At 70.4% G+C, this 56,366-nt stretch carries 53 protein-coding genes; 20 read left to right on the top strand and 33 right to left on the bottom strand.

The genetic code is table 11. The features are described 5' to 3' along the window. Positions 1–55 precede the first annotated feature (55 nt). Positions 56–337, bottom strand: coding sequence for a mycothiol system anti-sigma-R factor (gene rsrA / locus AC1DX8_RS17595; RefSeq protein WP_477631240.1), 282 nt, complete (start codon positions 335–337; stop codon positions 56–58). Further along, positions 334–984, bottom strand: coding sequence for a sigma-70 family RNA polymerase sigma factor (locus tag AC1DX8_RS17590; protein WP_477631239.1), 651 nt, complete (start codon positions 982–984; stop codon positions 334–336). Before AC1DX8_RS17590 ends, rsrA begins: the two co-directional genes overlap by 4 nt. A gap of 228 nt (positions 985–1,212) precedes the next feature. Between AC1DX8_RS17590 and AC1DX8_RS17585 the strand changes: the two genes are divergently transcribed. The 6 genes from AC1DX8_RS17585 (at position 1,213) to AC1DX8_RS17560 (ending at position 7,749) form a co-directional block, all read left to right on the top strand. Next, entirely contained in the window at positions 1,213–1,755 is a 543-nt protein-coding gene (locus tag AC1DX8_RS17585; protein ID WP_477631238.1) for a ferritin, read from the top strand. Between the two features lie 110 nt (positions 1,756–1,865). Continuing rightward, entirely contained in the window at positions 1,866–3,122 is a 1,257-nt protein-coding gene (locus AC1DX8_RS17580) for an efflux RND transporter periplasmic adaptor subunit (RefSeq protein ID WP_477631237.1), read from the top strand. Continuing rightward, a complete protein-coding gene (locus tag AC1DX8_RS17575) occupies positions 3,119–3,829 on the top strand; it encodes an ABC transporter ATP-binding protein (RefSeq protein WP_477631236.1) in 711 nt (236 codons plus the stop codon). The genes AC1DX8_RS17580 and AC1DX8_RS17575 overlap by 4 nt, the downstream gene beginning before the upstream one ends. Next, positions 3,826–5,052, top strand: a complete 1,227-nt coding sequence (locus AC1DX8_RS17570) for an ABC transporter permease (RefSeq protein ID WP_477631235.1) — start codon at positions 3,826–3,828, stop codon at positions 5,050–5,052. Before AC1DX8_RS17575 ends, AC1DX8_RS17570 begins: the two co-directional genes overlap by 4 nt. Before the next feature lie 35 nt (positions 5,053–5,087). Then, positions 5,088–5,987: a hypothetical protein gene (locus AC1DX8_RS17565; RefSeq protein ID WP_477631234.1), complete on the top strand. Its 900-nt coding sequence runs from the start codon at positions 5,088–5,090 to the stop codon at positions 5,985–5,987. Further along, positions 5,980–7,749 carry an efflux RND transporter periplasmic adaptor subunit gene (locus AC1DX8_RS17560; protein ID WP_477631233.1) on the top strand — a complete coding sequence of 590 codons (1,770 nt, stop codon included), beginning with the start codon at positions 5,980–5,982 and terminating at the stop codon, positions 7,747–7,749. Before AC1DX8_RS17565 ends, AC1DX8_RS17560 begins: the two co-directional genes overlap by 8 nt. A gap of 27 nt (positions 7,750–7,776) precedes the next feature. On the opposite strand, the gene AC1DX8_RS17555 is transcribed toward AC1DX8_RS17560, so the two are convergent. After that, entirely contained in the window at positions 7,777–8,412 is a 636-nt protein-coding gene (locus AC1DX8_RS17555) for an alpha/beta hydrolase family protein (RefSeq protein ID WP_477631232.1), read from the bottom strand. Next, positions 8,409–9,311: an SOS response-associated peptidase gene (locus AC1DX8_RS17550; RefSeq protein WP_477631231.1), complete on the bottom strand. Its 903-nt coding sequence runs from the start codon at positions 9,309–9,311 to the stop codon at positions 8,409–8,411. Before AC1DX8_RS17550 ends, AC1DX8_RS17555 begins: the two co-directional genes overlap by 4 nt. A gap of 103 nt (positions 9,312–9,414) precedes the next feature. Here AC1DX8_RS17550 and AC1DX8_RS17545 point away from each other — a divergent pair, with 103 nt between their 5' ends. Genes AC1DX8_RS17545 through rsgA form a run of 3 tightly spaced genes read left to right on the top strand, consistent with a single transcriptional unit; the run spans position 9,415 to position 12,318 of the window. After that, positions 9,415–9,954, top strand: a complete 540-nt coding sequence (locus AC1DX8_RS17545) for a DoxX family protein (RefSeq protein WP_477631230.1) — start codon at positions 9,415–9,417, stop codon at positions 9,952–9,954. Then, complete coding sequence (gene aroA, locus AC1DX8_RS17540; protein WP_477631229.1) at positions 9,941–11,269, top strand: 3-phosphoshikimate 1-carboxyvinyltransferase; 1,329 nt, start codon at positions 9,941–9,943, stop codon at positions 11,267–11,269. Before AC1DX8_RS17545 ends, aroA begins: the two co-directional genes overlap by 14 nt. Then, on the top strand, positions 11,266–12,318 hold the full coding sequence (gene rsgA / locus AC1DX8_RS17535) for a ribosome small subunit-dependent GTPase A (RefSeq protein ID WP_477631228.1): 1,053 nt from the start codon (positions 11,266–11,268) through the stop codon (positions 12,316–12,318). Before aroA ends, rsgA begins: the two co-directional genes overlap by 4 nt. Here rsgA and AC1DX8_RS17530 read toward each other — a convergent pair. Further along, on the bottom strand, positions 12,240–12,836 hold the full coding sequence (locus tag AC1DX8_RS17530; RefSeq protein WP_477631227.1) for a hypothetical protein: 597 nt from the start codon (positions 12,834–12,836) through the stop codon (positions 12,240–12,242). The genes rsgA and AC1DX8_RS17530 overlap by 79 nt on opposite strands. After that, on the bottom strand, positions 12,836–13,375 hold the full coding sequence (locus tag AC1DX8_RS17525; RefSeq protein ID WP_477631226.1) for a hypothetical protein: 540 nt from the start codon (positions 13,373–13,375) through the stop codon (positions 12,836–12,838). The genes AC1DX8_RS17530 and AC1DX8_RS17525 overlap by 1 nt, the downstream gene beginning before the upstream one ends. Positions 13,376–13,525: 150 nt before the next feature. Between AC1DX8_RS17525 and AC1DX8_RS17520 the strand changes: the two genes are divergently transcribed. Next, a complete protein-coding gene (locus AC1DX8_RS17520) occupies positions 13,526–14,050 on the top strand; it encodes an RNA polymerase sigma factor (RefSeq protein ID WP_477631225.1) in 525 nt (174 codons plus the stop codon). Next, on the top strand, positions 14,047–14,658 hold the full coding sequence (locus AC1DX8_RS17515; protein ID WP_477631224.1) for a hypothetical protein: 612 nt from the start codon (positions 14,047–14,049) through the stop codon (positions 14,656–14,658). The genes AC1DX8_RS17520 and AC1DX8_RS17515 overlap by 4 nt, the downstream gene beginning before the upstream one ends. Positions 14,659–14,721: 63 nt before the next feature. Here AC1DX8_RS17515 and AC1DX8_RS17510 read toward each other — a convergent pair whose 3' ends face one another. The 5 genes from AC1DX8_RS17510 to AC1DX8_RS17490 form a co-directional block, all read right to left on the bottom strand. Further along, positions 14,722–15,774 (bottom strand): ABC transporter ATP-binding protein, encoded by a 1,053-nt coding sequence (locus tag AC1DX8_RS17510; RefSeq protein ID WP_477631223.1) that lies wholly within the window; start codon positions 15,772–15,774, stop codon positions 14,722–14,724. Then, a complete protein-coding gene (locus AC1DX8_RS17505; RefSeq protein WP_477631244.1) occupies positions 15,767–16,795 on the bottom strand; it encodes an ABC transporter ATP-binding protein in 1,029 nt (342 codons plus the stop codon). The genes AC1DX8_RS17510 and AC1DX8_RS17505 overlap by 8 nt, the downstream gene beginning before the upstream one ends. 38 nt (positions 16,796–16,833) lie before the next feature. Then, a complete protein-coding gene (locus AC1DX8_RS17500) occupies positions 16,834–17,763 on the bottom strand; it encodes an ABC transporter permease (protein ID WP_477631222.1) in 930 nt (309 codons plus the stop codon). Further along, entirely contained in the window at positions 17,756–18,682 is a 927-nt protein-coding gene (locus tag AC1DX8_RS17495) for an ABC transporter permease (RefSeq protein WP_477631221.1), read from the bottom strand. Before AC1DX8_RS17495 ends, AC1DX8_RS17500 begins: the two co-directional genes overlap by 8 nt. A gap of 255 nt (positions 18,683–18,937) precedes the next feature. Then, a complete protein-coding gene (locus tag AC1DX8_RS17490; RefSeq protein ID WP_477631220.1) occupies positions 18,938–20,599 on the bottom strand; it encodes a peptide ABC transporter substrate-binding protein in 1,662 nt (553 codons plus the stop codon). Between the two features lie 357 nt (positions 20,600–20,956). Here AC1DX8_RS17490 and hisN point away from each other — a divergent pair, with 357 nt between their 5' ends. Further along, positions 20,957–21,748: a histidinol-phosphatase gene (hisN, locus tag AC1DX8_RS17485; protein ID WP_477631219.1), complete on the top strand. Its 792-nt coding sequence runs from the start codon at positions 20,957–20,959 to the stop codon at positions 21,746–21,748. 29 nt (positions 21,749–21,777) lie between these two features. Here hisN and AC1DX8_RS17480 read toward each other — a convergent pair whose 3' ends face one another. From AC1DX8_RS17480 to AC1DX8_RS17415, 14 genes are all read right to left on the bottom strand, one after another. Next, a complete protein-coding gene (locus tag AC1DX8_RS17480) occupies positions 21,778–23,169 on the bottom strand; it encodes a M16 family metallopeptidase (RefSeq protein WP_477631218.1) in 1,392 nt (463 codons plus the stop codon). After that, positions 23,166–24,452, bottom strand: a complete 1,287-nt coding sequence (locus tag AC1DX8_RS17475) for a M16 family metallopeptidase (protein WP_477631217.1) — start codon at positions 24,450–24,452, stop codon at positions 23,166–23,168. The genes AC1DX8_RS17480 and AC1DX8_RS17475 overlap by 4 nt, the downstream gene beginning before the upstream one ends. An 84-nt stretch (positions 24,453–24,536) precedes the next feature. Beyond that, the gene (locus tag AC1DX8_RS17470; RefSeq protein WP_477631216.1) at positions 24,537–25,961 is read right to left on the bottom strand and encodes an NAD(P)/FAD-dependent oxidoreductase; all 1,425 of its coding nucleotides are present in this window, start codon (positions 25,959–25,961) and stop codon (positions 24,537–24,539) included. A gap of 180 nt (positions 25,962–26,141) precedes the next feature. Further along, positions 26,142–27,272, bottom strand: a complete 1,131-nt coding sequence (locus AC1DX8_RS17465) for a lytic murein transglycosylase (protein ID WP_477631215.1) — start codon at positions 27,270–27,272, stop codon at positions 26,142–26,144. Positions 27,273–27,404: 132 nt separating this feature from the next. Beyond that, a complete protein-coding gene (locus AC1DX8_RS17460) occupies positions 27,405–27,917 on the bottom strand; it encodes a methylated-DNA--[protein]-cysteine S-methyltransferase (protein ID WP_477631214.1) in 513 nt (170 codons plus the stop codon). Between the two features lie 92 nt (positions 27,918–28,009). Further along, complete coding sequence (locus AC1DX8_RS17455; protein WP_477631213.1) at positions 28,010–28,432, bottom strand: HIT family protein; 423 nt, start codon at positions 28,430–28,432, stop codon at positions 28,010–28,012. A 99-nt stretch (positions 28,433–28,531) separates the two neighbouring features. Next, a complete protein-coding gene (locus AC1DX8_RS17450; RefSeq protein ID WP_477631212.1) occupies positions 28,532–29,212 on the bottom strand; it encodes a hypothetical protein in 681 nt (226 codons plus the stop codon). After that, positions 29,205–29,789, bottom strand: coding sequence for an RNA polymerase sigma factor (locus AC1DX8_RS17445; RefSeq protein WP_477631211.1), 585 nt, complete (start codon positions 29,787–29,789; stop codon positions 29,205–29,207). Before AC1DX8_RS17445 ends, AC1DX8_RS17450 begins: the two co-directional genes overlap by 8 nt. Positions 29,790–29,892: 103 nt before the next feature. Beyond that, positions 29,893–30,615, bottom strand: a complete 723-nt coding sequence (locus AC1DX8_RS17440; RefSeq protein WP_477631210.1) for a DUF1295 domain-containing protein — start codon at positions 30,613–30,615, stop codon at positions 29,893–29,895. 62 nt (positions 30,616–30,677) lie between these two features. Beyond that, positions 30,678–31,991 carry a class I SAM-dependent methyltransferase gene (locus AC1DX8_RS17435; protein WP_477631209.1) on the bottom strand — a complete coding sequence of 438 codons (1,314 nt, stop codon included), beginning with the start codon at positions 31,989–31,991 and terminating at the stop codon, positions 30,678–30,680. Beyond that, the gene (locus tag AC1DX8_RS17430) at positions 31,991–33,325 is read right to left on the bottom strand and encodes a class I SAM-dependent methyltransferase (RefSeq protein ID WP_477631208.1); all 1,335 of its coding nucleotides are present in this window, start codon (positions 33,323–33,325) and stop codon (positions 31,991–31,993) included. The genes AC1DX8_RS17435 and AC1DX8_RS17430 overlap by 1 nt, the downstream gene beginning before the upstream one ends. After that, the gene (locus AC1DX8_RS17425) at positions 33,322–34,053 is read right to left on the bottom strand and encodes a DUF1365 domain-containing protein (protein ID WP_477631207.1); all 732 of its coding nucleotides are present in this window, start codon (positions 34,051–34,053) and stop codon (positions 33,322–33,324) included. Before AC1DX8_RS17425 ends, AC1DX8_RS17430 begins: the two co-directional genes overlap by 4 nt. Beyond that, positions 34,050–35,447, bottom strand: a complete 1,398-nt coding sequence (locus AC1DX8_RS17420; protein ID WP_477631206.1) for an NAD(P)/FAD-dependent oxidoreductase — start codon at positions 35,445–35,447, stop codon at positions 34,050–34,052. Before AC1DX8_RS17420 ends, AC1DX8_RS17425 begins: the two co-directional genes overlap by 4 nt. 65 nt (positions 35,448–35,512) lie before the next feature. Continuing rightward, positions 35,513–36,730: a heparan-alpha-glucosaminide N-acetyltransferase domain-containing protein gene (locus tag AC1DX8_RS17415; protein ID WP_477631205.1), complete on the bottom strand. Its 1,218-nt coding sequence runs from the start codon at positions 36,728–36,730 to the stop codon at positions 35,513–35,515. A gap of 89 nt (positions 36,731–36,819) precedes the next feature. On the opposite strand from AC1DX8_RS17415, the gene AC1DX8_RS17410 reads away from it, so the two are divergent. Further along, positions 36,820–37,797: a MerR family transcriptional regulator gene (locus AC1DX8_RS17410; protein ID WP_477631204.1), complete on the top strand. Its 978-nt coding sequence runs from the start codon at positions 36,820–36,822 to the stop codon at positions 37,795–37,797. A 28-nt stretch (positions 37,798–37,825) separates the two neighbouring features. On the opposite strand, the gene AC1DX8_RS17405 is transcribed toward AC1DX8_RS17410, so the two are convergent. Further along, a complete protein-coding gene (locus AC1DX8_RS17405; protein WP_477631243.1) occupies positions 37,826–40,123 on the bottom strand; it encodes a DEAD/DEAH box helicase in 2,298 nt (765 codons plus the stop codon). A gap of 470 nt (positions 40,124–40,593) precedes the next feature. On the opposite strand from AC1DX8_RS17405, the gene AC1DX8_RS17400 reads away from it, so the two are divergent. The 4 genes from AC1DX8_RS17400 to AC1DX8_RS17385 all read left to right on the top strand — a co-directional run bounded on the left by AC1DX8_RS17400 (position 40,594) and on the right by AC1DX8_RS17385 (position 44,664). Then, the gene (locus AC1DX8_RS17400; protein ID WP_477631242.1) at positions 40,594–41,493 is read left to right on the top strand and encodes a cation diffusion facilitator family transporter; all 900 of its coding nucleotides are present in this window, start codon (positions 40,594–40,596) and stop codon (positions 41,491–41,493) included. A gap of 233 nt (positions 41,494–41,726) precedes the next feature. Beyond that, the gene (locus tag AC1DX8_RS17395; protein ID WP_477631203.1) at positions 41,727–42,803 is read left to right on the top strand and encodes a hypothetical protein; all 1,077 of its coding nucleotides are present in this window, start codon (positions 41,727–41,729) and stop codon (positions 42,801–42,803) included. A 179-nt stretch (positions 42,804–42,982) separates the two neighbouring features. After that, positions 42,983–44,095, top strand: coding sequence for a phospho-N-acetylmuramoyl-pentapeptide-transferase (gene mraY, locus AC1DX8_RS17390; RefSeq protein ID WP_477631202.1), 1,113 nt, complete (start codon positions 42,983–42,985; stop codon positions 44,093–44,095). 215 nt (positions 44,096–44,310) lie between these two features. Next, positions 44,311–44,664, top strand: coding sequence for a cupin domain-containing protein (locus AC1DX8_RS17385; protein ID WP_477631201.1), 354 nt, complete (start codon positions 44,311–44,313; stop codon positions 44,662–44,664). A 52-nt stretch (positions 44,665–44,716) separates the two neighbouring features. On the opposite strand, the gene AC1DX8_RS17380 is transcribed toward AC1DX8_RS17385, so the two are convergent. From AC1DX8_RS17380 to AC1DX8_RS17355, 6 genes are all read right to left on the bottom strand, one after another. Next, complete coding sequence (locus tag AC1DX8_RS17380) at positions 44,717–45,196, bottom strand: hypothetical protein (protein WP_477631200.1); 480 nt, start codon at positions 45,194–45,196, stop codon at positions 44,717–44,719. 103 nt (positions 45,197–45,299) lie between these two features. Continuing rightward, complete coding sequence (locus AC1DX8_RS17375) at positions 45,300–46,223, bottom strand: Gmad2 immunoglobulin-like domain-containing protein (RefSeq protein ID WP_477631199.1); 924 nt, start codon at positions 46,221–46,223, stop codon at positions 45,300–45,302. A gap of 324 nt (positions 46,224–46,547) precedes the next feature. Beyond that, positions 46,548–49,097 (bottom strand): phosphoenolpyruvate--protein phosphotransferase, encoded by a 2,550-nt coding sequence (ptsP, locus tag AC1DX8_RS17370; RefSeq protein ID WP_477631198.1) that lies wholly within the window; start codon positions 49,095–49,097, stop codon positions 46,548–46,550. A 15-nt stretch (positions 49,098–49,112) separates the two neighbouring features. Further along, positions 49,113–49,751 (bottom strand): dihydroxyacetone kinase subunit DhaL, encoded by a 639-nt coding sequence (gene dhaL, locus AC1DX8_RS17365; RefSeq protein WP_477631197.1) that lies wholly within the window; start codon positions 49,749–49,751, stop codon positions 49,113–49,115. A 2-nt stretch (positions 49,752–49,753) separates the two neighbouring features. Then, the gene (gene dhaK, locus AC1DX8_RS17360; RefSeq protein WP_477631196.1) at positions 49,754–50,755 is read right to left on the bottom strand and encodes a dihydroxyacetone kinase subunit DhaK; all 1,002 of its coding nucleotides are present in this window, start codon (positions 50,753–50,755) and stop codon (positions 49,754–49,756) included. A gap of 35 nt (positions 50,756–50,790) precedes the next feature. Beyond that, on the bottom strand, positions 50,791–51,582 hold the full coding sequence (locus tag AC1DX8_RS17355) for an MIP/aquaporin family protein (RefSeq protein WP_477631195.1): 792 nt from the start codon (positions 51,580–51,582) through the stop codon (positions 50,791–50,793). A 125-nt stretch (positions 51,583–51,707) separates the two neighbouring features. On the opposite strand from AC1DX8_RS17355, the gene AC1DX8_RS17350 reads away from it, so the two are divergent. Next, positions 51,708–52,484 (top strand): IclR family transcriptional regulator, encoded by a 777-nt coding sequence (locus tag AC1DX8_RS17350; RefSeq protein ID WP_477631194.1) that lies wholly within the window; start codon positions 51,708–51,710, stop codon positions 52,482–52,484. Positions 52,485–52,923: 439 nt separating this feature from the next. On the opposite strand, the gene AC1DX8_RS17345 is transcribed toward AC1DX8_RS17350, so the two are convergent. Then, positions 52,924–54,195: an ROK family transcriptional regulator gene (locus AC1DX8_RS17345; RefSeq protein ID WP_477631241.1), complete on the bottom strand. Its 1,272-nt coding sequence runs from the start codon at positions 54,193–54,195 to the stop codon at positions 52,924–52,926. 146 nt (positions 54,196–54,341) lie between these two features. Between AC1DX8_RS17345 and AC1DX8_RS17340 the strand changes: the two genes are divergently transcribed. Together AC1DX8_RS17340 and AC1DX8_RS17335 are read left to right on the top strand one after the other, a co-directional pair. Further along, positions 54,342–55,196 (top strand): sugar phosphate isomerase/epimerase family protein, encoded by an 855-nt coding sequence (locus AC1DX8_RS17340; protein WP_056918299.1) that lies wholly within the window; start codon positions 54,342–54,344, stop codon positions 55,194–55,196. Continuing rightward, positions 55,193–56,350, top strand: a complete 1,158-nt coding sequence (locus AC1DX8_RS17335) for a substrate-binding domain-containing protein (protein WP_056918300.1) — start codon at positions 55,193–55,195, stop codon at positions 56,348–56,350. The genes AC1DX8_RS17340 and AC1DX8_RS17335 overlap by 4 nt, the downstream gene beginning before the upstream one ends. Positions 56,351–56,366: the final 16 nt, after the last annotated feature.

Below are 56,366 nucleotides of genomic sequence, written 5' to 3'. Positions count from 1 at the left end.
GGATCCGACCGCCCCTTCTGGCGTCCGTCTGCCCTGGGTGTCCCGGGGCGCCTGGCTACTCCGAGATCTGGTACCGGATGGTGGTGATCCGCGCCATGATCGAGGTCCGCAGCTCCACCGGCGCCTCCTCGCACGCGCACGACCGCTTGACCAGCGCCTTGAGCGCCTGGTCGAGGTCGTACTCCTTGAGACAGGGGCCGCACTCCTCGAGGTGGTGCTGGATCTTGACCGTGTCGTCCTGCGTCATCTCGCCGTCGAGGTACTCGTAGACCCGGTGCAGGACCTCGGAACRGTCCGACCCCGCAGCCTCTCCCGGTCCTAGTTCTCCGCAGCTCATGAGTCCGCTCCCTGGGTCACGAAGCCGCGCTCGGCGGCATACTCCGTCAGAAGCTCCCTCAGCTGGCGCCGGCCGCGGTGCAACCGCGACATGACCGTGCCGATGGGAGTGTCCATGATCTCGGCGATCTCCTTGTACGCAAAGCCCTCGACGTCGGCGAGGTAGACCGCCATCCGGAAGTCCTCCGGCAGCTCCTGCAGTGCCCGCTTCACCTCGGTGTCGGGCAGGTGGTCCAACGCCTCCGTCTCGGCGGAGCGCAGGCCGCTCGAGCTGTGCGACTCGGCACGGGCGAGCTGGTAGTCCTCGATCTCGGCCGCATCGGACTGCAGCGGCTCGCGCTGCTTCTTGCGGTAGGTGTTGATGTAGGTGTTGGTGAGGATGCGGTACATCCACGCCTTGAAGTTGGTGCCGGGCCGGTACTGGTGGAACGCGGCGAAGGCCTTCGTGTAGGTCTCCTGCAGCAGGTCCTCGGCGTCGGCCGGGTTGCGCGTGGTGCGCAGGGCAGCGGAATAGAGCTGGTCGAGCAGCGGCATCGCCTCGCGCTCGAAGCGCGCCTGGCGCTCGGCGGGCGTCTCGCTGGCCACGTCGACCGTGGCGTCGGGGGTGGCCTCGTCGACGATGGTGTCGGTGGCGGGAGTCTCAGTCATTGCCCTCCAGCCTAGCCCCGCCTCGGCGGCGGTCGGCTTCCTGGTCGTGGCGGACAGTCCCAGGCCCACCGGGGCGGTGGGCGCGGCCCCGCGGTCAGGCGGTGCGGTCATGACGGGCACGTGCTGGCTCCTGGCGGTGCATCGGGTGGTTTTCGACCGCAGGGCGGCCGGTCCCTCGGTGCAACGGAGCGCCTCACACCGTCATTCCCAGGCGCTACGGTTTCGGGTATGTCGCCCGCTCCTGAACCGTCCTTCGTCCAGCTGCTCACCGAGCAGGTCCGCCACGAGTTCACGGCCAGCCAGCAGTACATCGCCATCGCGGTCTGGTTCGACGGGCACGACCTCCCGCGGCTCGCGACGCACTTCTACGCCCAGAGCGTCGAGGAGCGCAACCACGCCATGATGATGGTCCAGTACATGCTGGACCGGGACTGGGCCCTGACCGTCCCCGGCGTGGACGAGGTGCGCAACGAGTTCGGCAAGCCCCACGAGCCGATCGCCGTCGCGCTCGAGCAGGAGAAGTCGGTGACCGCCCAGATCGAGGCGCTCTTCCGCGCGGCGCGCAGCGAGGGTGACGTGCTCGGGGAGCAGTTCATGCTCTGGTTCCTCAAGGAGCAGGTCGAGGAGGTCGCCGCGATGAACACGCTGCTGACCATCGCGCAGCGCGCCGGTGAGGACTGGTTCCAGATCGAGGACCACCTGGCCCGCGAGGCCGTGGGCGACGGCGGCAACGACGCGTCCGCGCCGGCAGCAGCAGGCGGCACGCTCTAACCCCACGCGACGGCTGGACGTCTTCACAGCCAAGTCACAGCCGCCGTGCACCAAGTCCCCAGCACGCAGGCGCACCCTTCTCTCGGCATCGTCGGAGACTGGAGTGCACCGTGGACGGGCGTCTGGCTGGCAAGAAGAAGTGGATCGCCGGCGCGGGCGCCGTCGTCGTGGTGGCCGGAGCCGTCGGGGGGTGGGCCCTCGCACGACCGGACGGGAGCGCGACGACGACCACGATCACCGCGACGGCGACGGTCGGGACGATCCGGCAGACTGTGACCACGACGGGCACGCTGGCACCGGCCCAGCGCGCCGACCTGTCGTTCCAGGTGTCAGGGACGGTCACCTCGGTCCCCGTCACGGTCGGCGACAAGGTCGCCAAGGGGGCCACCCTCGCGACCGTCGACGACACCGAGCTGCAAGCCGCGGTCGACTCCGCGGAGGCGGCGGTGGCCGCGGCCGTCGACCAGGTGAACAGCGCTGCCGGCAGCACGGTCGCCCAGGTCGCCTCCGCCGACGCCCAGCTCGCGGCAGCGCGGAGCACCCTGGCCCGGGCCGAGGCGTCCCTCGCGGAGGCCACCCTCCGCTCGCCCATCGCGGGCACGGTCGCCAGTGTCGTCATCGCCACCGGTGACACGGTCGGCTCCACCGGCGGAGCGAGCGGGGGCACCGGCGGCGGCGGAACGGGGACCGGAGGAACGGGGACCGGGGGCACGGGCACCACCGGCACCGCCCAGATCGTCGTGATCTCGACGAACGCGTGGGTCGTCAACGCGTCGGTCGGCGCCCCCGACCTGGCCAGCGTGAAGAAGGGTCTGCAGGTCGAGATCACCCCTGATGGCAGCAACCAGAAGGTGTTCGGCACGGTGCGGTCGGTCGGGGTGATGGCCTCGACAGGCAGCAGCGGCTCGGCGACCTTCCCGGTCACGATCGGCGTGACGGGCGCGCCGAAAGGGTTGTACGCCGGGGGCACCGTCACCGCCGCCATCGTGGTCAAGCAGGTCGACCACGTGCTGACGATCCCGTCGGYGGCAATCAGCTCGACGGGCAACACCACCTACGTGACGCTCACCAAGGGCGGCAGGCAGACGCGCAAGACGGTCGTCGTCGGGGCGGTCTACGGGGCCCAGACCCAGATCACGTCGGGTATCGCCGAGGGCGACCAGGTCGTCGTGCGCCAGATCCAGCTCCCTCAGGGGGGCGGCGGCACGGGCACGAACCGGCAGCGGGGCACCGGGGGCCAGTTCCCGGGTGGCGGGCAGTTCGGTGGTGGCCAGTTCCCCGATGGCGGGCAGTTCCCCGGTGGGGGCCAGGCCCCTGGCGGCGGGCAGTTCCCTGGTGGTGGCCAGGCGCCGGGCGGTGGCCAATGACCGACGCATGGGGGAAGCAGATCCTCCGACTGACCGAGGTGAGCAAGACCTACAGCAGCGGCAGCCTCGAGGTCGCGGCCCTCCGCGGGGTCTCGTTCACGGTGGTGGCCGGCGAGTACATCGCGATCATGGGTCCCTCGGGATCGGGCAAGTCGACCCTCATGCACATCCTCGGTTGCCTCGACGTCCCCACGACAGGGGTCTACGAGCTCGCGGGCCAGGACGTCGGCCGCCTGGGCGAGGCCGAGCTGGCCGAGATCCGCAACACCCGCATCGGCTTCGTGTTCCAGCAGTTCAACCTGCTCCCGACGCTGTCGGCCTGGCGCAACGTCGCGCTGCCGCTGTGCTACGCCCGGACAGGGGCGGCCGAACGCCGCAGGCGGGCCATCGCATGCCTCGAACGCGTGGGCCTGGCCGACCGCGTGGACCACCGTCCCGGCGAGCTCTCGGGAGGGCAGCAACAGCGGGTGGCGATCGCCCGGGCCCTGGTGACGGACCCGTCGTTGCTGCTGGCCGACGAGCCCACCGGCAACCTCGACTCGAGCTCGACCGAGGACGTGCTGCGGCTGTTCGACGAGCTCAACGACACCGGCCGCACCATCGCCCTCATCACCCACGAGCACGACGTCGCCGCCCGGGCTCGCCGAACGCTTCGCATCCACGACGGACTGCTCGAGGACCTGGCCGTGACGGGGACGCCCCGATGAGCTGGGCCGAGACACTACGCAGCGCCCTCGAGGCCATCTCTGCCCGCCGCCTGCGGTCGGCGCTGACCACGCTCGGCATCCTCATCGGCATCGCCGCCGTGATGCTCACGGTCGGGTTGGGCCAAGGCGCCCAGCAGACCGTGCGCGACCAGATCAGCAAGCTGGGGTCGAACCTGCTCATTGTCTCCCCCGGCAGCACGACAACCCAAGGCCTGCGAGCCGGTCGCGGGTCGGCGTCCACCCTCACGACCCGTGACGCCGCGATGCTCGCCGACCGGTCCGTGGCCCCCGACGTCGCCGCGCTGGCGCCCGTCAGCAGCACCTCGCAGTCGGTCGTGGCCGACACGACCAACTGGACCACCCAGGTGGTGGGGACCACCGGCTCGTGGCCGAACGTCCGGGCCCGGACGATGGCCACTGGCCGGTTCTTCACCAGCGGCGAGGAGTCGGCCGCAGCCCAGGTCGCAGTGATCGGCACGACCACCGCGTCCGAGCTCTTCGGGCGGCGCAACCCCGTCGGGCAGGGCGTCACGATCGGTGGATCGAGCTACACGGTGATCGGCGTCCTCACCTCCATCGGGTCGTCGACGAGCTCCGACGAGGACGACACCGTGGTCATCCCGCTCACGACGTATGCCGCGCGCCTCTCCTCCTCGGCGAACACCTCCTCCATCAGCACTCTCTACCTCCAGGCGACGTCGCAGCAGACCCTCTCAGCGGCATACCAGGAGGCGCATGCAGCGCTGCTGGTCTCGCACGGGGTCACCTCGGCCTCCCCCGACTTCACCATCAGCTCCCAGGAGTCGCTCGTCGCGACCGCCACCTCCACCGACCGCACCCTGACCATCCTGCTGGCGGGCATCGCCGCGATCTCGTTGCTCGTGGGCGGGATCGGCGTCATGAACATCATGCTCGTCTCCGTCACCGAAAGGATCCGCGAGATCGGGCTGCGCAAGGCGCTCGGCGCCACCCCGCGGGCTGTGCGCCGCCAGTTCCTCACCGAGGCCAGCGTGCTCGGCCTCGCGGGCGGAGTCCTCGGTCTCACCCTCGGCTATGCCGGCGCGCGCCTGCTCCCCCCGCTGATCGCCCAGCCGGTCTCGATCGAGCCGTATGTCGCAGTCGGAGCGCTGCTCATCTCCCTCGTCATCGGGATCGGCGCGGGCGTCTACCCCGCGACCCGCGCGGCCCGGCTCGCCCCCATCGACGCCCTGCGCAGCGAATAGCCATGCGCCCCAACGAATCCAGGAGCACCGCGATCATGTCCGCGCTCACCCGGCCCCTTTGGACGGCTGCTTCCGTCGCTACGGCCACGCTGCTGCTCTCGGCGTGCGGTGGCAGCGGCAACGCCGCGTCACCGACCTCTGCGGGGAGCTCGACCACCCAGGCAAGCGCTGGCCTTGGCGCCCCCCAAGGTGGCACGCGTCCGCCGGGAGTCAGCGGCCTCGTGGCCGCCGTGGACGGCCGGATACTGCAGGTGCAGGGCACCGACACCCAGACATCGGTGACGTGGAGCTCCTCCACGAGGTTCACGCGCGAGGCCGCCGCGACCGCCGCCGCGGTGGTGGTCGGGTCGTGCGTCATCGTGCGCGGCGCGCCCGCCACGGGCACCGGGGCCACGGATCCCGCGGCCCCGGTGGCGGCCATGAGCGTCGCGGTATCGGCGGCCGTCGGCGGCGAGTGCACCGGCGGTTTCGCCCGCGGCGGTGCAGGCCGGGGCGGTTTCGCCGGCGGCCCCACTGGGGCGCTGCCCGATACCACGGGGCCGCGGCCGTCCGACGCACCCTCGGGTCGGTTCGGTCCGGGTCCGGGAGTCGGTGGTGGTCGGGGCGCGTTCGGCCGGGTCACCGCGGTCACGGCCGCCGGGTTCACCGTCGTCAGCACCGTGCCGGTCCGTGCGGGCGGCACTGCCACGGCCGGTCCCACGGCGACCACACGCACCGTCACGGTGACCACCTCCCGGGCGACGACCTACACGGTCACGGTCACGGCCACTGCCAAGGCGGCGGCCGTCGGCACCTGCGTGACGGCACAAGGACCGTCGGACGACACGGGCGCAGTGCAGGCGACCTCGATCGCCGTCCGACCCGCGGTGGACGGCACGTGCAGCCAGGGCTTCGGCCGCGACCAGGCAGCACCCACGGGAGGCACCCATGGCTGACGACGACGCAGGGCACTCGACCCCACTGCGGCTGTCCTCGGCGGCGGTGGCGGTAGCGGTGGCCCTGGGTGTCGCGTTCGTCGCCCGGGCCCACGCGGCCGACGACCCGAACAGCGGCTACCGCACCGCCACCGTCGCCACCGGCACGGTCGCCCAGTCCCTGTCGTTCGTCGGGACCGTGCAGCACGTGAACCAGCAGACCGCCTCGTTCAAGACCTCGGGCACGGTTGCTTCCGTGTCGGTGGCCGTCGGCCAGCGGGTCACGAAGGGCCAGCAGCTCGCCCTGCTCGCCACCGCCGACCTCGACGACGCCGTGCTGCAGGCCAAGGCCACGCTGGCCCGCGCCAAGGCAACCCTGGAGTCGGACGAGGCAGGCACCTCCCCCACCAGCGCGTCCTCGGGCTCCACGCAGAGCGGGGCCTTGTCCGCCATACCCTCGGCACTGACCATCGCGCCCACCACCGCGCGGGCCACGAGCGCGGCCGAGGCGGTGCGCGCTGCCCAGGCCACAGTGAGTGCGGCCCAGGCCGCGGTGGCTGCGGCCGAGCGGTCTGCCACCACGGCGCTCGCGGCCGCGGACACCGCCTGCGCCGGTGTCCTCGCCCAGCCGACGAGCACGACGACCACCACTGGGCCCACTGGCACCAGCACGACCAGCACCTCCGCGGACACCTCGTCCACCGATACGGCTGCGCTGGCCCAGTGCCTCCAGACGATGCGCGACGCCCAGACCGCGCTGCACGCGGTCACCGCCGCCCAGGACGCCGTGACGGCGGCGCAGGACCGAGTCGCCACAGCCCAGCAGGCCTGGTCGCAGGCGCTGGCCGACTCAGCCAAGGCGGCTGCGCCGGGTGCGCCGAGCAGCGGCACGGCGGGCCAGGGCGGTGCCACCGGTCGCAAGGCCACGAGCGGCACGTCTTCCCGGTCCGGCACGGGCTCAGCAGCCGGCACCTCCCCGTCGAACCGCACCGGGAGCTCGTCCGCTTCCGGCTCTCAGGCCGGCGCGGGCGTCTCCGCAGCCAGGGTGGCGTCGGACCAGGCTGACGTCGCCCGGGCCCAGATCAACCTCGACCAGGCCGAGACCGCCCGCAGCAACGCCCGGCTGACGGCCCCGGCCTCAGGCACCGTGGCGGCCGTCGGGCTGACCGTCGGCGAGAGCGCCGGCTCCAACGGGGTCACCATCGTCGGCACCGGAGGAGCGACCGTCACCGTGCAGGTCCCGGTTGCCTCGATCTCGAAGATCAGCGTGGGCCAGGACGCCACGGCGACGCCGCCCGGCTCGGTCAGCACGGTCGCGGGCTCGGTCGCGCAGGTCAGCCTGATCCCCAGCGAGACGACCGGCAGCACCGCCACCTCGGCCGGAGCGACCTACGCCGTCGTCGTCGACGTGCCCACCTCGACGCCGACCCTGGCCAGTGGGGCTCGCGCTCCCGTGAGCATCACGGTCGGCACCGCGACCAACGTCCTCACCGTGCCGAACTCGGCGATCACGACGACCAGCGCGAGCGACGGCTTCGTGACGCTGGTGCGCAACGGGACGACCACTCGCACGTCGGTCACCCTGGGCGCGGTCGGCGCGACCCGCACCCAGGTCACCACGGGCCTCAAGGCGGGCGACAGGGTGCTTCTCGCCGACCCGAGCCAAGCGATCCCCAGCTCCGGCCAGGGCGCCGGCGGCTTCGGCGGCCGGAACACGCTCGGTGGCAACGGCAGCGGCTTCCCCGGCGGCGGCTTCTCAGGCCGGACTCGGTTCGGGGGCTGACGGCATACCGCAGTTCGAGAGGCAGCCTCAGGCGAGCGAGCGGAGGAAGACGACGGCTGCCGCCACCAGGTCGTCCGGCTTCTTCGTGAACCCGTGACCGCCCTTGACCACACTCACCCACGAGGGGTCGGGCAGCTCGGCGCGCACCTCGTCGGGCGTGCCGAACGGGTCGGTCTCGCCCTGCACCACGTGCAGCGGTATGCCGTGCGCCACCGGTGCGCGCAGCTCCTCGGCCCGGGAGAGCTGGGGCTTGGCAGGCGGGTGGAGGGGGAAGGCCAGCGCGAGTGCTGCATCGGCCTCCACGAGGTGCGCGGTGCGGAACGCGACCCTCGCTCCGTTGCTCTTGCCGCCCACGACGAGCGGGCGAGGGAGGGCAGCCCGTCCGCTCGTCAGCTGGGCGACCACCGGCACCCACGCCGGGTCCTGGGTGTGGGCCGGCGGTGGCAGCTTGCGGCCGGCCACGACCCAAGCCTGCTCGACCAGCGCCACGGCCCACCCGGCCTCGACCAGCCCGGTGGCGACCGCGGTCACGTCACCGGCGCGGATGCTGCCGCCGGCGCCATGGGTGAGGACCACCGTGCCGTGCGCGCGCAGAGGGCGGAGCACGTGCACCCGTGCCGGCCCCGAGGGGGTCTGCACCTCGACGACTCGCGTGGGGTTCATGCGGGGTTGGGCCCTCCTGCCGTCTCGTCCGGTCCCGCGGGAGGAGCGGCGCCCCCGATGATCTCGCCGGTCATGGGGTCGACGACGCCGTCGAGCTCGTCGAGGCCGGCCGGCTCGATCAGCTGCGGTCCGTTGCTGCGGTTGGACGAGACGGCGGTCCCGACGGGATGCGCCTCGAAGCGCCCGGGCGAGGAGAAGGCGAGCAGCCGCCCCACCTCCGCAGGATCGGTGACCGCCGGATCGAGCCAGGTGCCCCAGTCCCCCCGCTCGAGGACCAGCGGCTGCCGGTCGTGGATCCGGTCCAGGCCCGGCTCGGCCTCCGTCGTGATGATGGTGAACGTCGTCAGCCAGGCCTCGGGGTCGTCCTTGTCCGCGATCTCGCGGTCACGCCAGAACTCGTAGAGCCCGGCGAACGCCACGACGTCGCCGTCGGCCCGGTGCATGAAGAACGGCTGCTTGCGCGGGTTGCCCTTGGCGTCCTTGCTCACCGGCGACTTCTGCCACTCGTACCACCCCTGTGCGGGGACCAGGCACCGGCGCGACGCGGCGGCCTTCGCGAACGACCCCTTCTCCAGGACAGACTCCGCCCGCGCGTTGATCATGCGCATCCCGATCTTGACGTCCTTGGCCCAGCTGGGGACCAGCCCCCACGTCAGCAGCCGCAGCTGGCGCACCGGTGCCGGCTCAGCGGCATACTCCTCCGTGCCGCCGCGCGGCGTGCGCATCAGGACGACGGGAGCCTGCTTGCTCGGGGCGAGGTTGTAGTCCGGGGTGCCCGCCGGCGGCGACTGCGGGTTCTTGAGGATGCTGCGGGTCGGCTCGGACGTCCGGTCCTGCTCGACCTCGAACTCCTCGACGAGCTCGTCGGGGTTCGCTGTGGCTGCGTATCGGCCGCACATGGTGGACAGGGTACGCAGCGACGGTGACCTGCCAATACGGTAGACAGGGAGGCGACCTGCGAACCGACCCACCGCATCCTCCAGACACCACCCAGGAGTGACCATGACCCTCGTCCGCCGCGTGGCCCGGCCCCTGCTCGCCGCGATCTTCGTCGTGCAGGGACTCGACCAGCTCCGCCACCCCTCGGCGCTGCAGCCCAAGGTGGCCCCGTTCGCCGAGCAGCTCGCTCCGCTGGGACTGCCCAACGACCCCGAGCTCCTCGTCCGGGCCAACGGCGCCACGATGGTGGCCGGGGGTGCCCTGCTGGCCACCGGTCGCGTGCCGCGCCTCGCCTCGCTGGCCCTGGCCGGCGCCCTCGTGCCGACGACCTACGTCGGGCACCCGTTCTGGACCGAGACCGACCCGGCGGCCAAGCGCATCCAGCGGATCAACTTCCTCAAGAACCTCGGGCTGCTCGGTGGCCTCCTGCTCGCCAGTGTCGACACCGAGGGCAAGCCCGGGCTCGCCTACCGCGCGGGACTCGCTGGCGACTCGGCGAAGCGGGGCGCCAAGCGGGCCCGACGCGAGGCGAAGCTCGCCGCGCGCGCCGCCCGTCGCGAGGCCAAGCTGGCGGCATCCCAGGCCCACGATGCCCTCACCTGACCCATCGCACGCCCTGTCGGCCGACTGGTCGACGCCCACCGCGGCCCGACCCGTCGACGCCGACGTCACGCTGCCGGGCAGCAAGTCCCTCACCAACCGCTTCCTCGTCCTGGCGGCGCTCGCCAACAGCCCGTCGCGCCTGCGGCGCCCGCTGCGGTCCCGCGACACGCTCCTCATGGCCCAGGCCCTGCGCGACCTGGGTGCGGGGGTGGACGACGCCACGGCCCACAGCGACCTCGCCCCCGACTGGGTGGTCACGCCGGCGACCCTCAACCGCGGGGCGCACGTCGACTGCGGGCTGGCGGGCACCGTGATGCGCTTCCTGCCGCCGGTTGCCGCCCTGGCCCACGGCCTGGTCACGTTCGACGGTGACGTGCAGGCGCGGGTGCGGCCCATGGGCCCGGTGCTCACTGCCCTGCGCGACCTCGGGGCGACGGTCGAGGACGAGGGCCGCGGCACGCTGCCCTTCACCGTCCACGGGACGGGGCGTATGCCGGGTGGCACCGTCACGCTCGACGCCTCCTCGTCGTCGCAGTTCGTCTCGGCCCTCCTGCTGGCCGCCCCGCGCTACGACCAGGGCGTGACGATCCACCACGTGGGCAAGCCGGTGCCGTCCGAGCCGCACATCGAGATGACCGTCGAGACCCTGCGCGACGCGGGAGCCATCGTCGACGACGGGGAGGCCAACACCTGGCGCGTCGAGCCCTCGGAGATCAACGGCCTCGACGTCCAGGTCGAGCCCGACCTGTCCAACGCCGCGCCCTTCCTCGCGGCCGCGCTCATCACCGGCGGACGCGTCACCGTGCCGGGCTGGCCCCAGCACACCTCCCAGGCGGGCGACGCAATCCGCGACATCCTCGACGCCATGGGCGCCGACGTCTCCCTGTCCCGCGAAGGCCTGACCGTGTCGGGCTCCGGCGAGGTGGGCGGCATCGACGTCGACCTGCACGACGCCAGTGAGCTGACCCCCGTCGTCGCTGCCCTGGCCGCCCTGGCCGACTCCCCCAGCATCATCCGCGGGGTCGCGCACATCCGGGGGCACGAGACCGACCGACTGGCCGCCCTCTCGCGCGAGCTCAGCGACCGTGGGGCCACGGTGACCGAGACCGAGGACGGCCTGCGGATCGCCCCCGGCCCCCTCACCGGTGGCGTGTTCCACACCTACGCCGACCACCGGATGGTGATGGCCGGCGCCGTGCTGGGGCTGCGCGCGCCCGGGCTGGTCGTCGAGGACCACGGCACGGTGGCCAAGACCCTCCCCGAGTTCGTCGACCTGTGGCACGGCCTCGTGGCGCCCGGAGGTGACCGGCTGTGAGCCGACGGGCCTCGGACTACGACGAGAGCGACGTCCGCATCCGGCCGAGCCGCCGGGGGTCGCGACCGAGGTCCAAGGACCGCCCGGCCCACGAGGACGCCGTGCCCGGGTTCGTCATCGGCGTCGACCGCGGTCGCTACACCGTGCTGGTCGCCCAGGGCGCCGGCGGCAAGCGCCCCGACGGACGGCCGTGGCCGGAGCGCATCGTCACGGCCATGAAGGCGCGCGAGCTGGGTCGCAAGGGCATCGTGGTCGGCGACGACGTCGAGCTGGTCGGCGACACGACGGGCAACCCCGACGGACTGGCCAGGGTCGTCCGCCTCACGCCGCGGCGCTCGGTGCTGCGCCGCACGGCCGACGACACCGACCCGGTCGAGCGCGTCATCGTCGCGAACGCCGACCAGCTCGTCATCGTCACGGCCCTGGCCAACCCCGAGCCCCGTCCCCGCATGATCGACCGCTGTCTCGTGGCCGCCTACGACGCGGGGCTCGCTCCCCTCCTGGTGCTCACCAAGGCCGACCTGGCCGACGCCGACGCGTTCCTCGCCCACTACGCGCCACTCAACGTCCGCCACATCGTGACTGCCGTCGGTGAGTCCGGCTTCGAAGGCCTCGAGGCCCTGCAGGAGCAGCTGGTCGACCGGGTCAGCGTGTTCATCGGCCATTCCGGGGTGGGCAAGTCCACGCTCGTCAACGGGCTGGTCCCCGACGCGCACAGGGCGACCGGAGTGGTCAACGACTTCACTGGTCGCGGTCGCCACACCTCCAGCTCCGCCGTCGCCCTGCGCCTGCCCGACGGAAGTGGCTGGGTGATCGACACCCCCGGGGTGCGCTCGTTCGGCCTCGCCCACGTGGACCTCGCCCGCATCATCCAGCACTTTCCCGACCTCGAGCCCGGTACGGCCGAGTGCCCCCGCGGGTGCACGCACGACGAGGAGGAGTGTGCCCTCGACGCCTGGGTCGCCTCGGGTCACGCGGGCCCGGCCGGCACCTCACGTCTCGAGTCGCTGCGGCGCCTGCTGCGGGCGCGCTCGGGAGAGTCGGACTGAGCCCGCTCCCCCAGCGGGCCCAGCACCAGGTGGCCGGCCAGGGCGAGGGCCAGGGAGAGCACCGGCATACCGAACAGCAGCGCGAGCTGGACGTGCAGCGGCGCGGACAGCATCGTGGTCTCGTCGAGACGTTCGGTCCACCAGAGCAGCACGCCCGGACCGACGATGGCCAGGACCGCGACCGCGCGGGCCAGCAGGCCACGGCGACGCACCAGCGGACCGGCGACGAGCAGCCCGGGCGCCAACGGGGCACCCTGCCCGGCAAACAGGATGAGGCCGGGCACGAAGAGGAGCCGGAACCACCTGCGACCCCCAGTGGAGTGGCGGGCCCGCCAGGACAGCCCGATCAACAGCCCCAGCACGCCGCTGAGACCGATGATCATCGACGTGCCGGCCCAGCTGAACTCAGGCTCGGTGGACACCAGCCGCATCCACGCCCTCGCGACGACCCCCCACGCCGCCCCCAGGCCGAAGCCGACGAGGGCGGCGCGGAGCACCGCGTGCCGGGAGGTCGTCATCACCACTCCACAGGCAGGCACGCGAGCCTGTCGCCCGCTGTCCCGTTGGCAGCCGTGGCCCGCTCGTGGATCACGACCGACCGCTGGCCGGGGGTCGCGACGAAGGGGACGTGCGCGACGGCGTTGGCACTGCCCTCGGCGTCCACGGTGAAGTCCAGCCAGATCTCCGTCTGGTCGTTCACCGCGGTGGGCGGCTGACCGGTGTGGTTGTAGTGCGGGCCGGCGGCCGGGCCGTTGCCGTCGACGCACGGTCCGTTGTGCAGGTGGGCGCCGAACGTCCGCCCGGCCTGTGCGGGGTCCACGCCGTGGACCACCAGCACCGCTGTGGACGCGTCGCCATGACCGACGAGGGTGAGCTTGGCCGACGCGTCGGCGAACGGCGCGCCCTTCCCGCTGAGGAGCAGGTGCAGGTTCCCCCGGAAGCTGGTGGCGGCGCCCGCGACGGCGGGGGCGACTGCTGCGCCCACGCCGAGGATGGCGGCGCAGGCTGCTGCGGTGGCCGTCCTCCGCCAAAGAGGTGATGACTGACGGTGTTCCATGATGCTCTCCTTGCCCTGTGGTGACGTGGTGCTGACACCTCACTGACGCGACACCACAACGCCCCGGGTGACAGGAAAAATCACCGAAAATCGTTGTCACCCAACGGCTCTGCTGGTTCGTCTGTCGAGGTGATGGAGTCTGTGGGTGTAGTGGAAGCTGGAGCACGAGAGACGTCGGCGGTCCCGACCCCCGACGCCCTCGTCGCCGCGCTCTTCGCCGCCGAGGCTGCCCGGCTGGTGTCGCTCGCGAGGTTCTTCGTGGAGGACCGCACTGCAGCCGAGGACCTCGTGCAGGAGGCGTTCATCCGCCTGTCGCGCAGCGCGCACCGGATCCGCGACCTCGAGCGGGCCGCTGCCTACCTGCGCTCGATCGTCATCAACCTGGCCCGCGACCACAACCGTCGCGGACTCGTCTCCCTGCGCCACCGACCGCCCGCGATCCCCGACGAGCCGTCGGCGGAGGAGACGGCCACCGCCCGCGAGTCGCGGTCGGAGGTGGTCGCCGCCCTGCGGAGCCTGCCCCACCGGCAACGCGACTGCCTCGTCCTGCGCTACTACCTCGACCTGCCGGTCGAGGCCATCGCCACGACCCTGGGCATCTCCGCCAACTCGGTCAAGACACACCTGCAGCGGGGTATGCGTGCCCTCGCGAGCACTCTGGAGGAGAAGCGATGAGCACCCTCGAGGAACGCCTGCACGAGGCCCTCGTGACCGAAGGGACCCGGTCCGAGCCGTCACCGGACCTCTTCGCCCGAGTGGTCGCCTCCATCGACGACGACCGCGCCCGACGCCGCCGCCTGGTGCGCGCCGGAGGCCTCTGGCTGGCTGGTACCGCCGCCGTGGCGGCCTGCGTGCTGGCATTCACACCGAGAGATGGGAAAGGACTGCACATGCCCTGGTGGATCCTGGAGGTGGGCACCAACCTCGCCCTGCTGGCCATGGCCTTGTGGCTCGGCCCGTTCATCAAGCGCTTCGGCAGGGCGTATGCCGCCGACGTCTTCCACGACAACCCGCTCACGGGCAAGAGCTACATCGTGCTGACCGACATCGTGTACTACCTGATCTTCGCCGCCTACATCCTCTTCAGCGTCCACGTCGCCCCCCAGGCGGAGTGGCAGAACTCGATCTCGGGCAAGGTCACGGCGGAACAGGTGACCTTCGAGCTCGGGCGACTCGGCGGCATACTCCTGATCATCGGGATCCTGCACGGCCTCAACATCGTGCTGATGCCCCTGCTCGGCCGGATCTTCTCGCTCAACCGGCGGCTGCCCAGCCGGCAGTAGGGCCGAGAACGACACGGTGCCGTCCTCCGTGAGGGGAGGACGGCACCGTGGAGGGTCGTGCGATCAGGCGCCGGCGGTCTGCGCCTTCGGGTCGACCGCAGTGAGGTCGATCGTCTCGATGATCTCCCGCGGAGCAGCGAAGTGGCACGCCGACAGGTGCTCGGCGACGCCGTCGGGGCGCAGCTCCAGCAGCGGGATGTCGGCCTTGCACTTGTCCTGCGCCTTCCAGCACCGCGTGTGGAAGCGGCAGCCCGAGGGCGGGTTGGCGGGCGACGGGACGTCACCCTTGAGGACGATCTGCTCGCGCTTGTCACGCAGCGTCGGGTCGGGCACCGGGACGGCCGAGAGCAGGGCCTGGGTGTAGGGGTGGGTGGGACGACCGTAGATCTCGTCCTCCTCCCCCAGCTCTGCCATCTTGCCGAGGTACATGACGCCGACGCGGTCCGAGATGTGCCGGACGACGGACAGGTCGTGGGCGATGAAGATGTAGGACAGGCCGAGCTCGTCCTGCAGCTTCTCCATCAGGTTGACGACCTGCGCCTGCACCGACACGTCGAGCGCAGACACCGGCTCGTCGCAGATCAGCACCTTGGGGTTGAGCGCGATGCCGCGGGCGATACCGATGCGCTGCCGCTGGCCACCGGAGAACTGGTGGGGGTAGCGGTTGATGTGCTCCGGGTTGAGGCCCACGAGGTCGAGCAGGTCCTGGACGGCCTTGCGGCGGCCCTTCTTCGGCACCACGTCGGGGTGGATGTCGAAGGGCTCCCCCACGATGTCGCCGACCGTCTTGCGAGGGTTGAGCGAGGTGTAGGGGTCCTGGAACACGATCTGGATGTCGCGTCGGAGCCGACGCATCGCCCGGCCCTTCTGGGCGTACATGTCGACGCCGTCGAAGACCACGCTGCCCGAGGTGGGCTCCTCCAGGCGCATCAGGAGACGGCCGAGGGTGGACTTGCCACACCCGGACTCGCCGACGATGCCCAGCGTCTCACCCTTGCGGAGCTCGAAGCTGACGCCGTCGACGGCCTTGACGTTGCCCACCGTGCGGCGCAGCACGCCGCCCTTGATGGGGTAGTACTTGACCAGGTCGGTCGCGGTCAGAATGGCCTCAGCCATGGAGGACCTCCTCGGCGAAGTGGCAGGCGCTCTCTCGGCCGGGAGCGACCTCGAGCAGGGCAGGACGTTCCTCGCGGCACACGTCCTGGGCGTACTTGCACCGCGGGTTGAACGCGCAGCCCGGAGGGATCCGCATGAGGTTGGGCGGCAGGCCACCGATGGCGGCGAGCTGCTGACCCTTCTGGTCCAGACGCGGGATCGACTCCAGCAGGCCCTTGGTGTACGGGTGGCCGGGCTGGCGGTAGAGGTCGAAGACGTCCGCTCGCTCGACGATCCGGCCGGCATACATCACCGCGATCTTGTCGGCGACGTCGGCGACGACACCGAGGTCGTGCGTGATGAGGATGAGCCCCATCTGGCGCTCCTCCTGGAGCTCCTGCAGCAGCGCCATGATCTGCGCCTGGACGGTGACGTCCAGGGCGGTGGTGGGCTCGTCGGCGATGAGCACGGCCGGGTCGAGCGAGATCGCCATCGCGATCATGATGCGCTGGCGCATACCGCCGGAGAACTGGTGCGGGTAGGCCTTCACCCGCTCCTTGGCAGCCGGGATCTGCACGCGCTGCATGAGCTTGACCGCACGCTCGAGGGCGTCGGACTTGTTCATGCCGCGGTGCACGCGGAACATCTCGGCGATCTGCCAGCCGACCGGGAACACCGGGTTCAGCGACGAGAGCGCGTCCTGGAAGACCATCGCGATCTCCGGGCCGCGGGTCCTGCGCCGCTGCTCGACGGGCATGGTCAGCAGGTCCTCGCCGCAGTAGCGGATCTGACCCTTGGGGATCACCGCGGGCGGCATGTCGAGGATGCCCATGATGGCCTGGGCGGTCACGGACTTGCCGGACCCCGACTCACCGAGGATGGCCAGGGTCTGACCCTGGTGGAGGTCGAAGTTGACGCCGTTGATCGCCTTGGCCACGCCGTCGGGGGTGTGGAACTCGACGTGGAGGTCCTCCACCTCCAGCAGGAGTCCGTCCTTGGGCGTGTAGGTGTGACCAGAGGACTTCGCCGACTGGCGAGCCATGGTTTCAGAGGTAGTCATCAGTTGTCTTTTCTCCCGCCTCAGCGCGACTTCGGGTCGAAGGCATCGCGCACCGCGTCGCCGAGCATGATGAAGGCCAGCACCGCCAGGCTCAGGAAGAGGCTGGGGAACAGCAGGATGTGCGGGGTCGTCCGCAACGCCACGATGGCGTCGGAGATGGCCACACCCCATGACACCGCAGGCGGCGTCAGCCCGATTCCGAGGAAGCTCAGCGTGGCCTCCACCGAGATGAAGACACCGAGGTTGATCGTCGCCACGACGATCATCGGCGCGAGGGCGTTGGGGAGCACGTGGGCCCGGATGATGCGCCAGGGCGTCGCCCCGAGTGCACGGGCTGCCTGCACGTAGTCGTTGGGCTTCACCTGCAGGACGCTCGACCGCATGAGCCGGGCGAGGCCGGGCCACCCGAAGATCGAGAGCACCAGCACCACCTTGAGCACCACGAGCAGGTAGGGCGAGTTGACGTCGTTCGGGAAGGTCGCCATGAACAGGATGCCGCCGAGGAGCAGCGGGATCGCGAAGAAGATGTCCGTGATGCGCGAGATGAACGAGTCGAGCCAGCCGCCGTAGTACCCCGCGGCAACACCCATCGCCCCACCGATGAGGACGGTGGCGATCGACGCGAAGACACCGACGAGGATGGATGCCCGGGCACCGTAGATGGTGCGCGAGTAGATGTCGTAGCCCTGGATGTCGCGGCCGAACCACGCGCTGCCGCTCGGCTTCTGCCGGGCCTCCTTGAGGATGGCGGCGTTCGGGTCGACGTTGGTGAACAGCGAGGGCCAGGCGGCCATCAGCACGAAGAGCACGATCAGGACCACGGAGACCCAGAAGATCGGGTTCTTCTTGAGCGAACGCCAGGCGTCCGACGTGAGTGAGCGGGCCTCGTCCTGTCCCGGGGTGGGAGTGCTGGTCTCGGCGCCAACGGCAATGGTCGATGCCTCAGTCATGGCTGATCCTCGGGTCGAGCACGCCGTACAACAGGTCGACGAGCAGGTTGACGAGCAGGAACACCAGCACCAGGACGGTCACCGTGCCCACCACGGAGACGCCGTCGCGGTTGCGGATGCCGGTGAAGAGGTAACCACCCACGCCCTGGATGTTGAAGATCCGTTCGGTGACGATYGCGCCGCCGAGCAGTCCACCGAAGTCGGCACCGATGAAGGTGACCACCGGGATCAGGGAGTTGCGCAGGGCGTGCAGACCGATGGCGCGTTGCCGGGTCAGGCCCTTCGCGATGGCAGTGCGCAGGTAGTCGGCCCGCAGGTTCTCCACGAGGTTCGTCCGGGTCAGCCGCGCGACGTACGCGATCGAGGCGCTTCCGAGCACGAAGGCTGGGAGCAGCAGCTCGTAGACCGTCGCATCTGGCGACACCGTGACCGGGAAGAGCTTGGCTCGGACGCCGAGGTAGTACTGGAGCGTGGCCCCGATGACGAAGATGGGGATCGCGATGACGAACAGGGTGCTCACCAGGACGAGGTTGTCCATGAACTTGCCCTTGCGGATGCCCGCGAGCACACCGGCGATGACGCCGATGATCGTCTCGAAGAGGACGGCCATGCCGGCCAGCTTCGCGGTCGTGGGGTAGCGCTGTTCGAGCTCTTGCGAAACCTTGACGTTGCGGAACGTGGTGCCGAGGTCGCCCTTGGCCAGGTTGCCCATGTACTTCGCGTACCGAGTCGGCAGCGGGTCGTTCAGGTTGTGCTCGGCGCGGAACTTGGCGACGAACGCCGGCGCACAGGGCCGCTCGCCACACATGCCTGCCGTGGGGTCTCCGGGCAGTGCGAAAACCATGGCAAAGATAATGAACGTGGACCCAAGCAGCACCGGGATCATCTGGAGCATTCTCCGAAGGATGTACTTGTACACGTCACCTCCCTTGATCTGACGCCGTCGGGTGGGGTGTTCCCGTGGCGTGGCTGGACGAGCCGTGAGCGGGGGCGAGGCCTGCACGCCCGTGTGCATCTCACAACATAGTCGTATGGATGGTGCGGGTGTCAGGAGGCGGGGGTAACCCCTCAACTGACCCCGGACAGGCCATCGGCCTGCCGGCACTGGGCCGGCAGGCCGACGACGCTGTCCCGGTTCCCCCACCCTTGGGGCGGGGGAACCGGGACGGGCGTGCTACTTCAGCTGCAGGGTGGAGAAGTCGATCGTGCCGAACGCGGTGACCTTCACGTTCGTGACCTTGTTCGACCAACCGAACTGAGCGGTGGAGTACCACATCGGGATGGACGCCATGTCGCTGGCGAGCACACCCTCGGCCTCCTGGTACTTGGCGTTGGCGGACGGGCCGTCCTTGGCCGCCGCGGCCTCCTTGAGGAGCTGGTCGAACTGGGCGCTGCTGTAGTCGCTGTCGTTCGAGCCGGCACCGGTGCCGTAGAGCGGGGCGAGGAAGTTCTCGATGGACGGGTAGTCCATCTGCCAGCCGGCGCGGAACATGCCCTTCATCTTGCGGTCCGTGATCAGGCTACGGAACGTGGCGAAGTCGACCACGGGGGTGGCGACACAGTCGACACCGAGAGCGGTCTTGATCGAGTTGCAGGTCGCCTCGACCCACGCCTTGTGGGAGGAGTCGGCGTTGTAGGAGATCGTCATCTTGCCGCCCTTGAAGCCACCGGCCTCGTCGAGCTTGGCCTTGGCCTTGGCAGCGTCGAAGACACAGGACTCACCACAGGCGTTGGCCTTGTAGCCGTCAACGACCGGGGAGACCCAGCCGGTGGCGGGCTGACGCGTGTTGTTGAAGATCTGCTTGACGATGGTCGGACGGTCGATGGCCATCGAGATCGCCTGACGCAGCTTGACGTCCGAGTAGTTCGGGTCCGTCTTCGCCGGCGGGAAGTTGATCGCCTGGATGACGCCGACAGCCTTGGACAGGTTGCGGTCCGGCAGGTCGGTCTTGTACTTGTCATCGATGAGGGCCGAGGACGGGATGGTGTCGATCACGTCGAGCTGGTTGGCGATGACGTCGTTGTAGGCGGCGTCGTCGTCCTGGTAGATCTTGAACGTGATGCTGTCCAGCTTGCCGGCGAACTTGCCCGAGTAGCCAGCGAACTTGCTGATCTTGATCTCGGTGTTCTTGGTCCAGCTGTCGAACTTGAACGGACCCGCGCCGATCGGCTTCTCACCGAAGGCCTTCGGGTCGTTGAAGAACGAGTCCGGAACCGGGGCGAAGGCGGTGTAGCCGAGGCGGACCGGAAGGTTCGAGACCTTCTCCTTCGTCTTGATCGTGAAGGTGTAGTCGTCCTTCACCACCAGACCGCTGAGCTTGTTGGTCTTGGCCTTGCCAGCGCCTGCACAGGGGTCGGTGCCGGTGCCGGTGCACTGCGTGTCGGCGTAGCCCTCGATCGGGTCGAAGAAGTAGCTGCCCAGGGCGGCGTTCTCGCCGGCGGCAACCCAGTTCCAGGCGTCGACGAAGTTCTTCGACTTGACCTCGGTGCCGTCCTGGAACTTGTAACCCTTCTTCAGGGTCACGGTGAAGTTCTGGTTGTCCGACGTCTCGATCTTGTCGGCGATGTCGTTCTCGGGAGCCGCGGTCTCGGGGTTGTAGTGCACGAGCTTGGCCGAGATCGCGTCGAGCACGTTGCCGCCGCAGGTCTCGTTCGTGTTACCCGGGACAAGGGGGTTCTGGGGGTTGCACCCGCGGACCGTGACAGCCCCGCCGGTCTTGCCAGCGGAGCTGGAGCTGGTGTCCTTGCTGCTGTTGCCGCCACCACAGGCTGCTGCGAGCAGCGCCACGGAAGCGACTCCGGCAACCAGGGCCACCGTGCGAGTAGTTCCTCGCATTGACGTCCTCCTACTTAGGGTCTGCCGCCCAGATTGATGGGCGGTCGGTCCGGGCTGTGCACCGAGTGGAGCGCAGCCCTGTAACGCACAGGGCGTTCGTGTTGTGGCACCCATCAAATGGCAAGGAGGGAGCAAAGGCGACGCTCTGGGCCAAGCCGAGACAAAAACGTGATCGTCCTGCCGCCGACTTGAGAGCAGATCTTCGGCCGAGGTGCCCTTTATCCCTATTTGATGCTATTTGGTTTGGAATGCCCAACGGTGCCTCCCAGGCCCGCGCAGCCGCCTCCCGGCTCGAGGAGGCCCGCCGCAGGCGCCGGGGTCCACCGCCCGGGCGGGCTGACGGGCTAGCGTGGACAGGTGCCCTATGACGACGACCTGCGCCTTGCCCATGTCCTGGCCGACGCGGTCGAGCGGATCACCATGTCCCGCTTCCGGGCGCACGACCTCGTGGTGGAGTCCAAGCCGGACCTGTCGCTGGTCAGCGATGCCGACAAGGACGCCGAGGAGCTCGTGCGGTCCCAGCTCAAGCGCACGCGACCCCGCGACGCCGTCGAGGGCGAGGAGTTCGAGACCACCGGTCACGGGCCGCGACGCTGGGTCATCGACCCCATCGACGGCACCCACAACTTCGTGCGTGGTGTCCCGGTGTGGGCGACGTTGATCTCCCTGGTCGACAACGACATGCCCGTGCTGGGTCTGGTGGCCGCCCCCGCCCTGGGGCGGCGCTGGTGGGCTGCGAACGGCTCCGGGGCTTGGTCCGGTCGCAGCCTGGCCGCCGCCAAGCGGATCCATGTCTCCGCCGTCTCCGACATCGCCGACGCCTCGGTCTCCTACTCCAGCCTCAAGGGGTGGCGCGAGGTCGACCGTCACGAGGAGCTCCTCCAGCTCACCGACGACTGCTGGCGCAGCCGGGCCTACGGCGACTTCTGGTCCTACATGCTCGTCGCCGAGGGCGCCGTCGACATCGCGGCCGAGCCCGACCTCGCCGTCTACGACATGGCCGCCCTGGTGCCGATCGTCACCGAGGCAGGCGGCCGGTTCACGTCCCTGGCCGGCAAGGACGGTCCGTGGGGCGGCAACGCGCTGGCCACCAACGGCCTGTTGCACGACGAGGTCCTGGCCCGCCTGGGCACCGACGCCCGCGCCTGACTGATCGCCGACGGTCGTCCGTCGTCCGCTCAGGCGGGGACGATGCTGACGTCGCCCACGCCCAGCCCACGCACGCCCTCGGCATACGACTTGGCATCGCCGACCACCACGACGGTCCACTCCCCCTGCACCCACTCGCGGTAGGCGGCGGTGAGCTGCTCGCCGTCGAGCCTGCGCATGGCCTCGAGGGTCTGGGTGGTGAAGTCGGTGGTGAGGCCGTCGAGGGCCATCGTGACGGCCTCGTCGGCCACGGCGTCGGCCGTCGCGAAGCGACCCGGGGCCGTCTTGCTGATGAAGTCGACACCGGCACGCACCTCCTCGGCACTGAACCCCTCACGGCCCGACTCGAGGAGGTCGAGCAGCAGGCGCACCGACTCCACCGTGGCGTCGGCGCGGACCGAGCCGGAGGTGAGGAAGAGTCCCCCGACGCGGCGCGGACGGAAGACCGAGCGGATGCCGTAGGTGTATCCCTTCTCCTCGCGCAGCACCGCGTCGATGCGTGCGTTCGGTGAGCCACCCACCATGAACCCCAGGACCGGGTATGCCGCCCAGCCCGTCTTCGTGTGGCGATCGGGGCCGGCCCAGCCCACCAGGAGCTCGCTCTGCACGGACCCCGGCCGGTCGACGAGCACCACGCGGGCGGCGTCACCGGCGCGTGCCGGCGCCGTGGCAGCGGGCGCGGGCACGTGGTGGTCGTTGCGCCAGGTGCCGAGGGTGTCCTCGGCCAGCGTGACGACGTCGAGGCCGGAGAGGTCGCCGGCGACGACGGCGGTCATGCCGGTCGGACCGACCCGCTCGGCGTGGAAGTCGACGACGTGCTGGCGGGTGAGGGCCGTGATGCTGGCGGCGGTGCCGGCGGTGGGACGCGAGGCGCGCTCAGCCGCGTCGAAGAAGGTCGCGATGAACTCCTGCGCTGCCCGCTGGGGTGCGAGTGCCCGTTCCTGCTCGATCTGGGCCAGCCGCGTCTTGCGGTGGCGGTCCACCTCCGGCTCGGGGAAGACCGGCTCGGCCAGGGCCTGACGGAGCAGGTCGAGGGCCTCGGGGAGGCGACGCTTCGGCACGTCGAGGTCGACGCCGAGCCCACCATCGGTGACCGACGCGCCGAGGGCAATTCCCTTGCGCTCCAACAGTTCTGCGAACTCCTCGGGCGAGTGCTCAGCCGTGCCCTCGTCGAGCAGCCGTGCCATAATGCTCGCGACGCCCTCGACCTCGCGGGGTTCGACGGACAGCGGGAACGGCAGCACGGTGCGCACCGAGACGACGTACTGACCGGGGATGTCGTAGGTCAACAGCTCGATGCCGTTGGACAGCGTGTGCCGGGCGGGAGTCGCGAACTGCCATGCAGCCGGTGGTTGCACCGGGGGCTCCGGCGGGGTGCCGTCGTCGAAGACGCGCTCGGTCGGCGCACTGACGTCGCTCACGCCACCTCCTCCTCGTCGCGGACGGACAGGTGCCGGACGACAGCCCGGCTCTCGGGTCGCAGCCAGTGGGCAGCGGCGGCACGGACCTCGTCAGGACCGACCTCGCCGATCCGGTCGAGGAAGGTGTTGACGAACTGGCCGTCCCGGTGGAGCAGCACGTGCTGGCTGATCAGGTCAGCCCGTTCCTCCTGCCCCGCGAGCGCCGAGAGCCACGACCGCTCCGACTGCGCCATCGCCGACTCCATCTCGACCTCGGTGGGCCCCTCCTGCACGAACCGCTCCAGCTCTTCCACCACCGCGGCCTCCAGGGCTTCGGGGTCCTGGCCGTCGGCGACGTCGAGGACGAAGAAGCCCAGCGAGACTCCGTCGACGAAGCCCATCGCGTGAGCCTGCACTGCGTTGGCGACCTGCTCGCGCCGGACCAGTCGCTGCACCAGGCGGGAGGTCGAGAGTCCGCCGAGCGCGTCGATGGCCAGGCCTGCGGCGAAGAACTCGGGGGTGTTGTCGACCGGCAGCCGGAAGGCGATGTGCAGGCGGTCGTTGGGGACGTTGCCCGGCCGGTCCACCCGCACCGGCGACTCGAGGGGCGCCAGGGGCGGGACCGCGGGCCTGGCCGGCTCCGCGGAGGCCGGGAGGTGACCGAAGTAGCGCTCCGCCGCCGCGAACCCCTCTTCCGGCGTGACGTCGCCGACCAGGGTGAGGACGCTGTTGTTGGGGCCGTAGTAGCGCCGGAAGAAGTCGTGCACGTCCACGAGGCTGGCGGCGTCGAGGTCTTCCATGGAGCCGATCGTGGGGTGGTGGTACGGGTGCCCGGCCGGGAACACCGCGGCATACACCTCGATGAGGGCGGTGCCGTAGGGGACGTTGTCGTAGCGCTGCCGCTTCTCCTCCTTGACCACGTCGCGCTGGTTGTCGAGGTTCTCCTGCGTCACCGCGTCGAGCAGGTGCCCGTGCCGGTCGGCCTCCATCCAGAGGGCCAGCTCGAAGGCCCCCTTGGGGATGGTCTCGAAGTAGTTGGTGCGGTCGAACCACGTCGTCGCGTTGAGGCGGCCACCCTCGGCCATCAACCGGGTGAAGTGCTCGCCGCTGGCGATGTGCCGCGAGCCCTGGAACATCAGGTGCTCGAAGAGGTGCGCGAACCCGGTGCGGCCGGGCACCTCGTGCCGGGACCCGACGTTCACCCAGATGTTGACGGTGACGGTCGGCACGGAGGAGTCAGGTGAGACGACGACCCGCAGCCCGTTGGCCAGTGTCGTCTCGTGGATCGGGTAGTCCAGCGGCATGGCGCCACCCTAGGCGAGTCGCCCGCCGAGCACGCGTCATCTCACGCAGCGGGCACGGCGGCTCGACGCGGGCGACGACTCCCGTCAGAGGATGCGGCTGCCCTCTTCGCGAGCCTGGGCCACCGACTGGGCAGGCGCCTTCTTGTCGGAGGGGACGCGTGGCAGCGACGGCGCGTAGTCGGAGCCGAGCTGCTCGATCGCGGTGCGGGCGAACACCTGCTGCTCGGTGACCGTGCGCTCGGAGCGGCCACGGCCGAGGAAGCTCACCGTCCAGTGCAGGAGCGTGGTCAGGCGGTGCTTGAAGCCGATGATGTAGACGAGGTGGACGGCCAGCCACAGCAGCCAGGCGATGAACCCGGTGAACCGCAGGTTGCCGATCGAGGCGACCGCGCTGAACCGCGAGATCGTCGCCATCGAGCCCTTGTCGTGGTACTCGAACGGGCCCTTCGGCTCCTTGCCCGCGAGCCGCCGCTTGATCTGGCCGGCGGCGTAGCGGGCGCCCTGGATCGCCACCTGCGCCACGCCGGGGTAACCCTTGATCGAGGCCATGTCACCGACCACGAAGACCTCGGGGTGGCCCGGGAGCGTGAGGTCGTCGTTCACGGCGATCCGCCCGGCGCGGTCGAGCTGTGCTCCCGACTGCTCGGCCAGCTGGGCGCCGAGCTCGGACGCCTGGACGCCGGCCGCCCACACCTTGCAGACCGACTCGATGCGGCGGTGGGTGCCGTCGGCGTCCACGACGTCGATGCCCGTGGCGTCCACCCCGGTGACCTTGGCACCCAGCTGCACCTCGACGCCGATCTCGGCGAGTCGCTGGGCGGCCTTCGCACCCAGGCGGTCGCCGAAGGCGGCCAGCACGGTCGGTGCGGCATCCAGCAGGACGATGCGGGCCCGGCTGGTGTCGATGTTGCGGAAGTCCCTGCGCAGCGTGCGACGGGAGAGCTCGGCGATCTGGCCAGCCATCTCCACCCCGGTCGGGCCGGCACCCACGACGACGAACGTCATGAGCCGCTCGATCTCCTTCGGCGTGCTGGCCAGCTCGGCCCACTCGAACGACCCGAAGATGCGCCCGCGCAGCTCGAGGGCGTCATCGATCGACTTCATGCCCGGCGCGAACTGGGCGAAGTGGTCGTTGCCGAAGTAGGACTGCCCCGCCCCGGCCGCGACGAGCAGGGTGTCGTAGGGCGTCACCGTGTCGCGGTCGAGCACCCGGGAGGTCACGGTCTTCGCGGCGAGGTCGATGTGCGTGACGTTGCCGAGGAGCACACGCGCATTGCGTTGGCGGGCAAGGACTTCACGCGTGGCGGGGGCGATCTCTCCCTCGGAGAGGATGCCGGTCGCCACCTGGTAGAGCAGGGGCTGGAAGAGGTGGTGCGTGGTCTTGGCGATCAGCGTGACGTCGACGTCGGCGTGCTTGAGTGCCTGGGTGCCGAAGAGGCCACCGAAGCCAGAACCGATGACGACGACCCGGTGACGCGAGGCTGTTGTGGGCACCTGCTGCGAGGTCATTCCACCACTCTCCTGTGAAAGACGAAGGACGGCTACCCCAAGCGGGGTGCCGTCCTCACTGACGTCTGCTGCGCGGACCAGCAGCCACTGTGCTCAACGACGCTAGACCCCCCGGTATGCCGGCCCGTCGCCTCCGTGCGTGGAGTGCGACGCGCGTCACGTCGCCGTCCCAGCCCGTGGTCAGCCGGCGGGGGTCGGCTCGGGGTCCGGCGGTGGCGTGGTGGTCGTCGGAGGGGGTGCCGTGGTCGTCGTGGGGTCCGGCGTCGTGGGATCCGGCGTCGTGGGCGGCACGGTGGGGGTCGTCGTCGGCTGCGGCGCGGGAGCGGTGGGTGCTGGCGGGCCGGGTGGGGTGGTGGGCGACGTGGAGCGCGCGGCAGGGGCCGGCGAGGCCTTGGGCGCGGCGCTCTTGGCGGCGGTGGTCCTGCCGGGAGCGAGGGTCGGGACCGCGGGAGCGGGCTCCGGCGCGGGCAACGCGCTGGCCCGGCCTCCCGAGCCGACGCGGAAGGCGACGCTCGTCAGTGCGGCCAAGCCGTGCTGGCGGAAGTAGGACACCCACTCGACCACCGCCGAGTGGTACTCGTCGGACTGGTTGTAGGACAGCACCGCGGAGCGCAGGTCACCGGGTCGGGAGAGGTCCCGCCCGTCGAGACACAGGTAGCCGGCGGTCGCGAGGGCGGCATCGAAGACGTTCTGCGGGTCGCGGCGGCCGTCACCGTCGCCATCGCGCCCGGCCCAGCTCCAGGTGCCCGGGAGGAACTGCAGCGGACCCATCGCGCGGTCATACTCGCCGTCGCCGTCGTAGGCGCCCCCGTCACTGTCGCGCACCACGGCGAAGGGACCACCGTCCAGCAGCGGGCCGTAGATCGCCGGGGTGACCCGGTGCCCCGAGGTCACCGAACGCCCACCGATCGAGCCGGACTCGACCTGGCCGATCGCGGCCAGGTGCTCGGGGCGCAGATGGCAGCCCGCCGGCGCCTGGGACACCGCTTTGCGGTAGGCGGCCGCCAGCACAGCCTGGGGCGTCCCCGCGGCCGGCGAGCTGCCGTTGGCGCCGCCGCTCGGAGGCCGCGGTGGCGTGGGCGGGCCTGCGGGCAGGGGCGCCGGGGTCGGGTCCCGGGTCAGGGCGGCTGCCTCGGTCGGGGCCAGGTCGTCGAACGAGTACCGCGCAGGCACCGCGGCGAGGACGACTCCGGAGCGATCGGCACCCGGTCGCGATGGCGGTTTCGAGTCGTCGGCCCGGGGCGCGGTGGAGGCACTGAGGAGCACGGCCGCAGCCACGAACACCGCGGCTCCCGTCTGGTGCCTCCGCATGGCGCTCCCTTCCCACCGGGATCGTCCCTGCCGAGGCGAGCCGGCACGCACGATCCGGGGCAATGCCGGACGAACGGACGACCACCAAACGGACAGTGGTCACACCCGTCACAGCACGGGCCCCACCGGTCCTCAGAAGAGCCGGTCGGCCTCCTCAGCAGGCGGTTCCTCCAGCGACAGGAGGAAGCGCTTGCGGTCGAGACCACCCGCGTAGCCGACCAGGCTGCCGTCGGCCCCGATCACCCGGTGGCAGGGGACGATGATGCTGATGGGGTTGCGGCCGTTGGCCCACCCGACCGCCTGGCTGAGGTTGACGTCGCCGAGCGCCCGCGCGAGCTGGCCGTAGCTGCGGGTCTCGCCGTAGGGGATCTCGCACAGCAGCGCCCAGACGCGCTGTTGGAAGTCGTCGCCGTGGGGCGCCAGGGGGAGGTCGAACTCCGAGCGCTCCCCCGCGAAGTACTCACCCAGCTGCGTCGAGGCATCGACCAGGACCGGGTCGACCGCTGCGTCCCCGGCGGGCACGCCGAGGCTCTCGGCGGACCGGTCGCGGTCGGGCAGCGCCATGAAGCAGCCGACCAGGCAGCCGTCCTCCGCCACGAGCGTCAGGTCGCCGAGGGGCGACGACATCACCGTGTGGCTGCGCACGGAGCCGATCCTGCCATCCCCCACCGACAGCTCCCCCGGGTCTTTGAGCGATCCTACGGACCCTGACCCGTCGGATCGCTCAAAGACCCGGCTCAGGCGGGTGGGGGCGGGAGGGCGGCGGCCAGCCGCGCGGCATACTCCTGCGCCTCGTCGTCCGAGGCGTACTTCGTGCGCGGCCAGAAGAAGCCACGCAGGCCGTCGCCCTTGGTGCGCGGCACCACGTGCACGTGCAGGTGCGGGACCGACTGGGAGACGACGTTGTTCACCGCGACGAACGAGCCCTGCGCACCCAGACCCGCGACCACGGCCCCGGACACCCGCTGGGCGGCGCCCATCAGCACCGGCAGGAGCTCCGCGGGCAGGTCGACGAGGGTGTCGACGTGGATCTTGGGCACGAGGAGCACGTGGCCCTTGAAGAGGGGCCTGGTGTCGAGGAAGCCGAGGGTGAACGGTTCGTCGAGCACCACGGTGGACGGCAGCGCGGCGTCGATGATCCGGCAGAACAGACAGTCCACGAGCGGACTCTAGCCCGGGCGCTTCCCCGGGCGCGGGCCGGTGGCTGCCCCGCATGGCTCAGGGCAACCACCGGTCACGCGTGGGTAGCGGGGTGCGGCTCAGTGGCCGTGCGACCCGCCGCCACCCTGAGCCGCCGGCGCCTCGGTGTCGCCGTCGTCGCCCTGGTCGTCGCCGTTGTCGCCACCGGTGGGGTGGGCCGTCGGCGAGTGCTCGGCGCGGTGGTCGACCTCGCCACCACCGTTGACATCGGCGTGCTGGTCGTCGCTGCCCTTGCCGTCATGGTGGTTGGCCGAGGCCGTCGGGTTGGCCGTGTGCGTGCCGGAGCTGGTGCTCTCGTCCGCGCTGTCGGACTCCTCGGGCTCTGCCGTGGCCGTCTCGGTGGACTCCGTCTCGGTCGACTCGGGCTCGGTGGTGGCCGAGGTCGTCGTGGTCTCGCTCGGGTCGTCCTCCTGCACCTGGGCGGGCCCACGGTCCTGGGGGCCACCGGTCGCAGCCACGGCCACGCCGCCGAGATCTGCAAGGGCGAGGGCGGCGCCGACGGCAACGGCAACACGGCCGGCACGGCGAAGGGGAAGTCGAACAACGGTCACGAGATCGCTCCTGGAGTGGGGGGTGGCGCCTGGACCCTGCAGAGCCGGGTCGTCGAAGAACGCCGCCAGCTCAGCACTGGCTTCCACCGGCCCTTGGGAGGCCAAGGCACGCAAGGCCTCGACGGCCGCAGCCGCCGGGTCGCTGGCCGGCAGGTGCAGTCCTTGGGTGGTGTCTTCGGGTTCAGGCATGTCGGGGGTGCAATCGCGCGAGGGCCTCCCAGGGATACGGCTCTGGCGAAACTTTTCTGCGGAGCCGGGTCAGGGCCCGGTGCTGCAAGGACTTGACGGAACCCACGTCCTTGCCCAGCACGGCCGCCGTCTCCTCGAGGCTGAGGTCGGCCACCACGCGCAGCGTGAGCACGGATCGCTGGTCCGGGGTGAGGGTGCCCAGCACCTCGACCACGTGCTGCTCGGAGAGGACCGCCAGGGCTGCGTTCTCGGCCGAGGGGGTCACCGGGTCGGGTCCGGCGTCATCCAGGGTCAGCCACGTCCCTCGGCGGGCGCGCTGCCGGTGCCAGTCCACCTGCCTGCGGTGCGCGACCGTGAAGACCAGGGCCCGGAAGGCGGCGCCCCCGCCGGAGAAGTGCCCCATCAGCCGGAACACCGCGAGGAACACCTCGCTCGTGACGTCGTCGGCCTCGGCGACGCCGTGCGAGCGCAGGTACCCGGCCACGCGGGGCGAGAGCTCGAGCCACAACCGTCCGAAGGCAGCCCGGTCACCCGTCCTCGCCGCAGCGACGACGGCGTCCATGGGGTCACCGTCCACCGGCGTCCACCTCCGCTCAACCCGGCTCCGTGGCGCCCTGCTCGCCATCGAGGATGGTAGCGGGTTGCGTGCAGGTTTGCGGCCGTTTGCTGTGGTTTACCTCTCAGCCGCGCGGCGGTCTGGGCAGGAAGTAGCTGGTGCGCTGCTGGTACTCGGCGTAGCCGGGGCGCTGCGCCATGTGCTTCTCGAGCAGCCTGGCTCCCGTGGCGAACACGAGGAAGTACGTCATCGCCACCGGGGAGAGGACGGTCAGGACACCGGGCCACGCACTGGCGGCCACCAGCCAGATCCCCCACCAGACACAGGAGTCCCCGAAGTAGTTGGGGTGCCGCGTCCAGGACCAGAGACCGCGGTCCATGACCTTGCCCTTGTTGGCTGCATCGGCCTTGAAGTCCTTGAGCTGCTTGTCCCCGACCGACTCGAAGGTGACCCCCAGGAGCCACAGCAGCAGCCCGACGATGGCGACGACCGCCACTCCCGCACCTGCCGCGGCACTGACCTGGATGGGCAGCGACACGAACCACACGGAGAGCCCCTGGATGCCGTAGACCTTCCGGATGGCGACCAGGGTCGGGTTGCCCTGCTCCTTCTCGAGCATGGCGGCGTAGCGCGGGTCCTCCCCCTTGCCGCTGTTGCGCTGGTGCATGTGCCAGGCGAGTCGCAGGCCCCAGACGGCCACGACGAGGAGCAGCGCCACGCGACGCCAGCCGGCGCCGTCACCCACGGTGGCAGCCACGGCTGCAACGACGACGAAGCCGATCCCCCAGGTGGTGTCGACGACGCTGACCCGACCCTGCCGATGGCCCTCCACGGCCGTGGCGGCCATCAACAGGACAATAGCCAGTAGCGAAAACCCAGTGACTGCAAGGAAGTTCGACCAGTTGAACATCATGACCAGCCTGCCGGTCGCACCGGCTCGACATCGGACTCCCCGCGATCGGGGCGCACGGCCAGGATCTGGTCGACGCCCATGCGGCCGTCGCGGAAGGCCATCGCCCCTCCGACGAGGTACAGCCGCCAGACTCGGGCGACCTCTTCGCCGACGAGACCGACGACCTCGTCGAAGTTGTCCTCGAAGGTGCGGTGCCACGCGCCCACGGTGCGCACGTAGTGCTCGCGCAGGGCGTGCACGTCGCGCACCTCGAGCCCCGAGCCCTCGATGAGGTCCACGGTCTCGCCAACGGGACGCATGTGCATGTCGGGGGCGATGAACGACTCGATGAACGGGCCGCCACCGGGGTGCCGACCGCGGCGCGACATCTGCTGCACCAGGACGCGGCCACCGGGTCGGACGCGGTCGTGCAGCACCTTCGCGTAGGTCGGGTAGTTGCGCTGGCCGACGTGCTCACCCATCTCCAGCGACACGACCGCGTCGAAGTTGCCCTCGGGCACGTCGCGGTAGTCCTGCAGCCGGATCTCGACGCGGTCCTGGAGTCCTCGCTCGGCGATCCGGGCGTCGATGAAGCGCTTCTGCTCGGCGGCGATCGTGACGCCCACGACGTGCGCACCGAAGTGCTCGGCGGCATACAGGCTCATCGAACCCCAGCCGCAGCCCACGTCGAGGAGCCGCGACCCGGGGCCGAGGCCCAGCTTGCGGCCGACGAGCTCGAACTTGTCACGCTGGGCGTCCTCGACGGTGTAGTCGTCGTCCTCGGACCGCCAGTAGCCACACGAGTAGGCCATGTGCGGGTCGAGGATGAGGCTGTAGAAGTCGTTGGACAGGTCGTAGTGGTGGTGGATCGCCTGTCGGTCGCGACCCAGGCTGTGCAGCCGCCCGCTCAGCGCGGCCTGGCTCAAGGGGGCCGGCAGTGGCAGCCCGATGGCGCCGGCGTTGCGGGCCACCTTGAGGAGCGCGGCAATCGCGGCGGGAGTGGGACGTATGCCGCTGAGCTGGCGCTCGTGGGCCACTGACCACACGTGCGTCAGCGCCTCGTCGAGGTCGCCCTCGACGTCGAGCTCACCGGTGACGTAGGCCTGGGCGGCGCCCAGCTCGCCCGGGTGGCGCAGGAGCCGACGCAGGGCGCGCGGCGAGCGGAGGACGACGTGGGGGGCGTCGGCCGGCCCCGTCTGGCTGCCGTCCCACGCGCTGAGGCGCACCGGCAGCTCGCCTCCGACGAACGGCGCCAAGGCCATGGCAATCTCGACGGCCACGCCGGATTTCCTTGTGGCAGTGGAGGACTCGACCCTCTCAATGGTGGTCATCAGGCACCTTTCCGCTCGAGCACGAGCTGCTGGACGTCGAGGTACCCCGAGCGGAAACCAGCCCGCGAGTACTCCAGGTAGAAGTGCCACATCCGGTCGAAGACCTCGTCGAACCCCAGCGAGTGCACCCGGTCGAGAGAAGCGAGGAAGCGCTCGTCCCACAGCCGCAGGGTCTCGGCGTAGTGCTGCCCGAACGAGAGTCGCTCGCTGACGTGGAGCGTCGTCTCCTTCTCGTTCACCTCGACGATCGCCTCCGTCGAGGGCAGGAATCCGCCGGGGAAGATGTACTTGTTGATCCACGTGTAGGTGTACTTGGTGGCCTGCATCCGGTCGTGCGGCATGGTGATCGCCTGGACTGCGACCTTGCCACCGGGTGCGAGGAGGCTGTCGATCTTGCGGAAGTACTCGCCCCAGTACTCGTGGCCGACCGCCTCGATCATCTCGACCGAGACGATCGCGTCGAACTCCCCCTCGACCAGCCGGTAGTCGAGCAGCTCGACGTCCACCGCGTCGGCGTAGCCGGCGGCCGCGATGCGCTCCCGAGCCAGGGCCTGCTGCTCGCTCGACAGGGTGACGGACACCACGCGCGCGCCACGGGACGCCGCCCGGAGCGCGAGCTCGCCCCAGCCGGTGCCGATCTCGAGGACCCGGCTGCCCTCACCCACCCCGACGGAGTCGAGCATGCGGTCGATCTTGCGCCGCTGCGCGTCAGGCAGCTGCGCCCACGTGGGAGTGGCCGTCGGGACGCTGGTGGTGACGGCCTCCCCTGCGACGGGTCGCGCCGTGCCCTCGGCGCCGTCGAACAGGGCAGAGGAGTAGCTGAGGGTGCTGTCCAGGAAGGTCGCGAACATGTCGTTGGACAGGTCGTAGTGGCGCGCGATGTTGTTGCGGGTATTGGTCGTCGTGTTCTTGTCGCTGTGCGGGGCCCGGGCCACGTAGAACGCGCGCAGCTTCTGCAGGGGCTCCGGGATCAGCGTCCCCATCTGGGCGGCGAACACCTCGAGCAGCCCGCCCAGGTCGTCGGCGTTCCAGTCGCCGGTCATGTACGACTCCCCGAAGCCGATCAGCCCACCGGCACCGAGTGCGGCGAAGAAGCTCTCGGGGCGCTCGATGACCATGAGCGGGGCGGTCGGGTCGGTGGCGGCGCCTCCGACGATGGCCTCGCGCCCCAGCTGGATGCGCACGGGCAGCCGTCGCGCGACCGACAGGAAGATCTTGCGGGCCACGGCACCCTCGACCGCGCGGCGCGCCTTCGCACGACGTGCGGTGAGGTCGGGCCAGCGGCTGGCGTCGATGGCGGGCCTGGTGGAGAGGCCTGCGGTGGCGGTGGTCACTGGACTGCCTCCTGGTGGTGGGAAGGGCGTGGCTGGACCGGCAGGCGGCGCAACCACAGTCGGATGCCGTGCCAGCGGATTCGCGCGGCGACGGCGAGGGGTTCGAGGGGCTGGGTGAGGGCCAGGCGCAGCACCGTCGTGGTGCGCACCGGGAGGGCTCGTCCGCGCAGGCCGGCCACGAACGGGGCCTCGTCAGGGCGCTCGAGGACGACCTGCACCTGCACCGTCTCACCGGGGGTCGGGATGGTGAGGCGGTACCGGCCGGAGACGTCGTTGAAGGGGCTGACGTAGAGGGCCTTGTCGACCTCCGCGTGGCCGTGGTCGTCCGCGTGCACGAGGTAGGCGTGCCGGTCGCCGTAGGTGTTGTGCACCTCGACGACGTTGCAGGCCAGCGCTCCGTCGGCGGTGTGGCACCAGTAGACGCTGATGGGGTTGAAGACCGTGCCGAGGACCCGGGGCATGGCCAGCATGAGGATCCGTCCCCCCTCGAGGTCGATTCCCTCGGTGGCGAGGAAGGCGTCGAGGTTCTCGCGCAGCGTGCGCTCGGTCGAGCCGAGGTGGTCGCGGGCCTCGAAGCTCGCAAGGCGGCTCAACAGACCCAGTCGTGGCAGCTCGTCAAGGTCCACCAGCCAGGTGTGGCTGCGGTGGCGGAAGCTGTGGCGCAGCGGAGTCCGGCGCGCGTGCACGATCGAGGTGGCGTAGATGCGCGTGGCGGCGGGAGCCTTCACCGGGCGCCCACCTCCTCGAGGTCACCCTCGGTCTCGTCGACGCCGTCGGCGCCCGACAGGCCTCTGGCGTCCCCCACGGGCAGGGCGGCACGGGTGTGACCGGTGGGTGCACCGGATCCCTCCTCGGTCCACGGGACGCCGAGCGCCTCCGCGGCGACCACGCCGGACCTCGCTCCGTCCTCGTGGAAACCCCACCCGTGGTAAGCGCCGGCGAAGGCGATGCGAGGGGTGTTGATCTCGGGCAGGCGTCGTTGGGCCGCAACGGATTCGGGAGTGTAGAGGGGGTGCTCGTAGTGCATCGTGTCGATGACGAGGCGCTGGTCCACGCAGTCCACGCCGTTCAGTGTGACGAGGAACCTGCGGTCGGTCACGTCGAGCCGCTGCAGTCGCGTCAGGTCGTAGGTGACGAGCACCCCGGTGCCCTCACCCTCGGCCCGACGCCAGTAGTTCCACGAGGCTCGGGCACCAGACGACCGAGGCAGCACCGACTCGTCGGTGTGCAGCTGGGCGACGTTGGTGGAGTAGTGGATGGCGCTGAGGACATCGCGCTGGTCGCGGGTCGGCTCGGCCAGCATCGCGAGGGCCTGGTGCGGGTGCGTGGCGATGACCACCGAGTCGAAGGCGGCCTCTCCCCCGTGGGCATCGGTCACCACGACACCGTCGCCGGTCTCGACGACCGAGCGCACGGGGGTGGACAGCTTGATGACGGCGATGCCTGCGGCGAGGGCGTCCACATAGCGCTGCGAGCCGCCGGTCACGGTGCGCCACGTGGGCGACCCGAAGACCGTGAGCATCCCGTGGTGGTCGAGGAACTCGAAGAGGTAGCGGGCCGGGTAGTGCAGCGAGACGGCCGGGTCGCAGGACCAGACGGCGGCCACCACCGGCTCCAGGAAGTGACGGGTGAAGTACGGGCTGAACCCGCAGCGGTCGGCGAACGAGCCGAGGGTCTCGTCCCGGTCGGCGTCGGTGGCCTGGCGGGCGAGGACGCCCCTGGCTTCACGGTGGAACTTCTTCACCTCGGTGAGCATGCGCAGGTACCGGCCGTTGGTGAGGTTCGCGGCGCGCGGGAAGAGACCGCGCGCGGCCCGCGCCCCGGCATACTCCAGACCGGCCTCGTCGTCACGGACGGACATGCTCATGTCCGACTCCTGTGTCTGCACGCCGAGCTCACGGAAGAGCCGCAGCAGCGTCGGGTAGGTGCGGTCGTTGTGCACGATGAAGCCGGTGTCGACTCCGATCGTCCGGCCGCCCACGGACACCTCGTGGGTGTCGGCATGGCCACCGAGACGGTGGTCGGCCTCGTAGAGGGTCACCGGCCCGCGCGTGCTGAGCACGTGGGCGGCGGTGAGCCCCGCGACTCCGCTGCCGATGACGGCGCGGCGTGGTGCAGACATGTGGGTCCATCCGTTCGGGGTGACGGGTCGGCAGTGATTCGGTGCGCCTGACCTGCTGGATTGGGTCACTGGTGTCGTCCAGCGCCGTCGACCGTGGCCGGCCGCGGGATCGGGTTGGTCCACGGCGAGGCCGCGGCCCGGGACAGCGCCACGACCAGCCCCTCCAAGGGGCCCCTGCGGGGCACCAGGGCGAAGACCGCTCCCACCGTGAGCACGATGAGCACCTGGTCGCCGTAGTCGCCCGGAGCCTCGAGGTCTGGCCACCACCCCTGACCCATGATCAGGACGTGGAGCGTGTAGAGGCTCAGGGTCATCGCCCCGGCGCCGAAGACCGCTGCCCAGACGCGCGGCTGCACGCGCGTCGCCACCAGGCACAACCCCACGACGGCCATGGCGCTGCCGATGGTCTGCGCCAGGTCGAGCGGCGACCCTGAGTGTGGTGCCACCGTGGCCAGCCACCACCACGAACCGGTCGGGGTGGTGCCGTGGAGCCCGTGGGTCAGCGTCGCGGCCAGGAGGGCGGGGTCAGCGCCGATCGACTGGTCCGGATACGTCGCCGCGAGCGCGGCGGCGGCGTCCTCGCGGGCCAGCAGCAGCCGGGACAGCGCGGTGGCGCCGACGGCGAGCCCCACGCCCCCTGCGAGCAGCGTCAAGGCAGTGCGCGGGCGGAGCAGGTCGGTGCGTCCGATCGCCATCCCGGCGAGGAGGTAGGCGAGCCACACCGCGGCCGGGTAGTAGCCGACGAACACGAGCTCGTGGAGGAGCTGCAGCGGTGCGGCGAGCGACCCTGGCGTCGGGCTGCCCGCTTGGTGCGGGGGCAGGTGGGGTCGGGTCACCAGCGACAGGACGGGGCCGGCCACCGTCCAGAGACCCGCCAGCACGGCCAACGCGGGCGCCCGGAGCCCGAGGAAGGGCAGCCCGAGGAGGAAGAGGACGGCGTAGTAGGCGAGGATCACGGCGATCCCGGTGGGCACCAGCCCCAGGGCCAGACCCAGCGCACCGATGACCAGGCTGCGCACGAGCAGCCTGGTCGACGCGGCATACCGTGGTCGGCCCCTGAGGGGCTCCCCCCGGCCGCTCACCAACGCGACGCTGACGCCGGCCAGCACCGCGAACAGGGCCGAGGCCCGCCCTCCTGCCACCTGCTGCGCCCACGGCACGTGGGTCCCCTCCAGCCCCGGCAGCAGGTGCGTCGCCATCATGCCCACGAGCGCGAGCGCGCGGGCGACGTCGACACCCACGACCCGACCCGAGGCCACCTCGGGCAGGAGGGGTGGGCTCATGGCGCCATCCTGTCAGCCAGTCCCTGCAAAAGGCCCCTTCACCAGTGAACCTGTCCATGCTTTGCGCAACGATGTGGGACCCTTCCGGGGTGTACACGATTGGGCACGCCGCTCGGCTGACCGGCGTACCGTCCGCCACGATCCGCGCCTGGGAACGCCGCTACGGGCTGGTGCACCCGGTCCGCACCGAGGGTGGCTACCGCCTGTACGACGACCAGGGGTTGCAGCTGCTGCGGGCGATGGGAGCACTGGTGGCCGCGGGATGGTCGCCGAGCCAGGCCGCCGAGCACCTGCGGTCGGACGCCGACGGCGAGCCGGGGCGGGTGCCGTGGGAGGCCGACGTCGGCGGCGCCCAGGGAGGCGTCGTCGGTATGCCGGGTCAGGCCGGCGGGCCCGCGGCTCCAGCGGGTGCGACGGAGGAGTCAGCCGAACCGGACGGGCCCGGGGCCTGGGATGTCACGGCGCTGGCGCGCGGTGCAGCCGAGCTCGACCCGGCCGCCGTCGACGCGGCCATCACGACGGCCTTCGCGGCGGGTCCGCTCGAGGACGCCGTGGACGTCTGGCTGATGCCGGCCCTCGAGGTGCTGGGCCGGCAATGGCGGTCGGGGCGGATCGACGTCGCCGGGGAGCACGTGGTCAGCGCGACCGTCCACCGTCGGCTCGGGGTGGAGCTGGAGGCCGCGGCCCCGAGCTCCGGAGGTCCGCGGGTGGTGGTCGGGCTGCCACGCGGGGCGCACCACGAGCTGGGGATCCTCGCGTTCAGCGTGATGCTGCGGCGAGCCGGGGTCGACGTCCTCTACCTCGGGGCCGACCTCCCGGCACAGCACTGGGTCCGGGTGGTGCAGCAGCAGCGACCCGCCGGGGTGGTGATCGGCACCCCCACCCCCAGCGACGTGCTGGCCACCCGCGAGACCGTGGCCGCCCTGCACGCCGCCGACCCTGCCCTGCGGGTCCACGTGGGCGGTGGGGCGCAGTTCGAGGTCGGGCAGGGCACCGTGACCCTGGGGCACTCCGTGGTGACCGCGGCTCGGGACCTCGCACGGACCGTGAGCCGCGCCTCCAGCTGATTCTGGCTGGCCGGCATATCTGACCGCGCTACTGCGTGGCCGACATCTCCTTGGTGGAGAACAGGTCGAGGGCGGGCGCGGGCGCCGCCGGCGCGGACGGACCGGTCGGCGCGGACGGCATGGTCGGCGCGGCTGACGGAGTGGTCCCGGACGCCTCGACGAGGGCGAGGCCGTCGACCACGTCCCCGGCGGACGCCAGCTCCTCGGTGAGGGCGTCGGTGAGCAGCGCGACCAGGGCCTCGAGCTGGACGTCGGCCGAGGAGCCGACCTCCTCGTCGGAGCCGTCGAGGGCGCGCGCTGCCAGCCCGGCCTTGCTGTCGATGAGCTGGGCGATCTTGGCGTCGATCGTCTGCGCGGCGATGATCCGCCAGGCGGTGACCGGCTCCTCCTGCCCGATGCGGTGCACGCGGTCGATCGCCTGGGTCTGCTCGGCCGCCGTCCACGACAGCTCGGCGAGCACGACGTTGGACGCCACCTGGAGGTTGAGCCCGACCCCGGCTGCGGTCAGCGAGCACACGACGATGGCGACGTCGGGGTCGTTGATGAACGCGTCGATGTTGGCCTTGCGCACCTTCGGGGTCTGGTCACCGCGGATGGAGGAGTACTTGACCCCCCGCTTGGCGAACGTCTCCTCCGCCACGTCCATGACGTCGATGTGCTTGGCGAAGAACACCACCTTGCCGACGCTGCGCGCGAGCTGGCCGGCGTAGTCGGCGGCGAGACCGGCCTTCGCCTGGCCGATCCGTCGCATCACGGTGAAGACGTTGTCACCCGACTTGGCCTTGCTGCCCTCCTCGCGCTCCCAGGTGGCGACCCGGCGCACGAGCTCGTGGTCGATCCCCTCGACGTCCGGCCCGGCAGTGCGGGCTTCCAGGGCTGCGTGGTAGCGCTTGACGAGCCGGCGCGCGAGCTCCTGCTCCGCGGCGCGGATCGAGCGCCCGGCGTCGTCGTCGAGCTCGACCGGCAGGTCGGCCACGCGACGCGCCGGGATGTCGGCGGCGACGTCGACCTTGCGACGCCGCACGATGCCCTGCTCGATGACGCTGGTGCGTGCCGCGGCGTAGAAGCCGGAGTCGGCCGGGGTCAGCCCGGTCTCCTCGAGGGCGGCCATCAGGGCGTGCCGTGGCTTCTTCTCGTCGATCCAGCCGAGGAACTGCCAGATGGCCTTGAAGTCCTCGATGTCGTTGATGAGCGGCGTGCCCGTCAGTGCCATGAGGAGGGGGTTCGGGGTGCGTTGGCGGATCCGCTCGGCGAGCTGCAGCACGTGCTGCGAGCGTTGCGACGTCTTGTTCTTGATGAAGTGGGCCTCGTCGACCACCATGCCGCGGAAGCCGAGGTCACCCAACCACCCCACGTGCCGGTCGAGGACCTCGTAGTTGACCACCACGATGTCGGCGAAGCCGTCGATCGTGTCGCCGTTGCCGTGGATGACGGTGGCCGGGTGGCCGGGCGTCCACAGCTCCGCCTCGTGGGCCCAGTTGGCCTTGACCACGTTGGGCACCACGACGAGCAGGGGGTACGCGTCGGCGGCCCGGGCGGCCAGCAGCGCCTGCGCCGTCTTCCCGAGGCCGGGCTCGTCGGCGAGCAGGAAGCTGCGGTGACCCGCGGCGGCCGCGGCGACGACCTGCCCCTGGTGCCTCATCAGCTGCAGCGCACCCGCGCCGCGCAGCACGCTGGTGGGCTCGGGCAGTGGCATGCAGGAGGAGGCCCCGCCGTACTCGAAGGCCCGGAAGAGCGGGCCGAGCAGCTCCCAGCTGGCCAGCCGTCCGGTCGTCGGCTTGCGGGGGGCGACGGCGCTGAAGTCGGGGGCGAGGAACGGGTTCGCGAGTTGGCGCGAGACGACCGACTGGGGCACGGCGCGACGCTCGGGCGCCGGAGCGACCGCTTCGGGATCGTCTGCCTCGACCTCTTCGGGTTCGGCCTCGAGACCGGCGGCCCGGAGCATGTCCCGCCGCAGGGTCGCCGCCGCGTCACTCACGACGGCGTCCTCGGCGAGCAGGGCCAGCAACGACGTGTCGCGGGCCGCGGTCTTGGCGAGGATCGTCGCGACGCCGTCGAGCCGCTTGAGCTGCGCCTCCCGCTCGGCCACGGTGACCGTGGTGTCGGCCTTGACCCTGGCCCGCTCCTCACGGACGAGGAGGGCGACGACCTGGAACTTCGCGCGCCCGGACGGCTTGACCCGACCGCGTTGGGCGTCGGTCTCGACCTCGCGCACGGCGCGAGCCAGCACCGGGATGATGCCTTCGTTGTCGAGCACGCGCCCACGGCGCTGGGTGCGCTGGGCAGGTCGCTGACCGCCGGACTGGCGCTGGCCTCGCTGAGCCAAGTACTCCTCCTGAAGGATGCCCGCGACGTGCGGGCCGAGCGAACGACGGGCCACCCCGTCAGACGGTGTGGGCACCGGGCGGACGGCCAAGGCGGCCGTTCGTGGCTCGTCCCATGGTGCTGGGACGGATCGACGTGCCGTCCCCGACGGCGCGCCCACGGCGTGTGACCGACGACCTGCGGTCGCGGGGCCCGCCAGGCGCCGAACCGAGTCGGTGCAAGAAGTGCGGTACGGCCGGGAGCCGGTACGGGTCGATGGTACCTCGCCGCACGCCTGCGCAGCGAACAACAGCGGCACGACGGGTATGCCGGGTGGCCACCACCCGGCATACCGGCGCGTCGTCGTCGTGCCCGCGCGGCCGTGGTGGCGTCTCCGTCGAGCCACACCGAGCCACCCGCACGGGCATAGGATCGGGGCATGTGCTGCGCGTCCGGACCCGACGCGACCCCCTCCCCCTCACTGGCCGTGTCCTGGTGAGTGGACACTCGCACGGGCACGCGGGCGCCCTGCACCGGTGGCGGCTGCGGACGGCCTTCGTCCTCGTCGCCGCGTTCTTCGTCGTCGAGCTGGTCACCGGTCTGGCGTCGGGGTCGCTCGCCCTGCTCAGCGATGCCGGCCACATGGCGGCCGACGTGGTCGCCCTCGGCGCGGCAGTCGTGGCCACCCGGATCGCCGCACGGCCCGACAGCAGCGGGCGCCGCACCTTCGGGTCCTACCGCGCGGAGGTGTTCGCGTCAGGGTTGGCGGTGCTGCTGATGCTCGGCGTGTCGGTCTACATCGTGGTCGAGGCCCTCGCGCGGGTCGGCCACTCCCCCGACGTCGCCACGGGTCCGATGCTCGCCGTCGGAATCCTGGGGCTCGTCGTCAACGTCGTCTGCCTGACCCTGCTGCGGGGCGGGGCCGCCGAGTCCCTCAACGTCAAGGGCGCCTACCTGGAGGTGGTCGCCGACACCCTGGGGTCGGTGGGCGTCATCGTGGCAGCCGTGCTGGTGGCCACGACGGGGAGCGCCTGGTGGGACACCGCGATCGCGCTGGCCATCGCGGTGTTCGTCGCGGTGCGCGCGGTCCTGCTCGGCCGCGAGGTCCTCGGCGTCCTCGGCCAGCACGCCCCGGCCGGCATGGAGGCCGACACCGTGGCGCAGGCGCTGGCCGGAGTCGACGGGGTGATCGACGTGCACGACCTGCACGTGTGGACCCTGACGTCAGGGATGAACGTGGCGACCGCCCACCTCGTGACCTCGGAGCGAGCCGACGCCCACGGCGTGCTCGACCGCGCGATGCAGGTGATGCGGTCGCAGTTCGGGGTGGAGCACGCCACCCTGCAGGTCGAGCCCGACACCCACACGGGCTGCAAGGAAGTCACCTGGTAGGCGAGCCGGCGCCACCGGGTCGCGGGTCCCTTCGCAGGGTGGGTGTCGCTCGGCGTCGCGGCATTTTACGCCGCGCGGCCAGCTCCCGCAGTCGAACAGACGGAGTCTGTACCCGACTGGTCCGAACGTATACCGGTGACTGGGTAGATCTACCCCCTCCCCGCCCTTTCCGACCTCGGGAGCGGCGCGACCGGTGCCAGAGTGGCCGTCAACCCAGACAAGGGGGTGCGGGCATGGTGCCTGAGGTCGTTCGACTGGAGAAGGCCGGTGTGTGCGGTTGCGGACAGGTCGTCGCAGCCGGTGGACGCGCGGGCACCACCCGGCAGCCCGGGCGCGTCGTGTGCCTTCAGTGTCTCGCCGGGTTCTCGGCCTCCGGGGACGACCGCTCGACCGTGTACTACGAGGCGCCGGAGGACAGCCCGGCGCCGGTGCTGCCTGAACCCGTCGCCGTGGTCATCCCGGCCGACTGGGGCCCGTCGTCGCCCGATGCGCTGCCTGCGTGGCAACGGACTGCCGGGGTGGTGGCCGCGCTGCCGCCTGCCGTCCCCGTGCCACCTCCGGCTGCCACCCCTCCGGTTCCCAGCGTGGCCGTGCAGTTCACCGCACCTGCTCCGGCGGCCGAGGTCGCCCCACCTGCACCGCCGGTCGCCGTCTCCACGCCAGCGCCGGCCGGGCCCGCCGCGGCATCGGTCCTGGCCACGGTGAGCGAGGCCGCAGCCATCGTCGGCCCGGCGCACCGACGCCGCACCTTCCTGCCTGCCGGCCTGCTGGCCCTGCGCGCGTCGCGAGGGCGCGAGCCAGGTGTGACCGGGCTCCCCGACGGTGCCACGCGCGCCCTGCTGGAGGCGGCCTCCGACGCCGGCGTCCTGTCGCTGCACGACCGGCGTATGCCGGGTCGGCGCGGGCGCATCGCCCACCTCGCCCTCGGGGCCGCTGGCGTCTTCGTCATCGACGTCGTGCGCGCCAAGCGCGCCGCGGTCGAGGTGCGCGCCACGGACGAGCTCGCGCCCGAGTGCCAGGAGCTGGTGGTCGGCGGCCGACCCATGACGGCCACCGTCGCCGCGACCCAGGGGCGGGTGGCGATCGTCCGCGCGCTGCTCGACGAGGTCGAGCTGTCGGCGGTGCCCGTGATCGGGGTCATGTGCTTCGTCGACGCGGCAGTGCCAGCGGACGCCGACCTCGAGGTGGCCGGCGTCCAGGTCATCGGGAAGACCGGGCTCCCCGCGCTCGTGCGGAGTGAGGGCGCTCTGGGGGCGGACCACCTGGAGACGTTGCGGGAGTACCTGACCGAGCGTCTGCCCGCCGCCTGACTCCCCGCGCTCGACGAGGCGTCGGCGCGTCGGGCCCTTCGGCACTGGTCCCTTCGCCTAGGTTTGATGACCGTCAGGGGCGCCGACGCGCATCGGGGGTGCGTCACGCGATGCCCCCCACCGGCAGGCTCGCTCGGACGGCGAGTCCGTGATGACCGGTGGCACACGAAGGGAAGCCGATGGTCAACGTCCTGCTCGCCGGCGGGATCTCGATGGCGGTGTCCCTGCTCGGGACCCCGTTCTTCACCCGGTTCCTGGTGCGCCGCCAGTACGGCCAGTTCATCCGGGACGACCTGACCCAGCACCACTACAAGCGGGGGAAGCCCACGATGGGCGGCGCGGTCATCATCGGCGCCACCGTGGTGGGCTACTTCGTCTCCCACCTGCTCCTCGTGGCGGCGAGCTCCAGCGGCACCCTCGCGGTCGCGCCCGGCCGCCTCAGCCTCAGCGCGCTCCTCGTGCTGTTCCTGCTGGTTGGGATGGGGCTGGTCGGCTTCCTGGACGACTACACGAAGATCTCCAGGGCCCGGAGCCTCGGGCTGACCTCCAAGCAGAAGCTCGTCGCGCAGACCCTCGTCACGGTGGTCTTCGCGGTGCTCGCGCTGCTCGTGACCGACGGCGCCGGACGCGCCTCGGCCTCCACGGCCATCTCGTTCATCCGGGACACTGCTGTCGACCTCGCAGCGGTCGGACCCGCGCTCGGCCTGGTGCTCTTCATTCTGTGGGCCAACGTCCTGATCACCGGGGCCTCGAACGGCGTGAACATCACCGACGGGCTCGACGGGCTGGCCACCGGCGCGTCGGTGATGGTCTTCGGCGCCTACAGCGGCATCGCGTTGTGGCAGTACAGCCAGAACTGTGCCATGGCACCCGGACCCAGCTGCTACGACGTGCCTGACGGGCTCGACCTCGCCGTGGTCGCCTGCGCCATCGCGGGGGCCTGCTTCGGCTTCCTCTGGTGGAACGCGTCTCCCGCAAGCATCATCATGGGCGACACCGGGTCCCTGTCCCTCGGCGCCGCCCTGGCGGGTCTGGCCATCCTCACCCGCACGGAGCTGCTGCTCGTCATCCTCGGCGGGCTGTTCGTGATGATCACCATGTCGGTCGTCATCCAGGTCGCCAGCTTCAAGCTGACCGGGCGGCGGGTGTTCCGCATGGCACCCCTGCACCACCACTTCGAGCTGCTCGGGTGGGCCGAGATCACGATCGTCATCCGTTTCTGGATCATCGCGGGGATCTGCGTGGTGTCCGGGCTGGGTCTCTTCTACGCCGAGTGGGTCAGCGGCCAGTAGGCGCCGACTCCCGGACCCGGCAGGCCGTGAGCTCCTCACACTTTTGCCGGTGGCCCGGACCGTTGGGCGGGATGACGCTGAGAACGACGTCCCAGCGGTGGCAGGGGCTGCGACGCACACGACGGGTGACGCCCCCCGGCGGCTCCCGGATCGGCTGGCGGCTGCATGCCCAGCCCTCTCTCCCCTACCCGAAAGCAGGAGCACCGGAGGTCACCATGACCGACAAGCAGAACATCGACACCCCCCACGAGAGGCGGCCCTTCAAGGACCACGGTCACATGGACGTGATCACCCTGGGTGGTTTCACCCTGGGCCGGGGGGTGTTCGAACCAGGTTGGCGCTGGTCCGACGACGTCAAGCCGATCGCGGGCACGGACTCGTGCCAGACGCACCACACGGGCCTGTGCCTCTCCGGGCAGATGACGGTCAGGCTCGATGACGGCAGCGAGCTCGAGATCGGTCCGGGTGACGTCGTGGACATCGACCCCGGCCACGACGCGTGGACGATCGGCGACGAGCCGTGCGTCCTGCTCGACACCGGAGTCGCGGCCTACGCCAAGCCGAGCTAGCAGGTCCGGCCCGCGGCACCCGGGGGTGACAGCCAAGGGGTGGCCCAGACCGTCAGCGTGGCGGAGCGCCCGGCGGTGGCTCTCGCACGGCCCGCCCCAAGGAGACCAGACCGACCACGAGGCCGATCATGCTGCCGCCGATGCCCACCGCCAGGAGCCAGCGAGCGAGCACGTCCCAAGGGAACGTGCTGTCGCCGAAGTCGAGGGGAAAGACCTGCCACAGCCGCACCATGGCAACGACTCCCACGATGGTCTGGGCCAGGTCTCCCAGCGCCTTCACCCAGGGCGGGTCGCTCACGATGTAGCAGGCGTTCGACACGAGTCCGACCACGATGGAGGCATTGACGAGGCCGAGCACGAGCCGGAAGTCGTCGGTCAGGAAGGGCAGGACCTTCCACCCCGGGCTCACGTTGATGAGGAACAGCATGGCCGCGTTGACCAGCAGTCCGATGGTGTAACCCAGACGACGCGCTGCCGGCGAGGGCCGCTTCCGGCGTGGCACCGAGGTCGTGGCCGCTGTGCTGGTTGTCATGGCGGGCTCCTTCGCGGGTTCACTTCCAGTGGATGTCGTCTCCGGGGCCACCCGACAGGGGCGAAGGTCCGGCCCCGCACCAGTCCACCGCACGGAGGCTGCCTCAGCGGACCGTGAAGGTCTTGTCGTCGGTGGCCGGGCCGTTGCCCTCGCCGCCGGAGGGGTCATCCGTCGAGAGGGTCACCGTGTAGGTGCCGGGTGAGAGCTGGGCACTGAAGGACAGGGCACCGAACCCTCCGGTTCCGGTGCCACCCATGGTCGAACCGTGTGCGACGCGGGTCCCTGCGCTCGTCCGGACCGTCCAGCCGAAGGTGGCCTCGAAGGACGTCCCGAACCCGGCGAAGGTGACCTTCCCAGCGCGGCGCACGTCGCCCTCCTGAGGGGCAGTGACCCAGGCCTGCGCCTGCACGTCGGCCATGGGTGCGCGCTTCATCGGACTGCCGATGCGCAGGACGCCCCACACGTCGGCGGCCTTGCCGTCCTTGGTGATCGTCACGGTGGTGGCCGGGGTGCCGCTCTGGGCTGCCGCGGCCGTCGCGGTGTAGACGAGCTGCTGGACGGCGACCGCGGCGAGCTCACTGCCGAGGTTGGTGTTCGCGAACGCGTCCGCGGACAGGTCGACCGCGATGTTGTTCCCCCTCTGCGACACCGCTGTCCGGCTGGCGGGTCGCCACGGCGTCGTGTAGTCCGGGTCGAGTGGGGCCAGGCGGGTCATGGCGCTCACGGCTGAGGCGACCGCGCCGCCCGTGTCGGGCACGGTGCGGAACTCTCGGTACAGCTTGAAGGAGCGCTGGGACTCAGCGATGTAGTAGACGGGGATGCTCTTGAGAGTGGCGGCTGACGGCGTCGTGGACGTCGTCGCCGTGGTGGAGGTGCTGGGAGTGCTCGGCGCGCTGGTGGTGCTCGCCGACGAGCTGGAGCTCCCGGTGGAGCTCGGAGGCGTCGTGCTGGTGCCGCCGCCACACGCTGTGACCGACGCGAGCACGATCGCGACACCGATCGCCATCCGCGTGCCCTTGCTCCTCATGGCTCCTCCTCATCTGGTGCTTCCCCACCAGTCAACGCCGGCTCACCCTGTCGCCGTAGGGTCGAAAGCCCTGCCGCTGCGGCACCGGCCCGAGACGTCCGACACAGCAGAAGGCCCGGACCACTGGTCCGGGCCTTCTGTCTGTGACGCGTTGGTAGCGGGGGCAGGATTTGAACCTGCGACCTCCGGGTCATGAGTCAGCCACGCACACGTCTTACCTGTCGCGGTCGCTCTCGCCCGGCGCAGGACTTCGAGCCACGGAGGTGGCTGTGGCGCGGGGTAAGGCATGCGGCCCGCGCGGCGCCCGAGCTCACGCGAGCCGCGTCATTCCGCGGCCTCCGCCATGGCGGCCAGCACGAGCTTGCGGACGTCGTTGGCGCCGGCCAGGGTGAGCGCCAGTTGCGCCACGGATGCGCAGCGCTCGACGTCGAGCTCACGGATGGCGGCCTTGACCCGGGGCACCGCCGGAGGCGCGACGCTGAGCTCTCTTACACCCAGGCCAATGAGTACCGGGATGGCCAGCTCGTCTGAGGCGGCCTCGCCACAGACTGCGACGTCGATACGACCGCGCGCTGCTCGGCAAACATGGTCGATCAGGCGCAGGACACCCGGATCGAGGGCGTCGGAGAGGGCCGCGACGGCGCCGTTCCCGCGCTCGGCAGCGAGCGTGTACTGGGTCAGGTCGTTGGTACCGATGCTGACGAAGTCGACGTGGGGCAGGAACGCCTCGATCTTGAGCGCAGCAGCTGGAATCTCGATCATGGTGCCGATGCGCAAACCCTCCKGGATCCCAGATGGTCCAGCCGCCTCCGTGAGCACCTGACGCGCCTCGATCATCTCGTCGGGCGTCGACACCATGGGGATCATGATGCTGGTTTCAGCGTGCCGCGCCGTGCGACAGATCGCAGCCATCTGGTCACGCAGCAGGTCGCGGTGCTCGAGGCTGAGCCGTATGCCGCGTTGGCCAAGGAAGGGGTTCGCCTCCTGCGGCATCGGCAGGTACGGCAGGGGCTTGTCTCCCCCAACGTCAAGAGTTCGGAAGGTGATCCGACGGCCGTCCATCGCCTGGGCGATCTCGTCGTAGACACCCTGTTGTTCGTCGACGTTGGGCGCTGTTTGCCTGTCAAGGAAGAGGAACTCGGTGCGGACGAGACCGGCGCCGTCCGCTCCGGCTGCCCGTGCAGCGCGAGCGTCGGTCACCGAGCCGAGGTTGGCCGCCACCAGCACAGACGTGCCGTCACTCGACACAGCTGGTTTCTCGGCGAGGGCGACCTGCCCGGCGCGCACCCGAGCCAGGTCAGCGGCACTGCGGCGAAACTGCTCCATGAGCTCAGGTGGGGGGTCGACATGCCACTCGCCGCTGCCGCCGTCGAGGAGGATCGTGCTGCCTTCGGGGATGTTCAAGACCTCGTCGCCGGCCATCACGACGACGGGAATGTCGCGGGCCCGGGCCAAGATGGCCGCGTGCGAGGTCGGGCTGCCCTCCGCGAGGAGGACTCCGGTCACCAGTTCGAGATCCAGGCCGGCCGTCTCGGCGGGTGTGAGGTCGCTTGCCACCAGGACACCCGGGGCCGCCAGCCGTCGCGCCGTCCGCCCGGTCAGGGCGCGCATCACCTGGTCGCCCACCGCACGGACATCCGCCGCGCGCTCCCTGAGGTAAGGGTCAGGGAGACCTGCCCACACGCGTTCGACCTCGGCGAGGGAGCGGGCCCACGCGCCCGCCGCCCCTAGGCCGGCTCCGATGCTGGCCTTGACGTCGGCAAGGAGCTCGGCGTCGGCCAACAGGGAGAGATGCGCGTCGAAGATGCTCGCCTCCTCGGGACCCACTCGTCGCGCAGTCACGACCCGGGCGTGCTCGATCTCCCGCCGCACAGCCGCCACCGACTCTACGATCCGTCGCCATTCAACAGCCGGCTCGGCGACCGGATGCCGGTCGGGCTCGACCGGCTCGGAGGTCAGCCGCCGAGCGGGGCCGATCGCGATCCCCGGCGATGCAGGCAAGGGGCCACTGGTGCTCGACGCGGTCCGAGGTTGAGGCTTTGGCTCGACATCCTCACCAAGGGTCTCGTCGAACCGGCGTTTCGCGAGGGCCAGGACGTGCTCGACCGCCTCTCGCGCCTGGGGTCCTGAGGCGCAGACCTCGACCTCATGGCCCCGCATGGCTGACAGTGTCGCGACCCTGCTGAGGCTGCCCGCGGGAACCGGTCCGGCGCCCGTGGTGAGGTTCCGCAGACGCACGGAGGCGTCGAGCGCACGCACCTCGCTGACCAGGCGTGCGGCGGGCCGGGCGTGCAGTCCGTGCGGATTGTCGACACGGAACACCCCCACGACCTCCCCCTCCGCTGCTTCGCCTGGCTCGGCGTGACCCTGCTCCGGGGTCCCCAGGTGCCCTGCCTTGCCCATCAGGGCGCCGCGCGCCTCGGCGGCGACCTCATCCCGGCTGGCTCCCCCCGCAGCCGCTACCGCAGCCACGATGAGGCCTTCGACCAGGGGGGCAGGCGAGAGCGTCACGCGATCGCGGACCGAAGGGTCGTCGAGCAGGTCGAGCGCCAGCTCGGCGCTCAGCACGGCACTGCCGAGGTCCATGAGCACGACCACGCCCTCCGGCCCGTCGGCCCGCCCAATCGCCTCCATGATCGCGACCGCGTCGGTACCGAATGTCGCGTCGTCAAGACCGGCCGCCACCTCTATCCGCAGCCGGCGGCCGTGCAGCATCTCCGCCGCCAGGGCCACGGCGGCACCGGCAAGCGCGCGGCTGTGGGAAACCACGACCAACCCGACGCTGCTCTGCGCATCCACCGCCGACGAGTCGGCGGCAAGGCTCTTTCTCATTTCCACTGCGCTCCGCTCCTGGTCGTGCTTGCTCTCGGTCATGAATCCGGCAATGGCTCAGAACGGCGCATCCGCCGCCGCTTCGAGCAAGAGGGCCACCGTGGCGGCGCCGGGATCAAGGTGCCCCACGCTCCGTTCACCCAGGTAGCTCGCACGTCCCTTCCGCGCCAGCATCGGCATCGTCGCGTCGCGGCCTGCGGCGGCGGCATACCGGGCAGCTTTCAACCCAGTGGCCAGGGAAGCATGCTCCGCGAGCGCGGCCTCCAGGGCATCGACCGCCGGCGCCAGGGCGTCATACATGGTCTTGTCGTCAGGCCCGGCCTTGCCGCGATCGACGACGCCCACGAGCCCGGCTCGAAGGGCAGTCGCGACGTCGGCGGCCGAAACGGTTTCGGCCGCGGCCCCAAGCGAGCCGCCCATCCGCATGAACAGCGTCCCGAACAGGGGCCCGCTCGCCCCTCCTACCGTGGACACCAGCGTCATCCCCACCTTGCTCAGCAGGGCGCCGGCCGTCGGCGACGCGCTTTCGTCGAGCGCGGCCACGGCGGCCTTCATGCCCCGGTCCATGTTCGAGCCGTGGTCGGCATCGCCGATCGCCGCATCGAGCTCGGTCAGGAAATCACGGTTCTCAGCGACGAGGTCCGCAAACCTGCGCACCCATTGCTCGAAGACCGCCGTGGTCACGTTCTCGCTCATCGTCAGATGCCCCATCTCAATGCAGAAGTGTTGACAGGAGCGTCCCAGAGGGAGAGCAGCTCGTCATCGACCCTGAGCAAGGTGATGGACACGCCGGCCATGTCCAGCGAGGTGATGTACGAGCCGACGAGCGAGCGTGCGATGGGCACGCCACGCCCGCCGAGGATCTTCTGGACCTCGTTGAACATGACATAGAGCTCGATCAGCGGGGTGCCTCCGAGACCGTTGACGAACGCGATGACGGGGTTACCCCTGGCGAACGCCAGGTCGGCGAGGATCGGCTCGACCAGGAGCGAGGCGATCTCGCGCGCCGTTCCGAGCGGCAACCGCGCACGGCCCGGCTCTCCATGGATGCCGACACCCAGTTCCATCTCGTCGTCCCCGAGGTCGAAAGTCGCCCGGCCTGCAGCCGGCACGGTGCACGACGTGAGGGCCAGGCCCATGCTCCGGCCGTTTTCGTTGACGGTGCGAGCAACGTGGGCGACCTCGTCGAGATCGCGACCCTGCTCTGCCGCCGCCCCGGCGATCTTCTCCAAGAGGACGGTGACGCCGACACCGCGACGCCCTGCGGTCCACGTGCTGTCCTGGACCRCCACGTCGTCGTCAGTGACCACCGACACGATGCGTGCTCCGGTCTCAGCCGCCGCCATTTCGGCCGCCATCTCGAAGTTCATGACATCGCCGGTGTAGTTCTTGACGACGTGCAGGATCCCTGCGCCTCCGTCCACCAGCTTGGTCGCGGCCAAGATCTGCCCGGGCACCGGGGAAGTGAAGATCTCGCCGGCACAGGCCGCGTCGAGCATGCCCAGGCCGACGAATCCGCCATGCAGCGGTTCGTGCCCCGAACCGCCGCCGGAGATGAGGCCAACTTTTCCCCTCTTCGGGGCGTCACCGCGGTAGATGACCTTGCTTTCGTGGTCGACCCGCAGCTCGGGGTGAGCGCCTTCAATGCCACGCAGGGCGTCCACCACGACGTCATTCGGGTCGTTGATCAGCTTCTTCATGAGAGTCTCCTTCAAAGTCAACGGGTGCGGACGAGTCAGACGGTGCTGGTCTCACGCGTGATGGCCAGGGACGAATCGGGGTCGCCGAGATCCAGCCCGGGAGTCCCGACGGAACGGTCAGCCGGCGTGCGGGCGAGGAGGCCGTACAACACGGCAGCGACCACCCCGGCGAGGAGTTCCGCCGCCAGGTACACCGGCAGCTGGGCCCACTTCACCTCGCCGCCGGCGAGCTGCTGGACAAGCATGGGACCAACGGTACGAGCCGGGTTGATGGATGCGCCCGTTGCCGGAGCGACAGGGATGATGGCCGCGAAGACGACCAGCCCGATGGCGACGCCGGCGAACCCAGCGGCGGCCTTGCGGTGGATGACGCCGAAGATGGTGAACACGAGGATGAAAGTGCCCACGAACTCGGCCGTGAAGGCTTGCAGGCTGCTGATGTCGCCGTACGACGCAACGCCGAGGCCCACATCACTCGCCTTCTGACCGAGAACACCGATGATCGCGGCAGCCCCGATGATCGCGCCGACGACCTGGGCCCCGATGTACGCCGGCACCTGGGCCCACGGAAACTTGCCGGACACAGCGAGGCCCAGCGTGACCGCCGGGTTGATGTGATTGCCACCCACATGCCCCAGGGCATAGACGGTGGCCACGACGACGGTGCCGAACGCCAGGGAGATGACGCCCAGGTCGGCCATCGTGAACGGCGCGTTGCCGTTGACGATCAGGGTGGCGGGGACGGACCCCACCCCGATAAACACCAGGAAAGCCGTTCCGATGACCTCAGCGCCCAAGCGCTGGAGGAGGGTGGTCTCGTCAAGCATCGCCCTTGCCCCTTTGCAAGTAGTTGAATGACATTCGATATTGTCGAACGTGATTTGGAGGGTACACCTGTGATTCACTAGGAGGCAAGAGTTTTCGTGAAGTGCGTCACGGCGAAGGGACAAACGTGATCCAATCGGTCGACCGCGCCATCCGGGTTCTCAGCGCCCTGCAGGGCGCCCGCCGAATGAGCCTGTCGGAGCTGGCTGCCCGCCTTGATCTGGCGCCCTCGACCACCCACGGCATCGTCCGCAGCCTGGTCGAGCACGGGATGGTCGTGCAGGAGCGCGGCTCGAGCCGCTACCAGCTCGGACCCGCCGTTCTTCGGCTCGGCAACGTCTATCTCGACACGCTCGAGCTCAGGTCAAAGGCAATCCCCTGGGCCGAAGACCTCGCCCGACGCACCGGATTCGCTGTGCGCACCGGCGTGCTGCTCATCGACGACGTCGTGATAATCCACCATGAGCCACGCCCCGACGGCGGCCGTCAGATGCCGGAGGTGGGCATTGTCATCCCGGCCCATGCAAGCGCACTGGGCAAGGCCCTGCTCGCCTTCCTCCCCGAGGATGAGAAGCGAGTGCTGACCTCGGGGGAACTGCGCAGCATGACCGGAGAGACGATCACCTCCGCCGATCAACTTCGCGAGCAGCTGGACGTGATCCGGTCGACGGGCATCGCGGTCGAGCAAGACGAGGCCGTGCTCGGCGAGAGTTCGCTGGCAAGCCCGATCTTCGATTCGTACGGGGAGGCCATCGGGGCCGTCGGTGTCGTGATCCCCTCCGATGGCGACATCTCCCGTCACGAGTCCCGCGACCTGGTTCGCGAAACCGCGCGGTCCGTGTCGCGAGAGCTTGGCGCTCAGGCGTGGCCTCCGCGCCCGGCTGGCCCTCACGGAGCGCGCTGAAGACATCGGGGCTGAGACACAGATCTCCACCGGCGTGCGAACCTTGGCCAGGCCCTTGGTGTGAATGGTGACGGTGTGGTCTCACAACCGATTGGCTACACCTCTGGCGACACGTGCCAATGCCAGAGGCCCTCTCCCAGAAGGGAAAGGGCCTCTGACCTGCTACTTCGTGGTAGCGGGGGCAGGATTTGAACCTGCGACCTCCGGGTTATGAGCCACCCCAGCCAACGTCTCACACGTCCCGCAGCATCTCCCCCGCCGCACGAAATCTCGGCACTGTGTCCCCGGTGTTGCGCCGCGTCTCAAGCCGTCCCGCCTGCTCCCGGTTACACATTTGGCTACACCTCCACGGAGCGGACAGTGCCGGTCAGTGTCCGACGTGGCTCCCCGCCCGAGGATCCATTCACCGCCCTGCAAATCGCCCCCGGCGGGGGACGCATCACTGGGCGGCCAGCTCGGCGCGGCCTGCAGGAGTTCCTTGATCCAGCCATGTCGGGAGGATCTCAGGCGACAGCAGGGCGTCCATGACCATGTGAGCCGCGCCGCGCAGACCGGCCCGGTCGCTCAGGCCTGAGCGGACGATCTGGAGCGAGCGGGTCGCGAGGGGCAGCGACCGGCCGATCACGGTCTGCCGAACCTCCGCCAGATAGTAGTCGCCTGCCTCCGAGACCCCCCCTCCGACGAGGATGAGAGAGGGGTTGAAGAAGTTCACGATCCGCGCCAGGGTCTGCCCGACCAGTCGGGCGGAGGCTGCCAGGAGCTTGATCGCCACAGGGTCGCCGTGGATGGCGGCCTCGCTCACGGCGCGCGCATCGATCGTGTCCCCGCTCGCGAGCAGATCGGCGAGATAGGCACTGTCACCTTCCCGGGCGGCGGTCTCGCCGTCCCGGGCCAGCGCTGCGCCCCCAGCCAGCGCCTCGAGGCAGCCGAACTTGCCACACCGGCAGAGCACGGTGGATCCCTCCTCCACAATCACGTGCCCGATGTCGCCCGCGCAGCCCTGGGCCCCCCGGTGCAGGACGCCCTGGGAAACGAGTCCTGCGCCGATACCGGAACCGATCTTCACGTAGATGACGTCGCGCAGGCCCTTGGCCTGCCCGGAACGCAACTCCCCCAGCGCCATCACGTTGACGTCGTTGTCGACCCAGACCGGCGCCTGAAACCGTCCCGCGAAGAAAGCGCGCACGTCGAACCCGTCCCAGCCGGGCATGATGGGAGGCGCAACCGGCCGACCAGTCGCGAATTCGACGGGGCCCGGGAGGCCGATCCCCAAGCCCCAGATGGGCGCGCCGGCACCGAGCTGCTGCAGGAGCTCGTCAAAGACTTCGGCCACGCGGGTGAGCACCGTGACCGGCCCCATCGTCACGTCTGCGTCCTCTTCGTACTGGGCCAGAAGGGTCCCCTCCAGGTCGCTCACAGCGGCCCCGATGCTCGTCGCGCCAAGTTCGGCCACCAGCATCCGGCCTGCATCGGCGGGAAACCGCAGTGCACGCGGGGCGCGACCACCGGTCGACCGCAAGGGCGGACCCTCGACCAGCAGGCCCGAGTCCATCAGACGGGCCACCCGCTGGGTCACGACATTTCTGCCAAGACCCGTGGCCTGGGCGAGTTCCGGGCGTGTGCTGGCCCGGCCGGAGCGCACGGCATCCAGCACACGTACCAGGTCGACGACGTGATCGGGGGCAAGAGGCCCTTGAGTTCTGGCATCCATGTCAGCCACCTCCTTCTGTCTGTGACGTAAATATATCAGCACGTTTACTCTTGACTTTTGCACGGTACATGCAGAAGTATGCACCTCACAGGAAAAACCGGGCAGCGGCTGAGACACCCCATACTGCAGACAGAACGGACTCAACGATGAGGCTCGGTTACCACACCATCACCTGGGGTGGCGTCGTGGGCGACGCCACCGGCGTGACCAGCGTCAAGGACCTCTTCTACCGCGTGAATGGCCCCATGGACCGTGCCGTAGCGGACATCGCGAGCCTGGGGTACGAGGGCGTCGAGATGTTCGACGGCAACGTGGCGGACTACGCCAACCGGCCCGACGAGCTGGCGGACCTGCTGGCCAACGCAGGCGTGGTGCTGGCAGCCGTCTACACCGGGGGCAACTTCATCTACCCGGACATCCTGAGCGACGAGCTGCACCGGGTGCGTCAGGCGGCGGAACTGGCTGCCCGCTTCGGAGCCGACAACCTCGTCGTGGGCGGCGGCGCCCGCAGGGCGTCGGGTACCACAGACGGGGACTACTCCGCGCTGGGCGCTGCGCTCGACCAGGTCACCGACATCGCCGAGGAGCTCGGGTTGGTGGCCTGCTACCACCCGCACCTGACCACCATCGTCGAGAGCCCAGATGAGCTTGACCGGCTGATGGCGCTGACCCGGATCGGCTTCTGTCCCGACACCGCCCACCTGATCGCCGGTGGCGGTGACCCCGCGGAACTGATCCGCCGGTATGCAACACGCCTGCGTCACGTGCACCTCAAGGACGTGGACGTGGCGACCACCCAATTCCTCCCCTTGGGCCAGGGGGACGTCGACTTCGAGGACGTCATCGCGGCCGTCAACGAGGTCGGCTACGACGGCTGGATCGTCGTCGAGCTCGACTCATACGAAGGCGACCCTCGTGAAGCGGCCGCCACCAGCAAGAAGTACCTCGACACGCTGCTCGCAACCGCTGGCGGCACCATCCCCTCAGGAGAAATTCGATGAAGAAGAGCACCTACCGCCTGGCGGGCTTGGCGACCGCCATCGCCTTGGCCACGGCCGGCTGCAGTTCAGCCTCCAGCGCGACCACCGGCGTCGACGCCGGAGTGTCGTCCAAAGCCGATGATGCGCTGGCGAAGATCAAGGGCACCGTCCTCAGCAAGGGGCCCAACGGCGAAGAGCCCTCCCCTGCCTCGGCGGCAGCCCTCAGCGCCGAGGAGATCACGAAGGTCAAGGGAATGAAGGCCAAGGCGGCGATCGTCATGCACTACGGAGGCAACGACTGGGCCAACGCGCAGGTGGACGGCCTGAAGAGCGAGTTCGGCAAGCTGGGCATCGACGTCGTCGCTGTCACCGACGCCAACTTCAAGCCGGACAAGCAGGTCTCCGACCTTGAGACCGTGCTCAACCTCAAGCCCGACATCATCGTCTCGATCCCCACCGACCCGGTGGCCACGGCGTCCGCGTTCAAGAAGGCCGCCGCAGCAGGGGTGAAGCTCGTCTTCATGGACAACGTCCCCCAGGGCATGAAGGCCGGCACGGATTACGTCTCTGTCGTGTCCGCGGACAACTACGGCAACGGTGTCACCTCCGCCCACCTGATGGCCAAGGCCCTGGGCGGCAAGGGCGAGATCGGCCTGGTCTTCCACGAGGCCGACTTCTTCGTCACGAAGCAGCGCTACGACGGGTTCAAGTCCACCATCACCAAGGACTACCCCGACATCAAGATCGTGGAGGAGAAGGGAATCGCGGGCCCCGACTTCGCCGGCGACGCGCAAGGTGCGGCCAACGCGATGCTGAGCAAGCACCCCACCCTGGCCGGAATCTGGGGCGTCTGGGACGTTCCCGCCGAGGGCATCATGGCCGCGGCACGTGCCTCCGGTCGTGCGGACCTGAAGATCGCCACAGAGGACCTTGGCAAGAACGTCGCAATCGCCTTGGCGAAGAACCAGCTCGTGGTCGGTCTGGGCGCACAGCTGCCCTACGACCAGGGCGTGACCGAGGCCCTGCTGGGCGCAGGTGCCTTGCTGGGCAAGAAGGCCCCGCCCTACGTCGCCCTGAGCTCGCTGCCTGTCGACCACTCGAACATCCTCGAGGCGTGGAAGCAGGTCTATCACCAGGAGCCCCCGGCCGACCTGAAGAGCTCGTACAAGAAGTAGACATCCCGGCGGGGCG

Source organism: Pedococcus sp. P2_A3 (assembly GCF_056405035.1).
Note: the sequence above shows the minus strand (reverse complement) of the source record. Positions and strands in the feature narration are given on the sequence as shown.

Excerpts from the sequence above, each read along its gene's own strand:
- AC1DX8_RS17590 (WP_477631239.1), bottom strand. The coding sequence starts at position 984 with ATGACTGAGACTCCCGCCACCGACACCATCGTCGACGAGGCCACCCCC.
- AC1DX8_RS17585 (WP_477631238.1), top strand. The coding sequence starts at position 1,213 with ATGTCGCCCGCTCCTGAACCGTCCTTCGTCCAGCTGCTCACCGAGCAG.
- AC1DX8_RS17575 (WP_477631236.1), top strand. The coding sequence starts at position 3,119 with ATGACCGACGCATGGGGGAAGCAGATCCTCCGACTGACCGAGGTGAGC.
- AC1DX8_RS17570 (WP_477631235.1), top strand. The coding sequence starts at position 3,826 with ATGAGCTGGGCCGAGACACTACGCAGCGCCCTCGAGGCCATCTCTGCC.
- AC1DX8_RS17565 (WP_477631234.1), top strand. The coding sequence starts at position 5,088 with ATGTCCGCGCTCACCCGGCCCCTTTGGACGGCTGCTTCCGTCGCTACG.
- AC1DX8_RS17560 (WP_477631233.1), top strand. The coding sequence starts at position 5,980 with ATGGCTGACGACGACGCAGGGCACTCGACCCCACTGCGGCTGTCCTCG.
- AC1DX8_RS17555 (WP_477631232.1), bottom strand. The coding sequence starts at position 8,412 with ATGAACCCCACGCGAGTCGTCGAGGTGCAGACCCCCTCGGGGCCGGCA.
- AC1DX8_RS17550 (WP_477631231.1), bottom strand. The coding sequence starts at position 9,311 with ATGTGCGGCCGATACGCAGCCACAGCGAACCCCGACGAGCTCGTCGAG.
- AC1DX8_RS17545 (WP_477631230.1), top strand. The coding sequence starts at position 9,415 with ATGACCCTCGTCCGCCGCGTGGCCCGGCCCCTGCTCGCCGCGATCTTC.
- aroA (WP_477631229.1), top strand. The coding sequence starts at position 9,941 with ATGCCCTCACCTGACCCATCGCACGCCCTGTCGGCCGACTGGTCGACG.
- AC1DX8_RS17530 (WP_477631227.1), bottom strand. The coding sequence starts at position 12,836 with ATGACGACCTCCCGGCACGCGGTGCTCCGCGCCGCCCTCGTCGGCTTC.
- AC1DX8_RS17525 (WP_477631226.1), bottom strand. The coding sequence starts at position 13,375 with ATGGAACACCGTCAGTCATCACCTCTTTGGCGGAGGACGGCCACCGCA.
- AC1DX8_RS17515 (WP_477631224.1), top strand. The coding sequence starts at position 14,047 with ATGAGCACCCTCGAGGAACGCCTGCACGAGGCCCTCGTGACCGAAGGG.
- AC1DX8_RS17510 (WP_477631223.1), bottom strand. The coding sequence starts at position 15,774 with ATGGCTGAGGCCATTCTGACCGCGACCGACCTGGTCAAGTACTACCCC.
- AC1DX8_RS17505 (WP_477631244.1), bottom strand. The coding sequence starts at position 16,795 with ATGGCTCGCCAGTCGGCGAAGTCCTCTGGTCACACCTACACGCCCAAG.
- AC1DX8_RS17500 (WP_477631222.1), bottom strand. The coding sequence starts at position 17,763 with ATGACTGAGGCATCGACCATTGCCGTTGGCGCCGAGACCAGCACTCCC.
- AC1DX8_RS17490 (WP_477631220.1), bottom strand. The coding sequence starts at position 20,599 with ATGCGAGGAACTACTCGCACGGTGGCCCTGGTTGCCGGAGTCGCTTCC.
- AC1DX8_RS17475 (WP_477631217.1), bottom strand. The coding sequence starts at position 24,452 with ATGCCGCTGGACTACCCGATCCACGAGACGACACTGGCCAACGGGCTG.
- AC1DX8_RS17470 (WP_477631216.1), bottom strand. The coding sequence starts at position 25,961 with ATGACCTCGCAGCAGGTGCCCACAACAGCCTCGCGTCACCGGGTCGTC.
- AC1DX8_RS17465 (WP_477631215.1), bottom strand. The coding sequence starts at position 27,272 with ATGCGGAGGCACCAGACGGGAGCCGCGGTGTTCGTGGCTGCGGCCGTG.
- AC1DX8_RS17450 (WP_477631212.1), bottom strand. The coding sequence starts at position 29,212 with ATGCCTGAACCCGAAGACACCACCCAAGGACTGCACCTGCCGGCCAGC.
- AC1DX8_RS17440 (WP_477631210.1), bottom strand. The coding sequence starts at position 30,615 with ATGGCCGCCACGGCCGTGGAGGGCCATCGGCAGGGTCGGGTCAGCGTC.
- AC1DX8_RS17435 (WP_477631209.1), bottom strand. The coding sequence starts at position 31,991 with ATGACCACCATTGAGAGGGTCGAGTCCTCCACTGCCACAAGGAAATCC.
- AC1DX8_RS17420 (WP_477631206.1), bottom strand. The coding sequence starts at position 35,447 with ATGTCTGCACCACGCCGCGCCGTCATCGGCAGCGGAGTCGCGGGGCTC.
- AC1DX8_RS17415 (WP_477631205.1), bottom strand. The coding sequence starts at position 36,730 with ATGAGCCCACCCCTCCTGCCCGAGGTGGCCTCGGGTCGGGTCGTGGGT.
- AC1DX8_RS17395 (WP_477631203.1), top strand. The coding sequence starts at position 41,727 with ATGGTGCCTGAGGTCGTTCGACTGGAGAAGGCCGGTGTGTGCGGTTGC.
- mraY (WP_477631202.1), top strand. The coding sequence starts at position 42,983 with ATGGTCAACGTCCTGCTCGCCGGCGGGATCTCGATGGCGGTGTCCCTG.
- AC1DX8_RS17385 (WP_477631201.1), top strand. The coding sequence starts at position 44,311 with ATGACCGACAAGCAGAACATCGACACCCCCCACGAGAGGCGGCCCTTC.
- AC1DX8_RS17380 (WP_477631200.1), bottom strand. The coding sequence starts at position 45,196 with ATGACAACCAGCACAGCGGCCACGACCTCGGTGCCACGCCGGAAGCGG.
- AC1DX8_RS17375 (WP_477631199.1), bottom strand. The coding sequence starts at position 46,223 with ATGAGGAGCAAGGGCACGCGGATGGCGATCGGTGTCGCGATCGTGCTC.
- dhaL (WP_477631197.1), bottom strand. The coding sequence starts at position 49,751 with ATGAGCGAGAACGTGACCACGGCGGTCTTCGAGCAATGGGTGCGCAGG.
- AC1DX8_RS17355 (WP_477631195.1), bottom strand. The coding sequence starts at position 51,582 with ATGCTTGACGAGACCACCCTCCTCCAGCGCTTGGGCGCTGAGGTCATC.
- AC1DX8_RS17345 (WP_477631241.1), bottom strand. The coding sequence starts at position 54,195 with ATGGATGCCAGAACTCAAGGGCCTCTTGCCCCCGATCACGTCGTCGAC.
- AC1DX8_RS17340 (WP_056918299.1), top strand. The coding sequence starts at position 54,342 with ATGAGGCTCGGTTACCACACCATCACCTGGGGTGGCGTCGTGGGCGAC.
- AC1DX8_RS17335 (WP_056918300.1), top strand. The coding sequence starts at position 55,193 with ATGAAGAAGAGCACCTACCGCCTGGCGGGCTTGGCGACCGCCATCGCC.